Annotated in this window: 47 protein-coding genes, 1 other RNA gene and 1 pseudogene (1 of these 49 running past the window's edge); 46 read left to right on the top strand and 3 right to left on the bottom strand. The window is 37.1% G+C overall.

The genetic code is table 11. The features are described 5' to 3' along the window. From J2Z82_RS04040 to J2Z82_RS04010, 7 genes are all read left to right on the top strand, one after another. A protein-coding gene (locus tag J2Z82_RS04040) for a phosphoglycerate kinase (RefSeq protein WP_209479509.1) crosses the window boundary here: on the top strand, positions 1-824 show its 3' portion. The gene continues 358 nt to the left of window position 1, outside the view; the window shows 824 of its 1,182 coding nt (coding positions 359-1,182); the start codon falls outside the window, past its left edge; it ends in the stop codon at positions 822-824. A gap of 26 nt (positions 825-850) precedes the next feature. Beyond that, positions 851-1,609, top strand: coding sequence for a triose-phosphate isomerase (gene tpiA, locus J2Z82_RS04035; RefSeq protein ID WP_209479508.1), 759 nt, complete (start codon positions 851-853; stop codon positions 1,607-1,609). After that, entirely contained in the window at positions 1,606-3,144 is a 1,539-nt protein-coding gene (gene gpmI / locus J2Z82_RS04030; RefSeq protein ID WP_209479507.1) for a 2,3-bisphosphoglycerate-independent phosphoglycerate mutase, read from the top strand. Before tpiA ends, gpmI begins: the two co-directional genes overlap by 4 nt. Before the next feature lie 342 nt (positions 3,145-3,486). Then, positions 3,487-4,773, top strand: coding sequence for a phosphopyruvate hydratase (eno, locus tag J2Z82_RS04025; RefSeq protein ID WP_209479506.1), 1,287 nt, complete (start codon positions 3,487-3,489; stop codon positions 4,771-4,773). 530 nt (positions 4,774-5,303) lie between these two features. Further along, positions 5,304-6,263 (top strand): nucleoside hydrolase, encoded by a 960-nt coding sequence (locus J2Z82_RS04020; protein WP_209479505.1) that lies wholly within the window; start codon positions 5,304-5,306, stop codon positions 6,261-6,263. Positions 6,264-6,272: 9 nt separating this feature from the next. Next, a complete protein-coding gene (locus J2Z82_RS04015; protein WP_342453598.1) occupies positions 6,273-6,860 on the top strand; it encodes a nitroreductase family protein in 588 nt (195 codons plus the stop codon). Further along, positions 6,857-7,267, top strand: a complete 411-nt coding sequence (locus J2Z82_RS04010) for a hypothetical protein (RefSeq protein WP_209479504.1) — start codon at positions 6,857-6,859, stop codon at positions 7,265-7,267. Before J2Z82_RS04015 ends, J2Z82_RS04010 begins: the two co-directional genes overlap by 4 nt. A 145-nt stretch (positions 7,268-7,412) precedes the next feature. Here J2Z82_RS04010 and ptsP read toward each other — a convergent pair whose 3' ends face one another. Together ptsP and J2Z82_RS04000 are read right to left on the bottom strand one after the other, a co-directional pair. Continuing rightward, a complete protein-coding gene (ptsP, locus tag J2Z82_RS04005; RefSeq protein WP_209479503.1) occupies positions 7,413-9,119 on the bottom strand; it encodes a phosphoenolpyruvate--protein phosphotransferase in 1,707 nt (568 codons plus the stop codon). 126 nt (positions 9,120-9,245) lie between these two features. Beyond that, on the bottom strand, positions 9,246-10,157 hold the full coding sequence (locus tag J2Z82_RS04000; protein WP_209479502.1) for an alpha/beta hydrolase: 912 nt from the start codon (positions 10,155-10,157) through the stop codon (positions 9,246-9,248). Positions 10,158-10,312: 155 nt separating this feature from the next. Here J2Z82_RS04000 and secG point away from each other — a divergent pair, with 155 nt between their 5' ends. The 32 genes and pseudogenes from secG to J2Z82_RS03840 all read left to right on the top strand — a co-directional run bounded on the left by secG (position 10,313) and on the right by J2Z82_RS03840 (position 50,753). Next, a complete protein-coding gene (secG, locus tag J2Z82_RS03995; protein WP_209479501.1) occupies positions 10,313-10,546 on the top strand; it encodes a preprotein translocase subunit SecG in 234 nt (77 codons plus the stop codon). Positions 10,547-10,701: 155 nt separating this feature from the next. Then, positions 10,702-11,448 (top strand): alpha/beta hydrolase, encoded by a 747-nt coding sequence (locus tag J2Z82_RS03990; protein WP_209479500.1) that lies wholly within the window; start codon positions 10,702-10,704, stop codon positions 11,446-11,448. Between the two features lie 49 nt (positions 11,449-11,497). Beyond that, positions 11,498-13,690: a ribonuclease R gene (gene rnr, locus J2Z82_RS03985; protein WP_209479499.1), complete on the top strand. Its 2,193-nt coding sequence runs from the start codon at positions 11,498-11,500 to the stop codon at positions 13,688-13,690. A 238-nt stretch (positions 13,691-13,928) separates the two neighbouring features. Continuing rightward, on the top strand, positions 13,929-14,738 hold the full coding sequence (zupT, locus tag J2Z82_RS03980; RefSeq protein ID WP_209479498.1) for a zinc transporter ZupT: 810 nt from the start codon (positions 13,929-13,931) through the stop codon (positions 14,736-14,738). A gap of 121 nt (positions 14,739-14,859) precedes the next feature. Beyond that, on the top strand, positions 14,860-15,324 hold the full coding sequence (smpB, locus tag J2Z82_RS03975) for an SsrA-binding protein SmpB (RefSeq protein ID WP_209479497.1): 465 nt from the start codon (positions 14,860-14,862) through the stop codon (positions 15,322-15,324). Positions 15,325-15,441: 117 nt separating this feature from the next. Then, positions 15,442-15,807: a transfer-messenger RNA gene (gene ssrA / locus J2Z82_RS03970) on the top strand. A gap of 602 nt (positions 15,808-16,409) precedes the next feature. Further along, complete coding sequence (gene iolG, locus J2Z82_RS03965; RefSeq protein WP_209479496.1) at positions 16,410-17,441, top strand: inositol 2-dehydrogenase; 1,032 nt, start codon at positions 16,410-16,412, stop codon at positions 17,439-17,441. 68 nt (positions 17,442-17,509) lie between these two features. Then, positions 17,510-18,328: a 5-deoxy-glucuronate isomerase gene (iolB, locus tag J2Z82_RS03960; protein ID WP_209479495.1), complete on the top strand. Its 819-nt coding sequence runs from the start codon at positions 17,510-17,512 to the stop codon at positions 18,326-18,328. Between the two features lie 28 nt (positions 18,329-18,356). Next, complete coding sequence (gene iolC / locus J2Z82_RS03955; protein ID WP_209479494.1) at positions 18,357-19,349, top strand: 5-dehydro-2-deoxygluconokinase; 993 nt, start codon at positions 18,357-18,359, stop codon at positions 19,347-19,349. Between the two features lie 61 nt (positions 19,350-19,410). Beyond that, positions 19,411-20,865, top strand: coding sequence for a CoA-acylating methylmalonate-semialdehyde dehydrogenase (locus tag J2Z82_RS03950; protein ID WP_209479493.1), 1,455 nt, complete (start codon positions 19,411-19,413; stop codon positions 20,863-20,865). 57 nt (positions 20,866-20,922) lie between these two features. Next, complete coding sequence (gene iolD / locus J2Z82_RS03945; RefSeq protein WP_209479492.1) at positions 20,923-22,848, top strand: 3D-(3,5/4)-trihydroxycyclohexane-1,2-dione acylhydrolase (decyclizing); 1,926 nt, start codon at positions 20,923-20,925, stop codon at positions 22,846-22,848. Between the two features lie 20 nt (positions 22,849-22,868). After that, positions 22,869-23,762, top strand: a complete 894-nt coding sequence (gene iolE / locus J2Z82_RS03940) for a myo-inosose-2 dehydratase (RefSeq protein WP_209479491.1) — start codon at positions 22,869-22,871, stop codon at positions 23,760-23,762. Positions 23,763-23,795: 33 nt separating this feature from the next. Beyond that, positions 23,796-24,809 carry a LacI family DNA-binding transcriptional regulator gene (locus J2Z82_RS03935; RefSeq protein ID WP_209479490.1) on the top strand — a complete coding sequence of 338 codons (1,014 nt, stop codon included), beginning with the start codon at positions 23,796-23,798 and terminating at the stop codon, positions 24,807-24,809. Positions 24,810-25,099: 290 nt separating this feature from the next. Continuing rightward, on the top strand, positions 25,100-25,711 hold the full coding sequence (locus J2Z82_RS03930; RefSeq protein ID WP_209479489.1) for a YesL family protein: 612 nt from the start codon (positions 25,100-25,102) through the stop codon (positions 25,709-25,711). Between the two features lie 271 nt (positions 25,712-25,982). Next, on the top strand, positions 25,983-26,981 hold the full coding sequence (locus J2Z82_RS03925; RefSeq protein WP_209479488.1) for a LacI family DNA-binding transcriptional regulator: 999 nt from the start codon (positions 25,983-25,985) through the stop codon (positions 26,979-26,981). A 202-nt stretch (positions 26,982-27,183) separates the two neighbouring features. Beyond that, entirely contained in the window at positions 27,184-28,593 is a 1,410-nt protein-coding gene (locus J2Z82_RS03920; RefSeq protein WP_209479487.1) for an extracellular solute-binding protein, read from the top strand. Positions 28,594-28,662: 69 nt separating this feature from the next. Next, positions 28,663-29,538, top strand: coding sequence for an ABC transporter permease subunit (locus J2Z82_RS03915; protein WP_209479486.1), 876 nt, complete (start codon positions 28,663-28,665; stop codon positions 29,536-29,538). A gap of 2 nt (positions 29,539-29,540) precedes the next feature. Beyond that, positions 29,541-30,407, top strand: a complete 867-nt coding sequence (locus tag J2Z82_RS03910; RefSeq protein WP_209479485.1) for a carbohydrate ABC transporter permease — start codon at positions 29,541-29,543, stop codon at positions 30,405-30,407. Between the two features lie 35 nt (positions 30,408-30,442). Then, complete coding sequence (locus J2Z82_RS03905) at positions 30,443-31,726, top strand: CehA/McbA family metallohydrolase (protein WP_209479484.1); 1,284 nt, start codon at positions 30,443-30,445, stop codon at positions 31,724-31,726. A gap of 319 nt (positions 31,727-32,045) precedes the next feature. Beyond that, positions 32,046-32,450 carry an ACT domain-containing protein gene (locus J2Z82_RS03900; RefSeq protein ID WP_209479483.1) on the top strand — a complete coding sequence of 135 codons (405 nt, stop codon included), beginning with the start codon at positions 32,046-32,048 and terminating at the stop codon, positions 32,448-32,450. A 10-nt stretch (positions 32,451-32,460) separates the two neighbouring features. After that, entirely contained in the window at positions 32,461-33,234 is a 774-nt protein-coding gene (locus tag J2Z82_RS03895; RefSeq protein WP_209479482.1) for a glycerophosphodiester phosphodiesterase, read from the top strand. A 30-nt stretch (positions 33,235-33,264) separates the two neighbouring features. Continuing rightward, on the top strand, positions 33,265-34,248 hold the full coding sequence (locus J2Z82_RS03890; protein ID WP_245251089.1) for an aldo/keto reductase: 984 nt from the start codon (positions 33,265-33,267) through the stop codon (positions 34,246-34,248). Next, complete coding sequence (locus tag J2Z82_RS03885) at positions 34,238-35,005, top strand: sugar phosphate isomerase/epimerase family protein (RefSeq protein ID WP_209479481.1); 768 nt, start codon at positions 34,238-34,240, stop codon at positions 35,003-35,005. The genes J2Z82_RS03890 and J2Z82_RS03885 overlap by 11 nt, the downstream gene beginning before the upstream one ends. 25 nt (positions 35,006-35,030) lie before the next feature. After that, positions 35,031-37,142: a DUF5054 domain-containing protein gene (locus J2Z82_RS03880; RefSeq protein WP_209479480.1), complete on the top strand. Its 2,112-nt coding sequence runs from the start codon at positions 35,031-35,033 to the stop codon at positions 37,140-37,142. Between the two features lie 603 nt (positions 37,143-37,745). Then, on the top strand, positions 37,746-39,002 hold the full coding sequence (gene ltrA, locus J2Z82_RS03875; protein WP_209479479.1) for a group II intron reverse transcriptase/maturase: 1,257 nt from the start codon (positions 37,746-37,748) through the stop codon (positions 39,000-39,002). A gap of 144 nt (positions 39,003-39,146) precedes the next feature. Then, a complete protein-coding gene (locus tag J2Z82_RS03870) occupies positions 39,147-40,880 on the top strand; it encodes a class I mannose-6-phosphate isomerase (RefSeq protein ID WP_209479478.1) in 1,734 nt (577 codons plus the stop codon). A 92-nt stretch (positions 40,881-40,972) separates the two neighbouring features. Beyond that, positions 40,973-41,890 (top strand): ROK family protein, encoded by a 918-nt coding sequence (locus tag J2Z82_RS03865; RefSeq protein WP_209479477.1) that lies wholly within the window; start codon positions 40,973-40,975, stop codon positions 41,888-41,890. Between the two features lie 2,457 nt (positions 41,891-44,347). Then, positions 44,348-45,493 carry an SIR2 family protein gene (locus J2Z82_RS03860; protein ID WP_209479476.1) on the top strand — a complete coding sequence of 382 codons (1,146 nt, stop codon included), beginning with the start codon at positions 44,348-44,350 and terminating at the stop codon, positions 45,491-45,493. Next, the gene (locus J2Z82_RS03855) at positions 45,477-47,309 is read left to right on the top strand and encodes an ATP-binding protein (RefSeq protein WP_209479475.1); all 1,833 of its coding nucleotides are present in this window, start codon (positions 45,477-45,479) and stop codon (positions 47,307-47,309) included. The genes J2Z82_RS03860 and J2Z82_RS03855 overlap by 17 nt, the downstream gene beginning before the upstream one ends. A 609-nt stretch (positions 47,310-47,918) precedes the next feature. Beyond that, positions 47,919-48,974 (top strand): M42 family metallopeptidase, encoded by a 1,056-nt coding sequence (locus J2Z82_RS03850; protein ID WP_209479474.1) that lies wholly within the window; start codon positions 47,919-47,921, stop codon positions 48,972-48,974. A gap of 131 nt (positions 48,975-49,105) precedes the next feature. Next, a complete protein-coding gene (locus J2Z82_RS03845; protein WP_209479669.1) occupies positions 49,106-49,549 on the top strand; it encodes a MarR family winged helix-turn-helix transcriptional regulator in 444 nt (147 codons plus the stop codon). Positions 49,550-49,568: 19 nt separating this feature from the next. Next, a pseudogene (locus J2Z82_RS03840) lies at positions 49,569-50,753 on the top strand (MFS transporter). Positions 50,754-50,797: 44 nt separating this feature from the next. Here J2Z82_RS03840 and trhA read toward each other — a convergent pair. Continuing rightward, positions 50,798-51,445 carry a PAQR family membrane homeostasis protein TrhA gene (gene trhA, locus J2Z82_RS03835; protein ID WP_209479473.1) on the bottom strand — a complete coding sequence of 216 codons (648 nt, stop codon included), beginning with the start codon at positions 51,443-51,445 and terminating at the stop codon, positions 50,798-50,800. 154 nt (positions 51,446-51,599) lie between these two features. Between trhA and J2Z82_RS03830 the strand changes: the two genes are divergently transcribed. The 7 genes from J2Z82_RS03830 (at position 51,600) to J2Z82_RS03800 (ending at position 57,350) form a co-directional block, all read left to right on the top strand. Further along, entirely contained in the window at positions 51,600-52,580 is a 981-nt protein-coding gene (locus tag J2Z82_RS03830; RefSeq protein ID WP_209479472.1) for an LLM class flavin-dependent oxidoreductase, read from the top strand. Positions 52,581-52,595: 15 nt separating this feature from the next. Next, positions 52,596-53,627 (top strand): low-specificity L-threonine aldolase, encoded by a 1,032-nt coding sequence (gene ltaE, locus J2Z82_RS03825; RefSeq protein ID WP_209479471.1) that lies wholly within the window; start codon positions 52,596-52,598, stop codon positions 53,625-53,627. Positions 53,628-53,861: 234 nt separating this feature from the next. Next, positions 53,862-54,212 carry a lmo0954 family membrane protein gene (locus J2Z82_RS03820; protein WP_209479470.1) on the top strand — a complete coding sequence of 117 codons (351 nt, stop codon included), beginning with the start codon at positions 53,862-53,864 and terminating at the stop codon, positions 54,210-54,212. Positions 54,213-54,231: 19 nt separating this feature from the next. After that, entirely contained in the window at positions 54,232-54,861 is a 630-nt protein-coding gene (locus J2Z82_RS03815) for a PspA/IM30 family protein (RefSeq protein WP_209479469.1), read from the top strand. A 95-nt stretch (positions 54,862-54,956) separates the two neighbouring features. Next, complete coding sequence (liaF, locus tag J2Z82_RS03810) at positions 54,957-55,688, top strand: cell wall-active antibiotics response protein LiaF (protein WP_209479468.1); 732 nt, start codon at positions 54,957-54,959, stop codon at positions 55,686-55,688. Beyond that, on the top strand, positions 55,685-56,728 hold the full coding sequence (locus J2Z82_RS03805; protein ID WP_209479467.1) for a sensor histidine kinase: 1,044 nt from the start codon (positions 55,685-55,687) through the stop codon (positions 56,726-56,728). Before liaF ends, J2Z82_RS03805 begins: the two co-directional genes overlap by 4 nt. Then, positions 56,721-57,350 carry a response regulator gene (locus J2Z82_RS03800; RefSeq protein ID WP_209479466.1) on the top strand — a complete coding sequence of 210 codons (630 nt, stop codon included), beginning with the start codon at positions 56,721-56,723 and terminating at the stop codon, positions 57,348-57,350. The genes J2Z82_RS03805 and J2Z82_RS03800 overlap by 8 nt, the downstream gene beginning before the upstream one ends. Positions 57,351-57,671 lie beyond the last annotated feature (321 nt).

Genomic DNA, 57,671 nt, shown 5'->3' with positions numbered 1-57,671 from the left:
AAGCTGGTGAGGAAAAGAATGATCAGGAACTAGCAGAAGCATTTGCTGAGATGGCTGACTTGTATGTAAATGATGCATTTGGAGCAGCACATCGCGCACATGCTTCAACAACAGGTGTTGCTGAAAAGTTACCAGCTGCAGCCGGCTTCTTAATGGAAAAAGAGATTGAAGTACTCGGTAAAGCACTCGAAAATCCTGAACGTCCGTTCACAGCAATTATCGGTGGTGCTAAAGTAAAAGATAAAATAAATGTTATTGACCATTTATTGGATAAAGTAGATAACCTTATTATTGGTGGCGGACTTGCATATACTTTTATTAAAGCACAGGGTCATGAAATCGGTAAGTCGTTGCTGGAAGAAGATAAAATTGATTTGGCAAAAGAATTCATGCAAAAGGCAGAGGATAAAGGTGTGAACTTTGTTTTGCCAAAAGATGCTGTCGTAGCCGATGATTTTTCAGAAACAGCTAACACGAAAGTTGTAAATATAGACGAAATCCCTGCAGATTGGGAAGCATTAGATATTGGACCAACAACACGTGAAACTTATGAACAAATTGTTGCTGACTCAAAACTAGTAATATGGAATGGGCCAATGGGTGTTTTTGAATACAATGCATTTGCCGGTGGAACCAAGGCAGTTGCCGAGGCATTAGCAAAAACAGAAGGTTATACTGTTATTGGCGGCGGAGACTCCGCTGCAGCTGTTGAAAAGTTTGGTTTTGCTAAAGATATGGACCACGTTTCAACAGGTGGAGGAGCTTCCCTTGAATTTATGGAAGGTAAAGAGTTGCCAGGAGTACAAGCCTTAGATGATAAATAACAAAATTTGAAGTTAGAGGTGAGAGGATGCGCAATAAAGTAATCGCTGGAAATTGGAAAATGAATAAAATTTTAGCAGAAGCAAACCAGTTCACTGATGATGTGGTAAAAAAGGTGCCAAGTAATGATAATGTTGAATCCATTATCTGTGCACCATTTCCCTTTTTAACATCTTTAGTTGAGAAAACAAAAGGAACAAAAGTCAAAATCGGTGCGCAGAATATGCATTATGAAGAAAAGGGTGCATTTACCGGTGAGGTAAGCCCGGTTATGCTGAAAGATCTTGGTGTGACTCATGTTGTTATTGGCCACTCGGAGCGTCGGGAACATTTTGCTGAAACCGATGAAACGGTCAATAAGAAAGCCCATGCAGCTTTTAAACATGGTCTTACACCGATTGTTTGTGTTGGTGAAACACTTGAACAACGCGAAGCAAACGAAACGATGGACCATATTGAAAAACAGATTCGTAAAGGACTTGAGGGACTGTCAGATGAGCAGGTTGCTTCAACGATTGTTGCCTATGAACCTATTTGGGCGATTGGTACAGGAAAAACTGCCTCAAGTGAGGACGCGAATGAAGTTTGTACGCACATTCGTAATGTAATCAAGGAAGCGACATCAGAAGATACTGCTGAAAAAGTTGTTATTCAATACGGTGGAAGTGTCAAACCTGCCAATATTGATGAATTGTTAACGCAGTCTGATATTGATGGCGCACTAGTTGGAGGAGCCAGCCTTGAAGCAGAATCATTTTTAGCGCTTGTGGAGGCCGGTACAAAATGAATCAGGGAAATTTAGCTGCAATCATCATCTTAGACGGATTTGGTATCCGTGATGAAAAGATGGGTAATGCAGTCAGACAAGCAAACACACCTAATTTTGACCGTTACTGGGAAAAATTTGCTCATAATCAATTACAAGCAAGTGGTGAAGCTGTAGGCCTTCCTGAAGGTCAGATGGGTAATTCCGAAGTGGGCCACCTTAACATAGGTGCTGGACGAATCGTTTACCAAAGTTTAACCCGTGTGAATTTATCGATCAAAGAAGGAGATTTTTTTGAAAAAGAAGCATTCCTTAAATCGATGCATCATGCAAAGGAAAAAGGTAAATCATTACACATCTTTGGGCTGTTATCAGACGGTGGTGTGCACAGCCATATTAACCATCTTTTTGCAATGTTAAAGTTAGCTCGAGATAATGGGCTGGAAGATGTTTATGTTCATGCATTTCTGGATGGTCGTGATGTAGGTCCGCAGACAGCTAAAACTTACATTAAACAGACAGAAGAAAAAATGAAAGAATATGGTGTCGGAAAAATTGCTACTATTTCTGGACGTTACTATTCCATGGATCGCGACAAACGGTGGGAACGTGTTAAAAAAGCTTACGATGCTATGGTCTATGGTGAAGGTCCTAAATATCAGAGCCCATATACAGTGATTGACGATTCCTATGAAAATGGAATACATGATGAGTTTGTTATTCCATCAGTTATTACTGATGATTATGATAAACCTGTTGGAAAAGTTCAGGATGAGGATTCAATTATCTTTTATAATTTCCGTCCTGATCGTGCAATTCAAATTTCTCGTACATTTGCTAATGAAGATTTTCGAGATTTTGACCGTGGAGAAAACGTTCCAAAAAATCTGGACTTCGTAATGCTTACGAACTTCAGTGAATCAGTTGATGGTTATGTTGCATATAAGCCTGTCAATTTAGATAATACTGTTGGTGAGGTACTAGCACAAAACGATATGAAGCAGCTTCGAATCGCCGAAACGGAAAAATACCCGCATGTCACCTTTTTTATGAGTGGCGGACGTGAGAATGAATTTCCGGGTGAAAAACGTGTCCTTATCGATTCTCCAAAAGTGGCAACGTATGACTTGAAGCCTGAAATGAGTGTTTATGAGGTCACTGATAAATTGCTGGAAGAACTTGATTCCAAACAGCATAATGCAGTTTTATTGAACTTTGCTAATCCGGATATGGTTGGGCACTCTGGCATGCTTGAGCCAACGATTAAAGCAATAGAAGCAGTCGATGAGTGTTTAGGTAAAGTAGTCGATAAAATATTAGAGTTAGGCGGTAATGCTATTATCACAGCGGATCATGGAAATTCAGATGAAGTTACAACCTTGGAAGGTGATCCAATGACTGCTCACACGACAAATCCTGTTCCTGTTATTGTTACACAGGAAGATGCAGAACTTCGTGATGGTGGTATCTTAGCCGACTTATCACCAACATTGCTGGACTTGTTAAATGTTGAAAAACCAAAAGAAATGACTGGCGAATCACTAATTAAAAGGTAAGTGCTTTTTCTAATGCTAGTAACCATTAAATCAATTTTAAAATTCAAAAATAAAGCAGTAAACCTAAACTATTTGTTAATGTGTTAGGCTTGTTGATCTCCACTGCAGGCGGACGCTTTCCGCGGGCATGGCTTGAGCCTCCTCGTGCTATCGCACTGCGGGGTCTCAAGGCTCATGCTATTCCCGCAGGAGTCGCCGCCTTCCGTTCCAATCAACGATAGTAGTACTTTGAATTAACAAATTGTAATACATTAGTTTGTAAAATTGTTCGGATAATGATGCTAATAAGTATTTAAGAAATTGATTCATTAATAAAACTATAAAACTAAAGGAGCGATTTTTATGCCATATATAACAGATGTTTATGGACGAGAAGTGTTAGATTCCCGCGGTAACCCTACAGTTGAGGTGGAAATCTTTACAGAATCAGGTGCATTTGGTGCTGCATTAGTACCAAGTGGCGCATCTACTGGTGAATATGAAGCAGTAGAGCTCCGTGATGGTGACAGTGAACGGTATTTAGGCAAAGGTGTTCAAAAGGCTGTTCAAAACGTAAATGATATCATCGGTCCTGAATTAATTGGTGTTGATGTAACTCGTCAAAATATCATTGACCAAATTATGCTTGAGCTTGATGGTACAGAAAACAAAGGTAATCTTGGTGCCAACGCAATTTTGGGCGTATCGATGGCGGTTGCACATGCTGCATCAAGTTATCTTGAAATCCCACTTTATAATTACTTAGGTGGATTTAATGCAAAAACACTTCCAACACCAATGATGAACATTCTGAACGGCGGAGAGCATGCTGATAATAATGTAGACATTCAGGAATTTATGATTATGCCTGTAGCTGCAGCAACATTTCAGGAAGCACTTCGTACCGGTGCAGAAATTTTCCATTCACTGAAAAAAGTATTAAAATCAAAAGGCTACAACACCGGTGTTGGCGATGAAGGAGGATTTGCACCAAACCTTAAGTCAAACGAAGAAGCATTACAAACGATTGTTGAAGCTATTGAAGCTGCCGGTTATAAATCAGGAGAAGAAGTTCAACTGGCAATGGACGTAGCTGCTTCTGAAATTTACAGTGATGGCAAATACAATCTCAAAGGTGAAGGTGTTGTGCGAACTTCAGCAGAGATGGTTGATTGGTATGAAGATATGGTAAATAAATATCCAATTATCTCAATTGAAGATGGCTTAGACGAGAATGATTGGGAAGGCCATAAATTATTAACCGATCGAATTGGAGATCGCGTACAGCTTGTTGGTGACGATTTATTCGTTACAAATACAAGTAAGCTTTCCCAAGGTATCGAACAAGGTGTTGGCAACTCCATCTTAGTTAAGGTTAACCAAATAGGCACATTGACTGAAACCTTTGAAGCAATAGAAATGGCCAAACGTGCAGGATATACTGCCATTATTTCACATCGCTCTGGTGAAACAGAAGATGCGACAATTGCTGATATAGCAGTAGCATCAAACGCTGGACAAATTAAAACTGGCGCACCATCACGTACAGATCGTGTAGCAAAATACAACCAGCTGTTGAGAATTGAAGATGAACTAGCTGGCATGGGCGAATATGCTGGGCTGAGTGCGTTTTATAATTTAAATAAGTAAATGACTGTATGGAGGCGGAGTAATTCCGTCTCTTTTTTTTGGCAGTTAAGAAAGAATAAATCCTTTCTTACTGCATAAGTGCAACTAAGGCAATTCGCCCAAAGGCTTGGCGAATGCCAAGTTTTCTAAGCAGTTAAGAAGTATAAATCCTTTCCTACTGCATAAGTGCAACTAAGGCTTATCTTATTAAGGCTTGGCGATAAACCAATTTTCTAAGTTATTTAATCGGAGACGGACAAGTTTAACCGGGAATAAAAAACTTCAACAAATTAGATAATCTATGCCACCTTTCTACTACAATAATCGATTGTAATAGTGAAAAGGTGGCATCTTTTAGCTAAGAAAGTTTAAAATAAGTGCATCTAAGGCAATTGCCATTAAGGCCTGCACAAGGGGTTCTAAAAAAATACGCTTTCATAAGAACCCCTTTAACGGATGCCGAGTTTTCTAATAAAAAATTTCTGAACATAGGACAAAGCCCTACTAGAATAAGGTTAATTAACAGATATTTACAAAAAGGAGGGATATGGTTGGCACAAAAAGTTCTAGTCTTTGGTGATATTGGAATTGATGATACGGTAGGACTTATCTACTCTTATTTTAATGATGAGATTGATGTGGTGGGTGTTGTCGCTGACTATGGAAATATCTCGAGGGAGAAGGCCATAGCGAACGTACACTACATTAGAAATCTCTATAATATTGCTGAAGAGATAGAAGTATTTGGCGGAGCAGAGATCCCAATGACTGGAGAGACTCCGGTATATTTCCCAGAAATTCATGGGGAGTATGGACTTGGACCAATTATCCCGCCTGAAGTTGAGGATGGGGAAATCATTGAAAACTTTTTTGGGATTATCGATATTATTGAGAAATATCAGGGTGAGTTACTTATTGTTAACACTGGGAGACTAACTTCGCTTGCTACTATGTTTATTTTGTACTCGGAACGAATGCTTAATGTGAAAGGTTTTTATATAATGGGTGGGGCATTCTGGGTTCCTGGGAATGTAACAGCTGTTTCAGAAGCAAATTTTCATGGTGATCCTATCGCAGCCCAAATTGTGTTAAAATGTGCCCATAACTTAACAATCATACCTTTAAATGTAACATCCGAAGCAATTGCTACTCCACGTATGGTTGATTACATTGACAGGGTTGGTGATACCAAGATAATTAAATCTTTATTAGATTATTATTATAGTTTTTATAAAAAACGAAATCCAACTATTCAAGGAAGCCCACTGCATGATGTACTTACTTTAATGGCAACTATTCATGAAGATATGCTAGGATATCGTAAACTACCAGTGCAGATAGTACAGGGGCAGAACGGAGTAGCAAGAGGACAGAGCATCGCAGATATTCGACCATATGCAAATAACGAAGAAACGGAAATGAAGAAATTACACCGCATTGCTTTTGAACTGGATTATAAAATATTTTATACAAATTTTATGACAGTAATGACGGGGCAGCGGTTTGAATAATTTTGTGAGGTGAACCCCATCGATATTTTACAGGCAATCAAGCAACGCAGATCTATTCATAATTACAAAGAAGAAGAAGTTGATGAAGGTATTCTAAAAGAGATCTTCACATATGCTTCCTATGCCCCTACACATTATATGAAAGAGCCGTGGAATATTAAACTATATCAGAAAAACGGTAAACAAGCTTTTGTAGATGCTATTATTTCAAGTTATCAACGAATTGGAATGCTTAAGACAGATGATGATCCAAAGACTAAGAAAATGATTTTCTCCATGCGGGACTTTCTGCTGGCAATTCCACACCATGCGTTGATTTATTTCGAAAAAGAAGAAGATCCTGTACGTTATGAAGAAGAATATGCAGCAGTATGTGCGTTTATTCAGAATGCACAATTAGCGGCGTGGGAGTACGGTGTTGGTATGCTTTGGACTATCACTCCATACATGCATGATGATGGATTTGTAGATGATATTGGATTGGATAGTAAAAGAATGAAAGTTGCTGCTGTTATGCAGATTGGATATCCGGAGCGTATTCCTAGGGATAGAGGACGCAATCGGATTGAGGATAAACTTGAGATAATTTCGGAGTGAGATCAACAGAAGAGTGTGGACATCGACAGAAGGGCGTGGAACATCAACAGAAGAACGGGGAACATCGACAGAAGAGCGGGAACATCGACAGAAGAGCGGGGAACATCGACAGAAGAGCGGGGAACATCGACAGAAGAGCGGGGAACATCGACAGAAGAGCGGGGAACATCAATAGAAGAGCTGGAACATCAATAGAAGAGCTGGAACATCAACAGAAGAGCTGGAACATCAACAGAAGAGCTGGAACATCAACAGAAGAACGGGAACATCAACAGAAGAGCTGGATACATCAACAGAAGAGCTGGAACATCAACAGAAGAGCTGGAACATCGACAGAAGAGCGAGAACATCGACAGAAGAGCGTGGAACATCAACAGAAGAGCTGGAACATCAACAGAAGGGCGTGAACATCAACAGAAGAGCTGGAACATCAACAGAAGAGCGTGGAACATCAACAGAAGAGCATGGAACATCGACAGAAAAGGTGTAGCATCTAGATATATCAACACATATAAAATCCTCGCTTGGCTATCAAGCGAGGATTGGTGAGATTTATTCTGTTTTCTCCTTAACAAATTCCACAACTTCTTCAGCTGTTCCCATTGATAAAATCTTATCCTTGTAGGAAGCTAACTTTTCTATTGATAGGTCGTGAATTTGTGTGCGGGCTTGCAGGATTGATGTTGCACTCATGCTGAATTCATCTAAGCCAAGTCCCAGCAAGATTGGAATTGCGATTGGGTCTCCTGCCATTTCACCGCACATGCCAACCCATTTGTTTTCATTATGCGCGGCATCGATTACGGTGCTTACCAGATTTAGAATTGCAGGATGATATGGCTGGTATAAATATGAAACACGTTCATTCATTCTGTCAGCAGCCATTGTGTACTGAATTAAATCATTTGTACCAATGCTGAAGAAGTCTACTTCTTTGGCAAATTGTTTTGCAATTACAGCAGTGGATGGAATTTCAACCATAATTCCTACTTCAATTTGATCCGATACGCTAATTCCTTCTTTTTTCAGATCTTCTTTTTCATCTAGAAGAATTGCCTTAGCCTGGTGGAATTCTTCCAGTGTTGCAATCATGGGGAACATAATTTTCAAATTACCGTGTACGCTTGCACGTAATAAGGCGCGTAATTGTGTGCGGAATACATCTTCATTTTCCAGACAGAAGCGAATGGCACGAAAGCCTAAGAATGGGTTTAATTCTTTTGGCAGGTCAAGATAACTTAGCTCCTTATCGCCACCGATGTCCAGTGTACGAACAACGACTGGTTTGTCATCCATTTGTTCCAGCACAGATTTGTATGCGTCATATTGTTCTTCCTCGGTAGGAAGCTGGTTTTTACCCATGTATAAAAATTCTGTACGATAGAGGCCGATTCCTTCGCCGCCATTGTCAATAACGCTAGATACGTCTTCAGGTGTTCCAATATTGGCAGCAAGTTCAACCTGCTCACCATCCGAGGTTTTTGTAGGTTCATTCTTCATTTTAGCCCATTCTTCTTTTTGTCTTGCAAAAGTTTCCTGCTTTTCTTTGTATGTTGCGAGCTCATCATCAGAAGGATTGATAATAACATTTCCTTCAATCCCGTCTACTATCATCATGTCATTCTTCTTTACAGTACTTGTGATTTCCTTTGTCCCAACTACAGCTGGAATTTCAAGGGAACGCGCCATGATAGCTGAATGTGATGTGCGTCCGCCAACATCTGTAACAAAGCCTTTTACAAATTCCCGGTTCAATTGTGCTGTGTCAGAAGGTGTCAGGTCATTTGCGATTACAATAACCTCTTCATCGATTAATGCGGGATCGGGGAATGTTACCTCAAGCAAATGAGCTTTTACCCGTTTTGTAACATCTTGAATATCGGCTGCGCGCTCACGCATATACTCATTATCCATATTTTTAAACATGTCGATGAACATATTGGCTGTTTCATCTAATGCCACTTCAGCCATTACATTATCCGAATTAATTTTTTCCTTAATAGGATTAATAAGCTCTGGATCACTTAATACAAGTAAATGTGCTGAGAAAATTTCTGCGTGCTCATCGCCAATTTCCTTTTTAGTATGTGCTTTGATTTTCTCTAATTCCTGTTTGGATATTTCCAATGCTTTATCCAGCCGTTCAACTTCTTTGTTCGGATCTTGAATCGGTTTCGCTTCATAACTTAAATCTGGTGTAACTAGCTGATATGCTTTAGCAATTGCTATACCATTTGATGCTGCTATCCCTTGAATCATAATTTATTAAACCAACCCTTCATTAAAAAATTCATTTATCCACTCTACATTTTATACCCTTTAGTCTTCTCAATTCAAGCATTGTCAGTCGGCGCCACAAAGGTTTCACAATGAAAACGCTTCACTCTAAAATTGTTGCATAATCCATCGATAAACAGCCTGATACACCTCGTCCCGATTGATTTCGTTTAATAATTCATGTCTTCCATCCTCATACAGCATTGTTATAACGTTTTCTAGACCTGTTTCATTGTACAAGTTTGCCGTTTTCCAGACACCTTTTGCATAATCCCCAACTGGGTCCTCTATCCCGCTTAACAACAGCATTGGCAGGTCACTTCGAATGTGCTTATTTAATTCTTGATTATGGATGGTTGTAATGCCGTCCATTAAATCGTAAAAAAATCCTGCAGTTGGAATAAATCCACAGTACGGATCATCGATGAATGCTTGAACAATTTCTTCATCACGTGTCAGCCAATCGATGTTAGTCCGTTTTTGTTTGATCCGCTTGTTATAAGAAAAGAATGCCAGTGTATTCATCATGTTTGATTTTTCTTTTGCTGGCAGTGTCGAAGCTATTTGCATTGCTGCCTGGCTCGTCACCCTTGGATAGTAGCCTGTTCCAGATAAAATGACGCCGCTAATGAGTGAGCTGTTTTCCTGAATATAATTTCTGGCTAAAAAAGAACCCATGCTGTGTCCAAGTAAAATTAATGGTGTATCCGGGTATTCCTTCTTTATTACTGAAGTAATTTGTAATAGATCATTTGTCGTTTTATTAAATCCATCTTCATCAGCAAAATATCCAAATAACCCTTGTTTCTCTCCAGTTTTACCGTGTCCACGATGATCATTTCCATATACAAAGATGTCATTTTTAACTAAGAAATCAGCAAATTCATTATAACGATCAATGTGTTCTACCATGCCGTGTGCCAGTTGTAGGATAGCTTTTGGCTTTTTTGAATGATCAAACCATTTTTTAACATAAATATCTACATTATCCGGCATTTGTAACCAAAATGTATTTTCCACTATGTACCACCCAATCCTAAACTTATTATTATACATATGATAGAATGAAAATAGTTAAACGTCCAAAGTTTTGCAAAAAATCACTTGCTATCTCAGCGAAATTTATGCTAAAGTACATATAGGTAATTGTGCGTTACAGGAGGTGCCGTTGAAATATGGTAGAGTTCGTGAATATAGTATTAGTTATTGATGCAATTATTATGATTGTACTTGTTTTATTACAGTCAGGTAAAAGTGAAGGGCTGTCTGGAGCGATTTCAGGTGGCGCAGAGCAGCTTTTCGGTAAGCAAAAAGCCCGTGGTGCGGATCTGATTTTGCATCGTGGTACAGTGGTTACTGGAACGCTATTTTTCATTTTAGCATTCCTAAGTGCATATGTCCTTCAATAAATATAAACCCTTATCGCAAATGTTGTGATAAGGGTTTATTTATTTTAAAGTGTTGAATAATAGGGTATGGTAAATAGAGGAATTCAGCTTATAATAAATGAATGATTAAAACAGTACGCAAAATGCGCAGAATATACATAAGGAGTTGTTACCCAATGAAAGTTAAACTTCCAAAACCTTTTACGTTTGAAGCTGGTCCACGTGCGGTATTGTTATTACATGGGTTTACAGGACATTCAGCTGATGTACGAATGATGGGTCGTTATTTGGAAAAGAAAGGATACACCAGTCATGCACCGATATACCGTGGACACGGACAGGAGCCTGAAGAATTGGTGAAAGCGAGCGCTGATGAATGGTGGGAGGATGTTCAAAATGCTTTCAATCATTTGAAGGAGCTTGGCTATAAGGAAATAGCTGTCGCTGGCCTGTCTCTTGGAGGTGTCTTAGGACTTAGGCTGGCATACTCTGAACAGTTGAAAGGGATAATACCAATGTGTGCACCAATGTTTTTTGACAACCAAGAAGAGCTTACAAAAGGATACAAATTTAAAGCAAAGGAATTTAAGCAGCTAGAAGGCAAGGATGCTGATACAATTCAGCAGGAAGTAGCGGAACTTATTGAGAACTCACAAGATATGTTCAAAGATCTTGGCGAGCTTATTACACAAGTGCACAACAATATTGATACTATTTACACTCCAACCTTTGTCGTACAAGCACAGCAAGATGAAATGATCAATAAGGAAAGTGCTACATACATCTATGAGAACGTTGAAGCAGATAAAAAAGATATTAAGTGGTACGAAGAATCAGGCCACGTTATTACAATGGACAAGGAAAAAGAACAGCTGCATGAGGATGTATTTCAATTTTTAGAATCACTTGATTGGAACGAATGATTATAATTTAGTTAAAAAGTTAACAATACTAAAGAAAGAAGGTGAGCACATGAACGAAACGATAAAAGAGCGTTTACGAGATTTTTTTAATGAACATAGGGAGAAGCCGTTAGCTGTTGAAGAATTAGAAGATTCACTGGACCTAAAAGGATCAGATGATTTTAAGGAACTAGTCAAAGCATTAAATGAACTAGAGGAAACTGGTGAACTTGTTCGAACACGTAAAAATCGCTTTGGACTGCCGGAAAAAATGAACCTGGTTCGCGGCCGAATTCAAATGCATGCAAAAGGATTCGCATTTCTAATACCAGACGATGAAGGACAAACAGATGTTTACATCCATCATTCTGATTTAGCGTCAGCAATGAATAATGACAAAGTGCTCGTAAGATTGGAAAAGAAAAATGATGATGGCAACAGGCCAGAAGGTACGGTTATTCGTGTTCTAGAGCGGGCGACACATGCTGTAGTTGGTACATTTGAAGACAATAAATCATTTGGTTTTGTAATTGCTGATGATAAACGGATTCCGAATGATATTTTCATCCCAAAAAGCATGACAAATGGTGCTGTCACAGGGCATAAAGTTATCGCGCATATCACGAAGTATCCAGAAGGCAGAAAAAGTGCTGAGGGTGAGATTATTCAAATCCTTGGTCACAAAAATGATCCCGGAATTGATATTATATCAATCATTCATAAGCATGGAATAAAAATTGACTTTCCAGAGGAAGTACTTGATCAAGCTGCAAATACACCAGAAGAAATTGATGAAGCAGAACTGGAAAACCGCCGTGACCTCCGTGATGAAGTCATTGTCACAATTGATGGCGCAGATGCCAAGGATTTGGATGATGCTGTGACAGTCAAAAAGCTGGATAATGGCAACTATAAGCTTGGTGTATATATTGCTGACGTAAGCTATTACGTTGGACAGAATTCGCCAATTGATAAAGAAGCGTTTGAGCGTGGAACAAGTGTTTACTTAGTTGATCGTGTAATTCCAATGATTCCGCATCGGTTATCGAATGGAATTTGTTCGTTAAATCCGCAAGTGGATAGACTTACGCTTGGCTGTGAGATGGAAATAACGAATGCCGGTGAAATCGTAAATCATGAAATCTTCCAAAGCGTTATTAAGACAAACGCACGTATGACGTATAGTGATGTTAACAAAATATTGGTCGATCAGGATGAGGAAGTTCGAGTAAAATACAGTGCACTCGTACCAATGTTTGAACAGATGGAGCAGCTGGCAGCAATCCTGCGTGGTAAACGATTTAATCGCGGGGCTATCGACTTTGATTTCAAAGAAGCTCAAGTACTAGTAGACGAAAACGGAAAGGCAAGCGATGTTGTTTTACGAGAGCGTTCAGTAGCTGAGCGGTTGATTGAAGAATTTATGCTGGCAGCAAATGAGACAATTGCTGAACACTTCCACTGGATGGATGTACCGTTTATTCATCGGATTCATGAAGATCCTAATGAAGGAAAGCTTCAGCACTTTTTAGAATTTATTGCTGGACTAGGTTATGTTGTAAAGGGAACAGCAAATGAAATTCATCCACAAGCACTGCAAAAAGTTATTGAGGAAGTAAAGGACAAGCCTGAGGAAATGATTGTGTCAAAACTTATGCTGCGATCTATGCAGCAAGCAAAGTATGATCCGCAAAGTGTTGGACATTTTGGGTTAGCGACTGATTTTTATACACATTTCACATCACCTATTCGACGTTATCCGGATCTGATTGTACATCGGTTAATCCGAACATACTTGATCGAAAAGAAACTTGATGCGAAAACAACTAAACACTGGAAAGATTCCATGCCGGAAATTGCCCGTCACACATCAGGAAGAGAACGAGCCGCAGTTGATGCCGAGCGAGAAACGGATGATCTTAAGAAGGCAGAGTTTATGCAGGACAAAGTTGGCGAGGAATATACTGGCGTCATAAGTTCAGTTACGAATTTCGGCTTGTTTGTTGAATTGGAAAATACCATTGAAGGACTTGTCCACGTTAGTAATCTAACCGATGATTATTATCATTATGACGACCGAAATTATGCCATGATTGGTGAACGAACAGGAAACATCTATAAGATAGGTGAAGAAGTCGAAGTCCGAGTTGTAAAAGTTAATTTGGATGAACGGATTATTGACTTTGAACTTGCTACAAGTCAACCACAGCAGCCTCAGAAGAAAAATAAGAAAAAAATTAAAGCTAAAAAAGCGCAAAAGTAAGGGAATAGCTTACAACAATGACTGATATGGGGCAGAATGTTGCTCCGTATCAGTCTTTTTATTACTGCATAAGTGCAACTGCGACATTCACTATAAAGGATTGTCGAATGCCGAGGTTACTAGTCGAACAATTCTGGTTGCATTTTGTTCCCCAATAGAATAAAATGTAACTGTTACTATAAATGTTTCCTTAGGTAAACATTTATTAATTCGGACAACAAAGAAGGAGAAAAGCTGAATGTCACATGATCTAATATTAGCATTTCTATTTACGCTTTTTGCGGGTCTGGCAACAGGTATAGGAAGTTTGTTGGCATTCTTTGCAAAAACGACGAATACAAAATTTTTATCCTTTGCTTTAGGCTTTTCGGCAGGCGTGATGATTTATGTATCGTTTGTTGATATTTTTGTAAAAGCAAAAGAATCATTAGTTGGAGAACTTGGTGAACAGAGTGGAAGCTGGCTTACAGTAGGATCCTTTTTTGCTGGAATTGCACTAATTGCAATAATTGACCGTTTTATTCCAAAACAGTCAAATCCGCATGAATTAAAAAAGATTGAGGATATGCGAAAAAACGGTAGTGCCGTGAATGATCCTGCCTTGCTTAAAATGGGTGTATTTACTGCACTGGCTATTGGCATTCATAACTTTCCAGAGGGGATAGCTACATTTGTTTCTACTTTACAGGACCCAGGATTGGGTTTGGCAATTGCAATTGCGGTCGCAATTCATAACATACCAGAAGGAATTGCCGTATCAGTCCCAATTTATTATGCAACGAATGACAAGAAAAAGGCATTTCGTTTATCGTTCCTGTCAGGATTGGCTGAGCCAATAGGAGCTGTTGTTGCTTTCTTAGTACTCATGCCATTCTTAAGTGAAATAACATTTGGTGTTATCTTTGCTGGCGTAGCAGGTATTATGGTGTTTATCTCGCTAGATGAACTACTGCCGGCGGCAAAGAAGTATGATGAAGCACATGTATCAATTTATGGATTAATTAGTGGAATGGCCGTAATGGCAGTCAGTTTATTATTGATATTATAGCTTTGTGGGCTGTGCCGATTGGGTAACAGCCCTAAATTTTTCTTGTCACTTTTAACAACTGGAATAATTACAGATAGTTTGATAAAATAAGGTTCACGCAAGGAGTAGGAGGAAGTTCGGTATGCCTAAAGGAAAAGGAAACGAAATCGCTAAAAACAGAAAAGCGTCACACGATTATTTTATAGAAGATACCTATGAAGCAGGAATTGTCTTACAAGGAACTGAAATCAAGTCAATTCGTGCCGGCCGGGTAAATATTAAGGATTCCCACGCGAGAATTGATCGTGGTGAAGTAAAACTGATTAATTTGCATATCGCAACATATGAACAGGGGAACCGGTATAACCATGATCCAACACGAACTCGTAAATTGCTTTTACATCGCAAGGAAATAGATAAATTGATTGGGTTAACACAACAGCAAGGATATGCACTTGTTCCTTTAAAAGTCTATATTAAAAACGGCGTTGCGAAAGTATTAATCGGACTTGGAAAAGGGAAAAAGAAATACGACAAACGTGAAGACTTGAAACGCAAACAGATGAAACGTGATGTTGATCGTGCTATCAAGGACAACATGAGGTAAAACCTTCCAGGGCTTGATTTTAGCATTGATTATGGTATAATAAGAAGTGTCGTCAGAAGATAAACGACATCAAATAAGATAATTGCTCGTTCTATTCCAAGCGATTCTCCTTTAAATGGGGACGTTACGGATTCGACAGGGATAGATTGAGCTCAGGTCGCGCGTCGAGGTTACGGCTCGTAAAACGTTAATTGCCTAAATATAACTGGCGAAGAAAATAATTCACCAGCTCTAGCAGCTGCCTAAGCACTGCTAAAGCGATCCTTCCTGCTATCGCCCGTGTGGCAGAGTGAAGGGTCTCAAATGAAGCGGGCTACACTGTCATTCACCGTCTGAGGATGATAGTTGAAACTAATCAGACTAGCTACACGGAAGCCTGTTGGTAGGCTGACGTGCTAGTGAATGAGAATATACCAACTACACTCGTAGAAGCCTGAGTGGCGATATCTCTGGACGTGGGTTCGATTCCCACCGTCTCCACCAATACATATTTGGTGGTTTTTTTATGTCTTTAACTTTAAGCATAAAAATGTCACTGTTACATCTTTATGCTTAAAAACATCTTGAGAGTTTACTATTATTTGATTCGTTCTATGGCTTTCCTTTATTGAATAAATAAGAAAAAAACAACTATTATGACAACAATTCTTCTGAAAAAAATTGTTTAAAAGAAGGGGCGAAGAAAACGTAGAAAATGAATTAGGATTTGCATTCATGGCGGTGAACTTGAGAAAGCACACTACCATTAAACCAACTTTAACAATAGATAATGAAAATACCCCAACTAAAAAATGATCGGAATCATTTTAGGGGATTTTCATTAAGTGTAAAACTTAATGAAGTCCTCTTTTTTTCACTTATTTAGAGAACTAAAGATTTACGTGAAAACCTTATATATAGGCATTATTAGTCTATTTCTGAAAAGCCGTGAATAATTTAGGGATTATTTTAATTATTCGAAATTGCTAAACGCAATAAATTAATGTATGATAAAAATGTTAGCGTTTTCAATTCAATTTATATATTTTTATATTTTGGTTAAGCGCTTTCTCGAGACTCTTTACTATTATTAAGGAGGAAAACGTTTGAAAAAGCTGAAAATAGGAATTATCGGGGCTGGCAGGATAGGACAACTTCATGCTCGGAATGCAATCAATTCAAACAGAGTTGAGTTAATAGCTATATCAGATATTTATATAGAAAATCTAGAGGGAACTACACTAGCGCATGAAGTCCCAATTATTACGACGAATTCAGAGGGAATTTTTGCAGACCCAGAAATCGATGCTGTTTTTATTTGTTCAAGTACGGATACACATGTCGATTTTATTAAAAAGGCAGCAAACGCTGGGAAACATATTTTTTGTGAAAAACCAATAAGCATGAATATTCAAGAAACACACTCAGCTTTAGAAGTAGTTAAAAAAGCTGGAGTCAAATTTCAAATTGGATTTAATCGAAGGTACGACAAACATTTTAGAAAGGCCTATGAAAGTGTGAGAGCAGGCAAAGTTGGAACCCCTCATATCATTAAAATTACCTCCCGTGACCCTGAGGCACCACCAGAAAGTTATATCAAAAAATCTGGGGGAATGTTTATGGATATGACTATTCACGATTTTGATATGATTCGATATCTCTCCGGACAAGAGGTAGAAGAGATATCGGTGAAAGCTGCAAACTTAATAGATGACAGCTTTTTGAGAAATGATGATGTCGATACAGCAATTATTACTGTTACATTTGAGGATGGTTCTTTAGGTGTTATTGACAATAGCAGGCAAGCTGTTTACGGATATGATCAACGGATTGAAGTGTTTGGAAACAAGGGACTTGTTACCGTAGAGAATGAAAAACAAACTAATATACAAATTAGCACCAAAGAACAAGTAGCAAGCGAGCTACCAAAGTACTTTTTTCTTGAGAGATATATGGATGCGTATGTTGATGAAGTTAATGAATTTGCATCCTCAATATTAGATAATACGGAATTACTCTGTGGAGCAGATGATGGACTTAAGGCGGAAGCTCTTGCTTTAGCTGCAAAAATATCAGCTAACGAAAATAGAACAGTTAAACTTTCAGAAATTAACCTAAATAGTTCAGTAAAAGTTTAGTGTTTGTTAGGTGTAACATTTCCAAAAAAATTAAGCTCTTATCTAAAAAACCTATTAGGAGGTCAAAAATGTCAAAGCTAATAGTAAAACCAAATGGGCGAGATAACGAAGGAAAGATTCTATCTGTCACCCCCGAGTCCGCAGCGTGGGAATATGTAGGATTTGAAGTTTTCTTGTTAAAGAAAGGTGAGACCCTAGCAAGAAAAACGCAAGAAGATGAAGCCTGCTTTGTTTTATTAACCGGTAAGGCTGATGTGAAAACTTCAGATCAAGAATATAAAAATATAGGGGAACGAATGAGTGTATTTGAAAAAATTCCGCCTTATTCTGTTTATGTAACGACCAAAGAAACAGTCGCAGTCACTGCTCTAACTGACCTAAATCTAGCAGTATGCACGGCACCCGGGAAAGGAAACCATCCAACACGATTAATTTCTTCCAAGGATGTAGGTGTTGAGGATCGTGGCCATGGTAAAATGTCTAGGCAAATTCATAATATTCTTCCTGAGCAAGTACCTGCTGACAGTTTGCTTGTAGTAGAAGTGTTTACGCCGGATGGAAATACATCAAGTTATCCACCACATAAGCATGATCAGAATAATCTTCCAAGTGAGTCTTACTTAGAAGAAACTTATTACCATGAAATAAATCCAAAACAAGGTTTTGTGTTCCAGCGGGTTTATAATGATAACCGGAGTTTGAATGAAACATTGAGTGTAGAGAATCAAAATGTCGTACTTGTTCCGGAAGGCTACCATCCAGTTTCTTCAGTCCCAGGTTATGAATCTTATTACCTAAATGTTATGGCTGGTCCTGTTCGAACTTGGAAATTTCATAACGATCCAGATCATGAATGGTTATTTGAAAATGTCATAAAAAATAGTTAAAAATTATTCTATAATCCGGGGGTATTTCATGTATCAACTTAATTTTAAACAAGATAGACCAATAGACTTAATAGGAATTGGTCGCCTATGTATTGATTTGAATGCAAATGAATTTAACCGTCCAATGGATGAGACGATGTCTTTCAATAAGTATGTTGGGGGATCACCTGCCAATATTGCGATTGGCGCCTCAAGACTTGGGTTGAAAAGCGGTTTTATTGGCAAAGTATCCGATGACCAAATGGGTAATTTTATAGTGCAGTATTTAAAAAAAGATAATATAGACACATCGAATATTGCCGTAGATGATACTGGCGCAGTGACTGGATTGGCATTCACAGAAATCCTAAGCCCAGAGGAATGCAGTATATTGATGTATCGTGACAACGTAGCAGATTTGCTACTAAATACAGATGAAGTTTCAGAAGAATATATTAAAAAGTCAAAAGCACTCTTGGTTTCCGGAACGGCGCTCGCAGCGAGTCCCTCAAGAGAGGCTGTTTTTTCAGCAATTGACTATGCGCTTAAGCATGGAGTTGTCGTTATCTTTGACTTAGATTATCGTCCATATACATGGAAATCGTCAAAAGAGACAGCCACTTACTATAACCTGGTTGCAGAAAAAAGTGACGTTATTATAGGTACTCGTGAAGAGTTCGGTATGATGGAGAAATATCAAACACATGAGACAAGCGATCACATTACTGCACAAAAATGGTTTGACTATAAAGCAGAGGTCGTTGTGATTAAACATGGTGCCGGTGGATCTATTACATATATGAAGGACGGTACCTCACACAAAGGCGGTATTTTCAAGACTAAAGTTCTCAAAACATTTGGTGCTGGTGATTCCTATGCCTCGGCATTTATTTATGGATTGTTACATGACTGGGAAATATCAAAAGCAATGGAATATGGTAGTGCCTCTGCATCAATTGTCATCTCAAAGCATAGTTGTTCAGATGCCATGCCATCTACAGACGAAATTGATAAATTTATAGGGGGAGCAGAAAAATTATAACCCTTCCAAAATAAAGAGTACACATCATATTAGTTTAACAAAAATATTGGAGGAATTATTTATGACAAACACAAACAAAACATTAAAGAATTACGTAAATGGAGAATGGATCGAATCAAATGCGGAGAAAACAGAATCTGTTTATAACCCTGCTACTGGTGAAGTTATTGCTAAAGTACCTATTTCTACTAGAGAGGATCTTGACCAGGCAGTAGAGATTGCAGCATCCGCGTTCACCGGATGGAGTGAAACTGCTGTTCCTAAAAGAGCACGCATCCTATTTAAATATCAACAATTACTCGTAGACCACTGGGATGAATTAGCAGAGATTATAACTATAGAAAATGGTAAAAATTTCAAAGAGGCTCAAGGTGAAGTGCTCCGAGGTATTGAGTGTGTAGAATTTGCTGCTGGAGCACCAACATTAATGATGGGTTCCCAGTTATCCTCTATTGCTACCGGGCTTGAATCAGGTGAGTATCGTTATCCAATTGGAGTAGTTGGTGGGATAACTCCATTTAACTTTCCAATGATGGTTCCATGCTGGATGTTCCCAATGGCTATCGCAACTGGTAATACATTTGTCTTAAAGCCTTCCGAACGTACACCGTTACTTGCGAATCGCCTAGCAGAGCTTTTAGAAGAGGCTGGACTACCAAAAGGGGTATTCAATATTGTTCACGGTGCGCATGATGTAGTAAATGGGCTTCTTGAAAATAAAAAAGTGAAAGCAATTTCATTTGTAGGTTCGCAACCAGTTGCAGAATATGTTTATAAAAAAGGTTCAGAAAATTTAAAGCGTGTTCAAGCATTATCAGGAGCAAAAAACCATTCAATCGTACTAAACGATGCAGATTTAGAAAACGCCACTACTCAAATTGTTAATGCGGCTTTCGGTTCTGCAGGTGAAAGGTGTATGGCTTGTTCTGTTGTAGCAGTTGAAGAGGGAATTGCAGATAAATTTATCGAGCTACTTGTTGAAAAATCTAATGAAATCAAAATTGGAAATGGTTTAGATGAAGGTGTATTCTTAGGTCCAGTTATCCGCGATCAACATAAAGAAAAAACACTTCAATATATTGAAAAAGGTGAAAGTGAAGGTGCTCGTTTAGTTAGAGACGGCCGAAATGATAAAGGCATTCAAGATAAAGGTTATTTCGTTGGTCCTACTATTTTTGACAATGTAACAAGTGAAATGAAAATTTGGCAGGATGAAGTTTTTGCTCCAGTACTTTCCATCACTCGTGTGAAAAACTTGGAAGATGGAGTGGAACTCACTAACCAGTCTAAATTCGCTAATGGTGCATGCATATTCACTAAACATGGTGGTAGTGTAAGAAAATTCCGTGAAACAATTGATGCAGGAATGCTTGGAGTTAATATAGGTGTTCCAGCTCCTATGGCTTTCTTCCCATTCTCAGGTTGGAAGGATTCTTTCTACGGAGATCTACATGCGAATGGAAAAGATGGAGTTAACTTTTATACAAGGAAAAAAGTAGTTACTGCACGCTGGTAATCATTTATTAACAGGGAGTGATCAGGCTTTAACTAATACTATCTAGGGGTGATATAGATGATGCTAACAACCGCTCAGGCTTTAATTAAATTTTTGAATCAACAATATATGGGAATTGATGGAAACGAACATAAATTATTTAAAGGCATATTTACCATATTTGGCCACGGGAATGTACTTGGAATGGGCCAGGCATTGGAAGAATACAGTGATGAATTAGAAGTGTACCAAGGGAGAAATGAACAAGGAATGGCACATGCAGCCATGGCTTTTGCAAAACAAAATCATCAAAAGAAGCTGATTGCTTGTACATCCTCTGTTGGACCGGGTTCAGCGAATATGATTACTGCTGCAGCAACAGCTACAGCAAATAATATCCCGTTACTATTACTCCCAGGGGATACGTTTGCTACTAGGCAACCGAACCCAGTTTTACAACAGGTAGAACAAACGCATGATGCGAGTATCTCGACAAATGATGCATTCCGACCAGTAAGTAAATATTGGGACCGTGTTGAAAGGCCAGAACAATTAATGTCGGCCATGATTAATGCAATGCGTGTCCTAACAGACTCTGGTAACACAGGTGCAGTAACTATTGCTTTGCCTCAAGATGTCCAAGGGGAAGCATATGATTATCCTGATTACTTTTTTAAGAAGCGGGTTCACCGCTTTGAGCGCCGTAAACCAACAGATAATGAATTAGCGGACGCAATCGAGCTAATAAAATCAAAGAAAAAACCAATCATCATCTGTGGCGGTGGGGTTAGATATTCTGAATCAGGCGAAACTCTAAGGAAATTTGCTGAGAAATACCATCTACCAATTGCAGAAACACAGGCCGGTAAAAGTGCAATTAAAAGTACACACGAACTAAACTTAGGTGGAGTAGGTGTTACGGGAAATTTAGCAGCAAATCAATTGGCTGGTGATGCAGATCTTATAATAGGGATTGGTACAAGGTTTACAGATTTTACAACAGCATCGAAGCAGTTATTTAAGAATGAGTCCGTAGAATTTTTGACGATAAATATATCTCCGTTCCATGCTAATAAACTTGACGCTGTAAAAATGGTTGCCGATGCCAAAGCAACATTACTTTTATTAGAAGAGGAATTAGATAAAAATAGCTATAGTTCTTTTTACGATAAAGAAATCAAAGAGGCAAAAAGTGAATGGCAAAACGAATTTGACCGACTTTGTCAAACGAATTATCATGCAGAAAATTTTAACCCTGAGAATTCAGGCTATTCAAAAGAACAGCTTTCTGAGTATGCTGAAGCACTTGGCTCTTCTCTAACACAGACAGCGGTAATAGGTGAGGTCAATAAAACGATCGCTAGTGACGCAATTATTGTTGGTGCATCAGGAAGCCTTCCTGGTGACCTACAACGAATGTGGGTAAGCCATGAACCAAACACTTACCACATGGAATATGGTTATTCCTGTATGGGTTATGAAATTTCAGGTTCGCTAGGAGTTAAAATGGCTTCTCCCGATAAAGAAGTGTACGCCATGGTTGGTGACGGTAGCTACCTAATGCTTCATTCGGAACTCATTACAAGTATTCAAGAAAACAAAAAAATTAATGTTATTTTGATGGATAATGCAGGATTTGGCTGTATTAACAACTTGCAGATGGGCAACGGAATGGGTAGTTTCGGAACAGAGTTCAGAAAAAGAAATCAAAATTCCAATCAACTAACAGAGGATATTATCCAAATTGATTTTGCGAAAAGTGCAGAGGGATATGGTGTTAAAACCTATAAGGTAAAAACATTGGAACAACTCCATGAAGCTTTAGAAGATTCAAAAAAACAAGTAGGATCAACATTAATTGATATTAAAGTACTCCCTAAAACAATGACTGCTGGTTACGATTCATGGTGGCATTTAGGTGTTGCGGAAGTGTCCCAAAAGGAATCTATTATTCAAGCGTTTGAAGAAAAGGAAACACAACTAAAAAAAGCGCGTAAATATTAAAATGTGAAAGGAAGATTCACATGTTTAAGAAGGAATGTGTTAAATTAGGTATAGCTCCAATTGCTTGGACAAATGATGATATGCCAGAATTAGGTAGTGAAAATACGTTTGAACAATGTATCAGTGAGATGGCACTAGCTGGTTTTACCGGTACGGAGCTTGGAAACAAATACCCAAGAGATGTATCAAAATTAAAAAAGGCTCTTTCACTCCGGAATATGGAAGTTGCTAGCGCTTGGTTTAGTGCTTTTCTCACAACGATGCCGCTTGAAGAAACAGAACAGGAATTCATTAAGCATAGGGATTTTTTATATGAAATGGGAGCTAAAGTGATTGTTGTGTCTGAACAAGGTCATAGCATTCAAAAAGAAAATATTTCTGTTTTAGACCATAAGCCTGTTTTTAATAAAGAAGACTGGGAAAAACTCACAAAAGGTTTGAACAAACTAGGTGAATTAGCACAAGAAAAGGAAATGGATATTGTTTTTCACCATCATATGGGAACAGGGATACAGACAACAGATGATATCGATAAATTAATGAGTCAGACAGACCCAAGTTTAGTATATCTCTTGTTTGATACAGGGCATCTTTACTTTTCGGGTGAAGATCCACTTGCTGTATTAAAACGTTACCTGCCTCGTATAAAACACGTTCATCTAAAGGATGTTCGATTAGATATTGCTAGCAGGGTCAAACAAGCAGGCTTAAGCTTTCTTGATGCTGTTAAAGAAGGTGTATTTACAGTTCCAGGTGATGGGGATTTTGACTTTGAACCGGTTTTCAAGTGGTTAGCGGATTCTGACTATAGAGGGTGGCTACTAGTTGAAGCGGAGCAGGATCCTGCAAAAGCAAATCCATTAGAATATGCTCAAATTGCAAGAAAGTACATTAAGCATAAAGCCGGAATATAACCTTTAATACCTACTAGGAAGTGTGGAGTCCAAATGAAAGCAACGATATATGACGTAGCTAAAGAAGCTGAGGTATCGATTGCTACAGTTTCAAAAGTTATTAATCAAACTGGTAGAATTAGTCATTCAACTAGGGGTAAAGTGCTTCAAGTAATGAAAAAAATGAATTACCATCCCAGTTTTGTTGCTACCGCCCTAACAGGGAAAAGAACTGAAACATTGGGACTTTTAGTACCTGATATATCAAATCCTTTTTTTTCAGAAATAGCCAAAACAATAGAAAACCACGCACATGATAAAGGCAAAAGTGTCATTATCTGTAGTACCAACTATAAACAAGAGAAAGAAACAAAGTATATTGAACTTTTACAACGGAAACAAATCGATGGTTTAATAATTACTTCTGGTTTTCAAAATAAGGACCTTTTACAACAAATGATAACAAGTAAAATTCCAGTTATAATTCTTGCACATAATGATCCTTCTCTCAATATCTCTGTTGTATCAGTCGATGATTTTAAGGGTGGGTTCATGGCAACGTCCCACCTTCTTTCAAAAGGACACAGCAATATTGCAATTATTGCTGAAGAAGTTAAATCAAGTACAATACGGATATTAGGTTATGAAAAAGCATACGAGTCGAAAAATATTAAACCCGACAGGGGAAATATACTGAGAACAACTGCTTCAATAGAGAATGGTAAGAGAATTATATTGGATCTATTAAGTAGAAAAATTCCTCCTACAGCTGTGTTTGCTTGTAATGATTTAATTGCTATTGGAGTAATCCAAGGGGCAAGAGAAAAGGGACTCAACATTCCAGATGATCTTTCCGTTATTGGTTTTGATAATACTATACTAGCAACTACAACAGTCCCTGCCCTTACCACCATTGCCCAGCCAATTGAGGACATGGGTGAAAAAGTGGTTGATGTAATTATTGATGAAATAGAAAAAGGATCTGAAACTAGTAAAAAAAGAATACTATTTATACCTGAGCTAATTGTTCGTGGTACCACTTCTGATTTAAAGGATACTAAAGATTAATAGACCAAATATTTTTGTTCAAAGGTTATAATGTATAAAATTTCGCGCTTCGATGTCTAGCCCCAGCGCCTAGCCCGCCGGAGGTCTTAAGTCAAGCCTCTATGTTGCGCTTTTTCACGCAAAGAGGCTTGACTTAAGCTTGTTGGGGCTAACCAGGCGCTTGCGCTTTTCTTATGTATAATAAAAATTTTATGGACAAGTTATATTAGTTTTACTAAAAATTCTAGTTTGTTGATATTTTAAATGATATTTCAACTAGAAGTGATACATCTCAGATAGGGGGTAAAGAAGTGATAGAGCTTGAAAGAATTAATGACTTTATTGAATGGGTTATCCGAATAATATTTACAAATTTAATATGGTTCATCCATATTTTACTTGGTGGTATAATTCTTGGGGTATTTCCCGCGACAGTATCCCTTTTTGCTACGACACGTCAATGGCTTAAAAAAGAGAATAATTTCTCCACATGGAAATACTACCATCAATATTATAAAAAGAACTTCTGGAAAATAAATATATTAGGTTATACCTACGTATTAATAGGATTATTACTTGTCGGTGGGTTATTATTTACAGAAAGTATGTCTGGAATGCTATATACAAGTATCTATTACTTTTTATTAATTGTTTTTACGTTTTATTTTTTAAACTTATTTTATTTTTTTACAGTGTACGTACACTTTGATCTTGAGCATAAAGGCTTTTTGATACAACCCTTTATAATCATGCTTATCAGCTTCAAAGAAAATACATTTATTATAGCAGGGCTTATCTTGATTGGCTATCTAATTTATCAATTTCCAGTTGTGTTTCCTATTTTGTCGGGAACCATGCCGACATATTTTGTGGTGAAAATCTTATTAAAACGCTTTAATAATTTACAGAAAATGAAACAATAGAGCCAAGAGGATGATATTGTTCCATAATAATCTTAATATTATGTCAGACCAATGTATTAAATTTCAAATATAGTTAATTACTAACCCCTGATTGTTTTTAAAAAAGTGGATACCAACGTTTTTAACTATTATAATTTAGAAAAAATCTAATAGATAATATGAAGAAATAGAAATATTTTTTTATATTATCTATTGCTTTGTTAGAACTTTTAGAATATGATGAAAACACTTACATTTTATTAAACCGGTTAAATAAAAGGGGAAAAAGACAATGGTAACTATTGATGATATTGCAAAAAAGGCTGGAGTATCTAAAGGAACAGTTTCAAATGTATTTAGTAAGAAAAGACCTGCTAGTGCAGTTGTAACCGAAAAAATTATGAAAATCGCACAAGAGCTTAATTATTCACCTAATCAAATTGCTAGAAGTTTAGCAACTAAGAAAACAATGACAATTGCATTGAAAATGCCAATTTCCTCAGAGTTTGAATTAAGTGCTTTTGAAACGAAAGTAATTAACGGCGTAGTAAAAAAGTGCTCAGAGTTTGGATACAGAGTGTTGCTAGATCGATTCTCTGAAAATAGTAATTCACCACTCTATTCCAACGACCCAGTAGATGGAGTGATTTTATTGAACCCGTGTGATTCGGATACAAGAGTCCTCCAATACAAAAGATTTGAAATGCCGTTCGTTTTAATAGGAAGGCCAGAGAAAGAAGATGGCGGGACATATTTTGTAGATAACAATAACGTGGAAATTGTTAAAGAGGTTGGCGAATATTTAATCGGAAATGGACATAAAAGAATATTGTTTTTTAATGCTAGTCCACATATGACTGTTGCGGAAGATAGAAAAGAAGGATTGAAGCAAGCTTTTGAAAATTACAATTTAGAATTCATCGAAGAGAATGTTCTATATTATAATCAATCGGATTTTGAAAATTCATCTGATTACGGTTACCGGAGTTTATTAGAAAAATTCTCATCAGATAAATTCACTGCGGTAATAACAGATACAGACAGAGTAGCCTTAGGAGCTATGCGAGCATCAAGAGAACTTGGGATAAACGTCCCTGGTGACTTATCAATTGTAGCGTTAGGTAATAACGAAACACTAGCACTAGAAACAACACCAAAATTAACAAGTGTTGAATTGTTTCCAGATAAGCTAGGTCAAGAAGCAGCAGAAGTCCTATTAAATGTGTTGAATAAAACACCAGCGCCAAGAAAAAAAATGATAAGCGCGAAATTAGTAATACGCGATTCATAAAAAAACAACTACTTAGTAAAATTAAACCGGTTTATTCTTTTAGGGGGGGATGCCAAGAGGTGACATTTTTAAAATAATTTGTAAGCGCTTGCTAGGGGTCTAAAAGGACAGGTACTCGTTTTATTAACTCTTAATGCATTTAAAGAGTTTTTTGCAAGAAGTAAAGTTTTTTTAGTGTAAGCATTCAAAGGAGGCAAAGTAAATGAGAAAAGATACTAGATTCAAATACTTAATTATTGCAATACTTGTGGGTTTAATAATGATACTCGCTGCATGTAATGATGAAGGTACTGATAATGAAGGGGAAGCAACAGAAGGGGATAAGTCGTTACGTATCCTATCGAATGTTGTGGGTGGTAAAACACCTGAGGAAAATGAACTTTTCGTAGAAGAAATTGAAAGACTAACTGATATAAAAGTAGAATTAGTAAAACCACCAGCAGATTACGATCAGAAGCTCTTAACTGCTATGTCATCTGGTGAAAAATTCGACCTAGTCTTGTTAACTAAAAACTTAATGGATATTTTAGTAGACCAAGGTGTTCTTACAGAAATAAGTGATCAGATTGCAGAATCAGATATATTGTCAGATACTACGGTGATTCCTGAAAAAGAATGGGATCTTATCGAGTATGAAGATGGCAACTACTACGGAGTCTTCAATAAATTTGAAGGTGGAACAATGCCGATTGTTCGTCAAGATTGGATGGAAAAATTAAATCTTCAACAGCCTGAAACACTAGAGGATTTCTACAATGTCTTTAAAGCATTTAAAGAACAAGATCCGGATGGAAATGGCAAAGACGATACGTACGGTCTTTCTACAGCTGGACTTTATGATATTCAAGGTTTCTTAAGTGCAGAGGGAGTTAAATACAAATATGTATATAACGAAGAAGGGGAAAGAACTATTCCTATCGCTTCTGAAGCAGCTGTACCTGTACTAGAATGGTTTGCGAAGCTTTATGAAGAAGGATTGTTAGATCCTAACTTCGCTACAAATGAAACAAGTCAAATGAGAGAACTATTCTTAACAGACAGAGTTGGAATGGTAACGTACTGGGATGCTTGGGTTGGATTATTCAATAATATTCGTTTAGAAGATGATCCTAATACAGAGTTTAAAGCAAAAGGAATCCCTGGAGCTGTTGGCCCAGAAGGAGACATTATTCTTCGTAGAGGTGATCCAAGTTTGTGGGCTATACCTGTAAATGCTGAAAGTCCTGGTGTTGCAAAGGAATTTCTTGAATTCTGGCATTCGGAAAAAGGAAACGTACTAAGTACACTTGGAATAGAAGGTCATGATTATACACTTACAGATGGTAAATATGAACTTACAGAAATTGGTAAAGAACATAGTATGGACCATGGGGTTGTTGTTCCAAACAATACCAATTGGGAAAATCCTATTGGATCACTTCCAGGAGTTGAAGAGGCACAAGAAATTATTCTTGAGCATGCAACACTAGAAACCTCTACGGAAGATTGGCCAGAGGCTGAAAAAATAGTTCAAAACTATGCTTTCAAAGCTATGATGGGTGAAATCCCAGCAAAAGAAGCAGTTAATAAGATGCATGAAGAATTAATGGATGCTGGTTTAATAGACTATTAATTTGCTATAGAAGAGGGTGATTTACCCTCTTCTTCTTTACACTAACCTACATAAAGGGGTGATGATTTAATGAATATATTCAAAAAACATATGACGCTTTATTTGATGATAGCACCAGTAGCGATCTACTTTTTGTTATTTGCTTATTACCCGTTGGCTAGAGGATTAATGATCAGTTTCCAAGAATTTAGGATAATTGGAGATAATACATATATCGGTCTTCAAAATTATATTACTGTACTTAGTGATCCTGTTTTTTGGCGAGTGCTAGTTAATACTTTGTTAATAGGTGGAGGAATATTGCTCATTGGTTTTTCGTTCCCTATCCTAGTTGCAATTTCATTGAATGAGGTTTTAAAAGTTTCATTTAAAAAGTTCACACAAATGGTTATTTATCTTCCCCATTTGTTTTCATGGGTAATTATTGGAGGGATATGGATTTATTTACTATCACCTGATGGTGGATTAGTAAACGAAATCATTAAAGTATTTGGAGGAGAACCAATCCACTTTTTTACTCAAGAAAAATATGCTAAACCTCTGATGGTATTTACTGCTATTTGGAAGGATGTAGGATTTTTATGTATCCTTTATTTAGCTGCAATCGTGGGGATTAGCCCGACATTATATGAAGCAGCAAAAATAGATGGTGCCACTCGTTGGCAAGAAATCCGCCATATTCTAATACCTCAATTATATCCAACCATGAAAGTAGTATTTCTATTAAACTTGTTAGGTGTTCTAAAAATATTTGATCAAATATTTATCATGAGAAATCCTACTATTGCCAGAGAGGTAGACGTTTTAATGGTGTACACCTATGAAAAAGGTATTTTAGAGTTTGATATGGGAGTGGCAACAGCAGCTTCTTTCTTTGTTATCTTTGCTACTTTAATTTTGACTTTAATTGCAAGAAAGTTATTAAGATTTGATGAGGAGGCCTAAACATGCAGAAATGGAAGCAATGGAGTAAGAAATACAAAACCTTTTATGTTCTTAATATCGTCTTCTTAATTTTGTTAGTCGCTACCATGATTGTTCCATTATTAAATACACTTACAGTTTCTTTATCATCTAACATAGCGTCTATGCAATCTGGAATAAAGATAATTCCAACAGAAATAAGCTTTGAGGGGTACGTGACAATTTGGCAAAAAATGAATCTGTGGCTCCCATTTTATAACAACGTATTAGTAACAGTTATAGGGACATTTTTCCATGTTCTGCTGTCTGCATTAGCTGGTTATGTGCTAATTCAAAAGGGCTTGCCGGGAAAAAGGTTAATGATGAGTTTAATATTGTTAACGATGATGATCCCAGGGGAAGCAATAATGATTCCTTTATATATTGTAAATAAAGATCTTGGCTTGCTTAACACGTTAGCTTCATTAGTTATCCATGGTTTAGTTTCGGGATTCAGTGTTCTATTACTTAGAAACTTTTTTATGAACATTTCATATGAATTGGCAGAGTCGGCGAGAATGGATGGAGCAAATGATTTCAAAATTCTTTTCAATATATATTTGCCTCTAGCTAAGCCGGGCCTTGCAACAGTAACATTGTTTGAATTTGTTAGTAGATGGAATCAATTTACACCTGCATTACTTTATATCAACGATAGTACAAAATATACGTTGCAAATAGCACTTCGCTCCATGATATTGTCTAATGATGCAACGTCAAGTAGTGATTTTATCACCCCGAATGTTCGAATGGCAGGAATAATGATTGCAATACTACCCCTAATAGTTATTTATCCATTTGCTCAAAAGTATTTTGTTAAAGGGATTATGCTAGGGTCAACGAAAGAATAGATTATAATTTAAAGTTGTATGAGGAGGAACGAAATATGGGGAAAAATCAGGACGGACTTAATGTAGAAATACTTACAAGAGTAATTACCCCTGATGAACAAGGTCAATATTTGGAAATTGAATTCAATGTTCCTAAAGGAACTGAACAAATAAAGGTAACAATGGATGCGCAATCAGAAAAGGACTCAGTGAACGTAATTGATTTAGGTGTAAAAGACCCTTATCGAACCAGAGGTTGGAGTGGTGGTGCAAGAACAGAATTCTTTGTATCTAAATCTAAAGCAACTCCAGGATATCTTCACGGGGAGCTTCATGAAGGTAAATGGGCTGTTATGCTTGGAACTTACAAAGTTGCTCCTAGTAGTTGTGAGGTAATACTAACGGTTGAATTTACACCCCATCAGTACAGATGGTTAAGAGGAGATTTACATGTTCATAGTGTCCATAGTGACGGGAAATATACATTAAGAGAAAATGCTGAATTTGCTAAAACGAAAAAATTAGACTTTATGGGTTTAACAGACCATAACACCTCTAGTCAAAATTATTCATATCCGCGAGAAACAGAAGTTCTTTTTATTCCAGGGATGGAACTAACGACTAATAAAGGCCATTTAAATCTGTATGGTGTAAAAGACCCTCTCTTGGATTTTAGAGTTAATACGATGGAAGAACTCCATAGTAGATTAAAGGAAGCCCGTGATAAAGGTGCAACCATCTCATTAAACCATCCTCATTGTAGTAATACCGGTTGGGAATGGGAATGGGACTTTGATTATGATTGGGTAGAGGTATGGAATGGACCGTGGCGAGAGGATAATAAAAACGCTCTTGAATGGTGGCACAACCAACTAGTTTCTGGAAGAAGATTAGTAGCAGTTGGCGGAAGTGACACGCATCGCCCTGATCCTTATGTAAAACATGGAATGCCGACTACATGGGTTTATGGTGATTCCCTAACTACTTCAGGAATACTCCAGGCGATTGATACAGGACACGTTGTTCTGAGCTATGCACCAGACGGTCCATTTATTAATCTTACTAATGGCACTTGCATGGTGGGAGATGTAAGTAACCAATTAGATAAGAAAGTTAACTTAGTTGTTAGTCAGGTAGAAATTGGAGATGTCATTAAAGTCTACTCAAATAAAGGTGTAGAAATAGAAGAAAAGGTTTCTGAGGAACAGGACCACGTTGAAATGTCATTTGATGTTAATAGTAAAGCTTTCTACCGAGTGGAAGTTTGGCGTTATTTTCCACAAGCAAAACAAAACATGCTAGCTGCACTCAGTAATCCAATTTATTTTGAAAATCAGTGATAAGTGAATTTTATAGATAAAAACATAATGTATAGAATGATAGAAAATTAGAAAATAAGGATCGGATGGATGGCTGGGAAAGAGAACATTCAAATAAACACGCGGGCTTTAAAACCCATTTACTCGTTTCATTAGGAAGTTGTTTTTTTAATGCTACTTTCTATTTACGGATTTTTAGGTTGGAACGACCATCCAAATGTCAGATATGAACCCGGCTCGTTTAGCTGCTCAAGTCATAAATGGGATTGTTTTTTAACAGCTGGTGCAATTTTAGTTGGACCTAATTTATAGTTTCTGGACTTACTACCGCAGCATCTCTATGGGTATTGGCTTATCTGTTGGTTCCGGAAATTATGTTATGGGTATTTATTGTACAATTCTAGTTTTAATTGTGTTTATCATCTTACCTCGTTTTGAAGAAAGGATTATTAGGAAATCGAAATGGGATATATCGTTAACAATGCGAGATCAACCAGGTGTTTTAAGTAGGGTTACTTCATATCTTGAAGAGCATGAAGTTATTGTTATACACATTAATACGTTAAATAGTAATAAGGCAGAAGATGAGATTTGTCTAGAGCTTAAAATCAAATCGAACTTATATATAGAAAAAATTATACTAGGTTTAAGAGATTTAGAAGGTGTCCATACAGTTTTAAGTTATGGGAAATCTAACGATAATGCTATTAAAACGGAAGATAACTCACAAAATAAAATTTTTTAATAGGAAGTAGATGGTTAATATCGATTCTATATATCAGGGAAACCACTTATTTTATATTGGTGCCCACAGAGGAGCTTCTAAAGTTTTCCCGGAAAATACGATGTCGGCTTTTAAAAAGGCTGTTGAATTAAACGCTGATATGTTGGAATTAGATGTTCACCTTACACAGGACGAACAAGTGGTGGTGTACCACGACTTTTATCTTGAAAAGAACACAAATGGAAATGGATTTATTGGTGAACGGACAGTATCAGAAATTAACAAGCTAGATATAAAATCAAGTCTCCTAAAGGGAAATAAGGCTGAGAAAATACCTCTATTAGAAGAAGTTTTAGCATGGGCTAAAGATAAAGTATGGATCAATATAGAACTTAAACAAATGGAATTTTTAAATGAACCTCTCGCAAAAAAGGTTGTTGGATTAGTTGAGTATTATCAGATGGAAGACCAAGTCCAACTAATGTCCTTTAATCATAAATCGTTGTTGGATATAAGAAAATATAATAAGAAAATAATGACTAACGCGATATCGGCATCACTTATAGTTAATCCAATCGGCTATCTCGATTCTATAAATGCTCAAGTACTAAATACCCCTATTATTCACTTGTCACCGAGTATAATAGGAGAACTTCACAATGCAGGATTTCTAGTGCACGGAAGTATGAGTGACAGTACTGAGGTTTGTAGAAGATTGTTAGAGTGGAATGTGGATGCGATGGATACCAACGTGCCAGATATTATGATTGAAGAAAGAACGAAATTTTTACAAGAAATTAACTAAATAGTGAAGGGCTTAGAAAGGGGTATTTTCTTGAAGTATCAAATTCTAAATGGGTTTAATAGAAATCAACCAATTGAAAAAAAGTGTTCCCGTTTAATAATGGGTTCAGGTGGTTTTCATCAATTTAAAAATAAAAATGATATCTATGATATTCTGAACGAATTCATTAAATTAGGCGGTAATGTACTAGATACAGCTCATCAATATATTGACAGTGAAAGAATTTTGGGAGAATGGCTCAGCGGTCGAGAAGACCGAAGTGATATTTACATTCTTACAAAAGGCGCGCATCCAGATGATGGGGAACCAGGAAATCGCGTGAATCCCAAATCAATTACAAAAGATATTAATGAAAGCTTAGAGCGACTAGGAACAGATTACATTGACTTTTACGCTCTTCACCGAGATGACGAAAGTGTTCCGGTTGGTCCAATAATCGAATTGTTAAATGAACATATCGCATCAGGGAAGATTCACGCAATCGGTACATCAAATTGGTCATATCAAAGAATTCATGAAGCAAACCTTTATGCAGATAAAAATGGTTTAATAGGATTTATGTTTAATAGTCCCAATTTAAGTTTGGCTAAAAGCAATGAACCAAGATGGCCTGGATGTGTATCAGTAGATGATGAAATGCTGAATTGGCATAGTGGGAATCAGTTGCCACTTTTTGCCTGGTCATCACAAGCAGGTGGTTTTTTTAGTGGTAACTTTAGTCCTGAAATTAGGGAAAATGAAGAGATAGTTAGAGTATATTACAGTGAAGATAACTGGGAACGATACAGGCGTGCAGAGAAACTTGCTGAAGAAAAAGAGGTAAGTACGATCCAAATCGCTCTAGCATATGTGCTAAATCAAGACTTTCCGACTGCTGCAATTATTGGCCCTGAAAAAATAGCAGAGCTAGTTTCTTCTATAGAAGGTGCAGAAATTGGACTTACTAAACAGGAAGTGGATTGGTTAGATTTACAAGCCAATTCAATGATTGGGAGTGTAATAGATGAAGCATAAATTCGCTACGCAATTATATACACTTAGAAATGAAATCAGTAAAGACTTTCCATCAGTATTAAGAGAGTTGAAAAAAATGGGCTGGGAAGCTGTTCAAATTGATGGATTATTCGGTTACCCTAAGGAAGAAATAGCGGAGGTATTACAAGAAACTGGTCTAAAAACAGCTGGTATGCATGTGAGCCTAGAAAGAATGAACAAAGAGCTTGAGGCAGTACTTAAAGAAGCTGATTTATTTGGAACAACAGATTTCTTCTGTGCTTCGTTAGAAGAAGATATGCGAAATCTTGCTGGGTACAAAAAGGTTAGAAGGGACCTACTTGATATAACTAAAGAAGTTAAACCATTAGGTTACAGGGTAGGTTACCATAACCATGACTTCGAATTTAAAACCTTAGTTGATGGCAAGTTTGCTCTTGACTATATTTTAGGACCAGAGGAAAGTCATTTTATTCATCCTGAAATTGATACATATTGGGTTAAAAAAGCTGGAATTGATCCAATAAGCTATATTGAAAAATTCCCTAATCAAATACCTATTTTGCACCTCAAGGACATGACCAACGATGATAGAGAATATTATGCTGAAATAGGAACAGGTTCTATTGATTTTAAACCGATTTTAACTTGGGGAGAAAAAAATAATGTAGAATACTATGCAGTTGAACAAGATTTTTGTCCTGGTAGCCCTTTAGATAGTCTTGAACTTAGTCTATCAAATCTTATAAAAATATCAGAAGACATAACTAGCAAATAATCCATTCAGAAGGGGTGAAATCAACTTGCAAAACATTGAAGTAGTTCATGTCATATTTAAAACGCATTTAGATATTGGTTTTACTGATTTAGCCCAAAATGTTACCAATCAATATATAAATTCATATATCCCAAAAGCGATAGAATTATCTGAAAGTTTAGCGCGTGACGAGGACAAAGCAGGATTTGTGTGGACAACAGGTTCATGGTTAATTCATGAATATCTAACACAAGCAAATAAAGAAGAGCGAGAAATGATGGAGGATGCAATAAACAAAGGCTATATCTCTTGGCACGGTCTCCCATTTACGACGCATACAGAGTTAATGGATACCAATTTATTTAATTATGGTTTATCAATAGCAAAAAGATTAGATGAAAGCTTTTCAAAAAAGACCATTGCTTCAAAAATGACTGATGTTCCAGGACACACGAAGGCAATGATTCCATTGATGGCAAAGCAAGGGATAAAGTATTTACACTTAGGTGTTAATCCGGCTTCAAAAATCCCATCAGTGCCAAGTATATTCGTTTGGAAAGGAACAGATGGATCTGACATTATCGTTAATTATGCAGACAACTATGGTGATGTTTTGTTGATTGAGGAATTGAACGAGGTAATGGTATTTGCTCACACTGGTGATAACTGTGGACCTCCCTCTTTAGAAGATATAAAAAAAGAGTTTAAGAAATTAAAAGAACGATTTCCTAATGCTGAAATTAAGGCTTCAACAATGGATGCTTTTGCAGCAAAATTAGAACCGTTTAAAAATAAACTTCCAGTTGTCTACGAAGAAATTGGAGATACATGGATACATGGAGCAGGTACTGATCCATCCAAGGTTGCTCAGTACCGGGAATTACTAAGACTACGAAATAAATGGATAGAACAAAATAAATCATATGAAACAAGTGAAGAGTGTAGACTTTTTTCAGATTTCTTGTTGTTAATTCCTGAACATACATGGGGCTTAGATGAAAAAAAATTCTTGAATGATTACAAAAATTACTCAAAAGCAGCGTTTAATCATGCAAGAGAACAAGACGAGATTCAAGAAGACTCTGTTCCTGACAAGTATAATTATATCGGTTCATTTGCCATGAATGAATTTGATGAGATGTCAGAACAAATGTTTATGGCCTGGGAAGGTAACAGCTATAAGTTGTTTGAAAGCTCATGGAAAGAGCAAAGAGGTTTTATTAAAAAAGCGGTTAAGTGCTTATCAGATGAAAAAAGAAATGAAGTAAAAGAAGCATTTGCTTCCCTTAAACCCCAAAAGCACGAATATGAAAAATCAAGAAAGACCTCAGTCGCTACAAAATTCAAATTTTCAAACTATGAAGTGGAGTTTGATATCGATGGTTCAATATCTTACCTAGCTGACAACGCAGGGAAAGAATGGGTTAACGAATCCAACCGACTAGGTGTGTTCTGCTACGAATCATTTGGTGTAGAGAATTACAATACTTGGTTTGAACAGTATGTAGAAAATACAAGCCGAACGCACCACTGGTCTGACGCCGACCAAGGGAAGCCTGGGATGGAGTTAGTTACCCCGAAACCTGAATACAAGGAATATAAACCAAGGCTGGTTAACCTAACGGAGGTTGATACAGAGGATTCTACTATCATTAAAGCAAAACTTACGATGCCCGAAGCCAGTGTTGAGTTATTTGGAGCACCGAAGGAAGTAGTAATAGATTATAAGTTTTATAAGAATAATAAATCAATTGATATAGAGGTTAATTGGTTTAACAAACAAGCAAATCGCTTACCTGAAGCATTGTGGTTTTCATTTAATTTAAATGTTGATAATCCCAATATGTGGAAAATGGAGAAAATGGGTGATTTCATCTCACCTTTAGAAGTTGTAAAAGATGGAAATCGCAATCTACATGCCATTAACTCAGGACTTCACTATCATGGTGCTGACGGTAAGGCAATTATTGATACTAAGGATGCTCCACTTGTATCTCCTGGTGAAAAAAGATTTTTACAGTTTGACAACACGGCTCCACCATTAAAAAATGGATTCCACATTAATTTATATAATAATATATGGGGCACAAATTTCCCTATGTGGTATGAAGAAGATGCAAAATTTAGGTTTTCTTTGAAATTAGATTCATATAAATAGAATGGCAAAATCTAAAGTTGGGATCGCATCGACAATGCGTTCCCCTTTTATGTGTGCCCGGCATGTGTGCAATCTATAGGGTTTAAGTCTCGAACGGTGAAGGTCATTGTAACCGTTAGCTGAAGGCAAGGGTGTCCAGGGCGACCTGGAATCTGAAGGAAGCCGGAGGCAAATCTCCGACCCAAGGAACACGAATCTCATAGAAGGCTGTCATTCTGGGATGAGGTGGCATAACACACTAAAGTCCTAATGACCAAAGGGGTTGGCAGTAAATGAGGCGGGTGCATGGAGAGGAAGAGTGTGCATTTACCTGGGGAGGTCTGTCGGATACACGAAGTACACTTTGCAACCTGTCCAGCGATGGACAGCTGAGCCGGCAGAAGTCAGCCGAGGCCATAGTACCTTCTTAACTCGAGATAAGAGGGGAAGGGCCGAATCTTTAAGGAAGAGCGATCCTTTCGGATGCATCCTTCTGTAAGGACACAGCCAACTCCGCAGGAGTCTACTCAAAGGAGGAAGTGGTGAAGTCCACGGGGGACTTTGAGAGAGTGGAACAGAAGATGAAACGAAGAAAGAACATCGCTCGCGTAGGAGAGATATCTAATGATGGAACGCATCCTATCACGGGAAAATCTCATACAAGCGTTGAAACGCGTGGAACGTAATAAAGGGAGTCACGGTGTCGATAACATGCCCGTACAAAACCTGCGAAGTCATGTAACCGAACACTGGTCTACCCTGCGTTCAGAGCTCGAGAAGGGAACCTACCAACCTTCTCCAGTACGTCGAGTCGAAATCCCGAAACCAGACGGTGGAGTACGGTTGTTAGGTATCCCTACCGTGGTAGACCGTTTCATCCAGCAAGCCTTAGCCCAAGAACTAACCAAGGTGTTCGACCCCACCTTCTCGGAACACAGTTATGGTTTTCGTCCCAAGCGAAATGCCCATCAGGCGGTACGCAAGGCGAAAGCGTACATTCGAGAAGGTAACCGATGGGTCGTAGATATGGATTTAGAAAAGTTCTTCGACAAAGTCAATCATGACAAGTTAATGGGACTTCTGGCGAAGTCCATTAAAGACAGCAGACTTCTCCGGATTATCAAACGATATGTAAAATCGGGGATACTCATGAATGGCGTGTGCGTTCAATCGAAGGAAGGAACCCCGCAAGGCGGTCCGTTAAGCCCGCTCTTGGCCAATATAGTTCTTCATGAATTAGACAAAGAACTCGAAAAGAGAGGGCATAACTTCGTTCGGTACGCCGATGACTTTCATATCTACGTTTCTTCCCGGAAGGCAGGTTATCGAGTGATGCACTCGACTACTGCATTCATCGAGAAGAAGCTCCATTTAAAAGTGAACCGGGAGAAATCAGCCGTCGACCGACCGTGGAGAAGAAAATTCCTGGGATTCAGTTTCACGCCTCACCGCGAACCGAAGGTACGCGTACACAGGAAAAGTATACGAAGACTGAAAGAAAAGATTTGGGAATTAACGTCGCGGTCGAAAGGGTGGAGCATGGAATTCCGTATTATGAAGCTGAATCAATATCTTACGGGATGGTGCGGGTATTTCGCGTTAGCAGATACGAAGAGCACCTTTGCCAGACTAGACAAATGGATTCGACGCCGGTTGCGGATGTGTCTTTGGAAAGAGTGGAAACTCCCAAGGACTCGCAAGAGGAAGCTTATTGGTTTAGGAGTCCCAAAATGGAAGGCCCATGAATGGGCGAATACCAGAAAGGGATACTGGCGGATTGCGGAGAGTCCTATTCTAAGCAAAACCCTAAACAACTCCTATTGGAATCGTTTAGGGCTTCGTAGTCTGTATGAAAGATATATTTTCTTACGTCAAGCTTAAGGAAAACGCCGTATACGGGTCCGTACGTACGGTGGTGTGAGAGGACGGAGGTTAGTCACCTCCTCCTACTCGATTTCTACGATAAGAGTACCTGCTCTTGGTTAAAATGTAAAAAGTTTAATGAAAATAATTAGGAGGTACGCTATGGGAAATTATAACAAATCGCCTGAAGTAATAGTGAAAGGAACACATAAAGCATGGATAGGTTATCAAGATATTGTTAACGAAATAAAAAAATGTATCGATGGTCGAAAAGAACAAATCATTTTAGGTATTGAATGCTACCCAGGGGTTAGGTACGACGAGATTATCGAGGGGTTAATCAAACCGCTCGATGCTGATCAAGTTATTCATTCTGATAATTTAGCGTATAATGTTGAAAAAATTACCCAAATGATAGAAAGAAATTTAACTAATGATCGTGTATTTGGTGTAATGTCCAATCATAAATTACATGAATTCTTTGATGAGAATAAATTAACGATAGCTAGAAATGAGTTATCAAACAAGAAGTTAACAATTATTTATGGTGTTGGTGCTTCGATTGTACAGCAACCAGATATTTTAATTTACGCCGATTTAGCTAGATGGGAGATTCAAGGACGCTATAGATCACAAGAACTTGCTAACTGGAGATCGGATAATTATTCAGAAGATATTTTACGAAAGTATAAACGTGGATATTTCTTTGAATGGAGAATTGCAGACAGGCAAAAAAAGCAACTGTTTGAACAAATTGACTACTTATTAGATACGAATCAAAAGGATAATCCAAAACTCGTAAGCGGAGAAAATTACCGATCTGCCTTGATACAGGTAGTGGAAACCCCCTTTCGTTTGGTTCCTTTTTTTGATGAAGGGATTTGGGGAGGCCAATGGATGAAAGAAAAGCTTTCACTAGATCCAAATGTTAAAAACTTCGCATGGGGTTTCGATGGTGTTCCTGAAGAGAATAGTATTTATTTAAATTTTTCAGGTACTAGGCTTGAGATTCCATCTATTAATGTTGTTTTTGCTCATCCTGTAGAATTACTAGGGGATAAAGTACATGCTCGCTTTGGGACAGAGTTTCCTATTCGTTTTGATTTTTTAGATACAATGAATGGCGGAAATCTGAGTCTACAGGTTCACCCTTTAACAGAATATATTCAAGATGAATTTGGTATGCATTATACCCAGGATGAAAGCTACTACATATTAGAGGGCTCAGATGATGCAAGTGTCTACTTGGGTGTAAAAGAAGGGATTAAGAAGGAAGATTTATTGAATGGTTTAGAAAGAGCGGAATTAGGAGAAATTGTCTTCCCAGATGAAAAATATATTAACAAACTTCCTGCAAAAAAACATGATCATTACCTGATTCCTGCTGGGACAATCCACTGCAGTGGAAGAAATACAGTTATCTTGGAAATTAGTGCAACTCCGTATATATTTACCTTTAAATTGTGGGATTGGGGTCGAGTAGGGCTAGATGGTTTACCACGCCCAGTACACCTTAACCATGGAAAGAACAATATATTGATTGAGCGAGATGAGGAATGGGTCAAGGAAAACCTTGTCAATCGCACCGAAACGATTGAAACAGGAAAAGGATGGACAGAAGAAAAAACAGGTCTCCATGAAAATCAGTTCATTCGGACGCATCGGCACTGGTTTTCGGAGAAGGTATATCATAGCACACATAATAGCGTGAATATGTTGAATTTAGTAGAAGGAAAGGAAGCTATTGTAGAAAGTCCAGCGGAAGCCTTTGATCCTTTTATCGTTCATTATGCAGAAACGTTTATCATTCCAGCTTCATTAAAAGAATATACCATCAGGCCTTACGGACAAAGTGATGGGGAAACCATTGCAACAATTAAAGCATTTGTAGAGTGAAATTTTAATAGGACTAAGCTTAAAAGTGGGCTATTTTTATCGAAAGCCAAACGTAAAATCAATCAAAGAGGTGGTTTTTTATCGCGAGTTATGTGATTACATTAGATGTAGGTGGAACTTCTATTCATGCGGCAGCTGTATCAAGTAACGGAGTTGTCCCAAAAGAAACTATAGCTACTTATCCTTCATTAGCTAATGAACCGAAAGATGTGATATTAAATCACATTAAAAATATAATTGTAGAACAAATCAAATTAATTATGGAATTAAAGAGTGATGTCAGTATAGTGGGTATTGGGATTGCCTTTCCCGGTCCTTGTGACTATCAAAGCGGAGTTTGTTATATAAAAGATTTAGCAAAATATGAATCTCTTTATGGAACAAATGTAAAAGAAGAACTGCAGAATCGGTTAGCTAAAAAATCATTCATAATTAGCCTTTCGCTAAATAATCTCAAGGTTCTTATCGAAAATGATGCGGTGTTATTTGCATTAGGTGAATACGTAGATAGATATAAAAAGCGAAATGTGGAAAGAATCGCTTCTTTTACCTTAGGAACAGGGATAGGTTCAGTATTTATGGACCAGGGAGATATAGTTAAAGGTCATTGGGGCGTACCAGAAAGTGGCAATATTTTTAATGTCCCATTTAAAAAAGGTATAATTGACGATTATATTTCTAAAAGAGGGATATTAAATTTGGCTCAAAGTAAAGGTTTTGATAGTAGAGAACTAGATGTAAGAGAATTAGCAGCATTGGCTATAAGGGGAGAAAAATGTGCAATGGAGGCGTTTAATGATTTTGGGGCAATAATGGGTGAAGCTGTTAATCCATTTATTGATTCTGTAAAACCTGAAGTAATTGTATTTGGAGGCCAGATAGCAAAAAGCTATCAGCTTTTCGAGTCACATTTTAAGGGGAATTTATCAGATTCTAGTGTGAAGGTAGATATCTCATATAGCCCACTTATTAGCACGTTTATTGGAGCGGCGTCTCTATTTAATAAATAATATGAGCCTCTCTACTAAATGTAAGCAGCTCCGTTTCGGTGGAGAAACATACGAAATAGAATATTAATAAAATCCGCCCGGTTTAAGGGCGAAGTGACTCTACGCTACTGAAGCGTGCAATTGATACTGGGAAAGAAAAAGATGAATTCTTGAAGAAGATGCAAAATATGCGCTAACAACCATGTATAAGATTGTTAATAAGTTTACGTTTTAATTATAGTAAATGGAGATTTTGGATTCTGGCTTAGCTAGGTGGAAGTTTATTAAGTGTTCTTTATTATTGAGTAGTTGAAGTAGATTTTGGACTTAAGTGTTAACAGTGATGTTTATTATTTCTGTAAATTTTAGTCTCAATTATAACATCCTTTCTATATATATTTGGTTAATTAAATTATATTAACTTTGTCTGGTTTATTAACAAAAATTAATCATAAAAGTTACCTTATGACTAGCTTATGGAGTATTGTTATGTAATATCGACAGTTAGCCAATCATGGTGGTAAGTTGGTGGCAATCGGGTGAAAAACTTAAACATGTTGCCACCAACACTATTTGATAAAAAATCAACCCTTTAAAGCCTAATCTATTATAATTAAAAGTACATTTCTATCGACAGAGTAGAGTTCACTTTAAGTTTTTTTACCTAATAAAATACTTGCAAGAACAAGAGTGAATTGAAACTTTATATTTTTTCAATAAAAATAAAATGTTCATGTTTTGATTATGTTCATATTTATAAGCAACTATAATTATGCGAAAGTAAATATCAAAAAATGTTGATTTAATGGTTTTTTTAACTTTTATTTTTATATGTTTCCTATGTTAATATACGGGCGGCATACTTTAAGCATGTATATTTTCAATTAAACTAATTTACAGACTATATATAAAACATGATTCGTTCTTTATTCTAATTCTAAGAAAAAATGCTAACATTTTGCTAACGCACGGAAGTGAAAATCGTAATTTCACATGAAAGTTGATACAGCAAGATAATTCAAAAACGTTGATATACCGCTATTTTGTAGCATGATGTTAAAGATGTTACAGCCTTTCATCTTATGGGCGGCATGATGTAATAAATGATTTATAATTATTAGATTGAATAATCATAAGTTACGCATACCTATTATTTCACTCTTATTGAAATAAAAAAACGGAAGTAAAAGCACTTCCGCCAATTGCCATAGAAATTTTAGTTCTTTTCATAAAAATTACGGATAATCCTTTAAGTTTGGAGGAATTTAACAATCAATGTCGAATCTTGTTAAAGAGACTACAAAATTAAGTGATTCAATAAATAAAAAGAGGGATAAATTTGATGCCTGTTCAAGCATGGAATTTTTCATAAATAAAACTGCTGAAGGCGATCTACTATTTTATATTGTTTTATATAGATAAGTTCTCATAACATGGATTATGTGAATAATTAATGTTGAGTCAAATATACCTAAATTAGGTTTATTTATAGGGGAGGTTCGTATGAAAAGACTTGCAGAATTTTAGCGTTCTATAAATAGTTTAGGAAATTCGCATCTAAAAAAACTAAAAGATAACAATTATTCTATTAGAAGCAAATACCTAACAATTTTTGGTCCAAAGAACGATAAATGGGAAAAAGTATTTTTAAAATCAACTAGGCTTAAGGTTTTAATAGATTTACCTAGTTTACAATTCACAGAAGAAAGTATTTATGAGAGACTCGGGTTGAAGAAAGTTCCAGCACAAAGTAATCAGACGGGTTTGCGTATTAACCATCAAAATGATAGAGATCAACTGTTTATAAATATTTATAAGCAAGATTACCAAAAATTTTCGTAGAATCTAAATATATGTCGTACAAACTGCGTAGAGCACGGACTGGAGTACGGAGAATATCACTACCATAACGGAAATAGCTCCGGCAGCAATATCGATTGGGAAAATATCAATTCTTATCTAGAAAAGAAGGAAGAAAAAGTTCCACATCCTTGGTATGTAAAGGTTTTTGATTTTATAGGAGACCTCCTTTATAGTCTTTTGCAAGGTCTCTTTTATGGTGTGGTCTTTGCGGGTATATTATGGCTTATCGCAAGTCCTGTATTCATATATAACAAGTTTTTCAATAAAAGGAACTAATAAGAAGGCATTCACATTCAAAAACTTTAATGGTATTAGAATAACTAGTACCATAAATAGTTCAAGACTTGACTTCGAGACACTATGGGTGTTATGTACCTTTCACTAACACTGATACTAATCTCTTTTTAACCATTGATGTAATCAAATTTTGAACTTTGGGATTTGAATCTCCATTTAATATGATTAATGATAATGATGAGAATTACAGCAATAAGTATAGGTTAATTACGCTAAGATCTTACCAATACTAAATTATCTATCTTGTAGTTTTTATTTTGGTTTGCATTAATTGTAAAAGATAGAATTTTATAGCGATTTATTTATGGGGGTAATTTAATGAGTGAAGAAGACTTCACACAAAATATATATCATATACGGGCTGGAGAGGATAACTTAAGGGGAAAGAGTTTCAGCCATCAAATTAAAGAGGTTTCTACTTTTATTAAACACCAATGTAGTAGTGAAAATTTGAACTTCTTAATAGGGTCTGGTGCTTCCCTTCCAGCGGTACCTTTAATGTCATGGATATTTTCCAACATTAAACAAAAAGAAGAGATAGAACCTTACTTGGGTAAATTTATAGATAGTGACGATATCGAAAATTATCTTAATTGGTTAAATAATGCAATTACGTTTCATGGAGAAGAATCTGGAGAAGCATATCCTTATCAAAAAGCCTTTAAAACTACCAAAGATGAATTATTAAAGACAATGCCTAAAAGATATTTTGAGTTGGATGATCCTTTTAACGAAAAGGTTGTTGAGACGCTTGAAAACTATAAAAATTTTTACGGAAACATTTTTAATCAAAGAGAGTTTAAGAATCATTCTCCTTTAAATGTTTTTACCACTAACTATGACTTATTTAATGAAGTAGCTATGGAGGACTTAGGCATTCACTATTCTAATGGATTTAAAGGTAGCGTGAAGAGAGTTTTCAACCCATATGAATATAGGTTAAGGTTAGTGGATGATCAAAATAGATATAAAGAAAAATGGAGTACTCTAAAGAGGTACATAAAGCTTCACAAATTACATGGTTCAATTGATTGGGAATATAGTGACGACCTTAATTCTATAATTCAGCAAAATCCTAAATACAATGATAATACAGAAAATGTGATGATTTACCCTACTATCCATAAGCATCTTGAGTCTCAACAATCACCCTATTCGGAATTAATAAGAGAATTCACAACGAATTTACAAAAGCCTGATTCTACATTAGTCGTAATTGGGTACGGATTTCCCGATGATCACATTAATCAGTTAATTTCTCAAGCTTTAAATAATGAAGATTTTACTCTCATTGTATTTGGAAATTCTGATGAGCCGAAAGCTAAAAGTTTTTTGAAAGAGAATATGGATAGAATGAACTTCCATTTTATTGGTGGAAGTTTCAAGAGCCAGGATGATGGCCACTATTTTGCTAACTTTATTGAGTATCTAGGATGTGATAAAGAAGATGAAGAATCAGAATAGCATAGGAGTTATAAGCAAGGCCTTTACAAACAAAATCTTAATTGAAATTTCTAATAAAGACAAAATTAATCACAATTATAAGGGGGACTTATATTTATTTGAAGGAATAAATACATTTATTACAATTTATAAGTCTCGTTACCAGAAATTTATTTATCAAGTAACTGGATTATTTGAACAAGAGAAACCTTTGATAAAAGAGGAAGAATCTAAATTCAGTGATTGTTTATACTTTGAGGCTACACCGTTAGGGGAAATAGAGAATAAAAAGTTTAATTTTGGTTTATCAAAATTTCCTATGATTGGGGATTATGTGTACCTGACACTAACGGAGGACATAAATACTATCTTACAGTTAAATAACCAAATTGACTTATCTTTAAGCATTGGTTCAATGGCTGCTTATGATGGCTATTACCCGAGATTCAATGTTGACGAGTTATTATCTCATCATATGAGTATTTTGGGTAATACCGGATCGGGTAAGTCTACAACTGTTAGAAAGTTAATAAATGAAGTTATAGAATCAGCAAAGGATAGCTTTGATATTGATAGTGCAAACTTTGTTATTTTTGATGTACACGATGAGTATAATTCAATACCTAGTGATAATGTTAACGAGGTTGATGTAGAAGATGATTTAGCAATACCATTATCTACTTTATGCAAAGAAGATTGGATAAACCTTGTCCAACCTTCTCCGGGGGTCCAACTACCAGTGTTATTAAATGGTCTACGCCTAGGCAACTTAATTAGCAAAGAAACTGACTTTAATAATTGGATCAACGCTTATTGTGCATTATTTATGTATGAAAATGTCCAAACAGAAGTAGTGGGTAAAAGAACTAAAATAGTAAATCTATTAAAAGACATAGATGACGAAAAGGTACAAGAAGCACTACGATCATATAGCTCTCAATTCGGAAGTATATCCAATGGCCGAGAAGAAACATTTATAGAAGCCTTGAAAATTTTTATTAAAAAAGAGTCCGGCTATCATTATGAAGATTGTAAAGAAGTAATTGCAAGTATGATGGAAGAAGCAGATTGTTCAGTAGATGATCTTTCTAAATTAGAAACAGGTATAAATATGGTCTTCTTATTTGAAGAAATAAAAGGTAACTCTCAAGTTCGTTCGCATTGTTCGACACTAATGACCCGAATTGACAACTTAATAGCAACATATTCAAATTCTTTATTCGATAAGACCAAAGAAAAAATAGAAGAATTCAATAAAATTATGTCTTTTCGAAAAGGGTTTACTATATTTAAAGTGTCCAGTATGGATGATAATGATTTATTGTTTTTTACTGGGTATGTCCTTCGTATTATTTATAATACTCAAAAGGATAAGCGAAGAAATCAGGGAAATATAGAAGAAATGTTTCACTTTATTTTTGATGAAGCCCATAAATATATTCAAGAGAGAAGTTATGAAGAACCACTACGTTCGCTGAAAGTCTTCGAACAAATTTCAAAAGAAGGTAGGAAATTCGGTATTTTTATGATACTTGTAAGTCAAAGGCCTGGAGAGCTTTCAAAAACTGTTATGTCGCAATGTAATAACTTTATTTTACATAGAATTCGAAACAATATAGATTTGGATCAAATGAGGAAAAGTATTCCTTATATTAATGAGTCACAGCTAACAAGAATATCTTACCTTAGAACTGGAAGTGCTTTACTAGTGGGTGAAGCCTTCTCAGTACCAATGGAAGTATTAGTGAACGGGTCTGAATATGGAGAATACTCTAAAACAATATTACCATCAAAGATTTGGAAGAGGGTAGCACAGGTACCATTCTTTACAGATTGAACCATTTGAATGCATTTTAAAGTAAAGAGGCTTAATTAATCAGTGATAGATTTTTAACAAATGAGCCATTACTTAGAAGCCTTTAATATTGATATTGGGCAGTGATTTAGAAAGTCTTCAGAATTTCTTCTCAAACATCTGTAAAATAGACTGAAAAAAATTTGTTAATTACATCTAATTAAATGCGGATTTTCTTATTCTGCTTTTGACTTGTAGGTTGCGGTTGCCGAGGTATCACAAGGTCAGTCCCTCAACCTCCTTGATAAGGATATTTTATTTAATTTTTAAAATAGTTTCAGCAATTTAAACATATAACGTTTAAATGTTAATGAATTATTTTATCCGGGTTGGAAAGGTATTTCGGAAACTCCGCTAGCTTATAAAGCTCGAGAAGATTTTTTTAAGTAATTTAATATTAAAATGAGTTATTTATTCAACATTAATATTATCGTGATTAGTAAGCTAACATATATATGATTAAAGTGTTACAAGTTTATGCTTTAAGTTATAGTGATTTTAATGATTTTCTTAAGAAGGTTTGTTGTTAGCTCCCGCAATTAACGATACAATATAAGAAGTAGATTTATAGTTAAGGAAGGAGCAATCATTTTGACTACATATCCAAACGTAAACGAAACGAAAGAACTTATTAAACAGCTGGTTTCTATCCCGAGTCCATCAGGTAACACTGAGAAAGTGATTCAATATGTGGAGGATTTTTTACAAAATCTGCAGGTGGAAACAAAGCGCAATCGTAAAGGCGGCTTAATAGCGACATTACCTGGAGCAAATGACAAGGAACACAGAATGTTAACCGCACATGTTGATACACTAGGTGCTATGGTTAAAGAAGTGAAAAGTAACGGCCGTCTGCGTCTTGATCTTATCGGCGGTTTCAAATATAACGCTATTGAGGGTGAGTACTGTGAAATCGAAACCACCAGCGGCAACGTTTACACAGGAACAATCCTAATGCATCAAACTTCCGTCCATGTCTATAAGGATGCAGGAAAAGCAGAGCGTAATCAGGAGAATATGGAAGTCCGTATTGATGCAAAGGTTGAAAATGCTGATGATATTCGTGCACTTGGAATTGAAGTAGGGGATTTTGTTTCCTTTGATCCTCGTGTTCAGATAACAGATAACGGTTTTATTAAATCACGTCATTTAGACGACAAGGCAAGTGTTGCCGGCCTTATGCAACTTATAAAAAGGGTTAAAGAAGAAAATGTCACATTACCTCATACGACACATTTTCTAATTTCAAACAATGAAGAAATTGGCTATGGTGGTAACTCCAATATAAATCCTGAAACGGTCGAATACCTGGCTGTCGATATGGGTGCAATGGGCGATGGCCAAACTACAGATGAATACACCGTTTCTATTTGTGTGAAGGATGCCAGCGGACCATATCATTATGGATTGCGTAAGCATCTAGTAGAGCTTGCAGAATCAAACAATATTGGGCATAAATTAGATATTTATCCGTACTACGGTTCCGATGCATCAGCTGCTATCAGGGCTGGGCATGATATTATTCATGGACTTATAGGACCGGGAATTGATTCATCCCATGCATATGAGCGAACACACGAGACGTCATTAAATTATACGGAACAACTTCTTTATCAATATGTACTTTCTGAAATTGTATCCTACTAAGGAAGCAATGGCCCGGCAGAAGCTGGGTCATTTTTTTAAGCAAAAATATTTTGTATACAAAATATATTTACACAAACAATATTTTCATATATACTAGTAAAATACGTTTGAAAGGGGAATTACTTTTGTCTATGTCAATGGATAAAGCAATTGGTTCTGCATCGGTTCGGCTAAGCAAAAAAATTACACGGATTATAAACTATTATTTAAAGTCTTTTAATATTACGACAGAGCAATGGAGTGTTCTCCGTACATTAGACGAATCTGGTCAGGTGACACAAAAGATATTGTCTGAACGGGCGGATAAAGATCAGGCAACATTAACCAAAATCCTTGATCTGTTGGAAAAGCATGAGTATGTGTATCGCGTTCGAAATCCGGAAGACAGACGTTCTTTTTTAATCAACATTACAGATAGAGGCTCACAACTGGTTGAAGAAGTTGGACCCTATCTAGAGGAAATTTATCTCAAAATAATCAATGATATTGATAAAGATCAACTAGCAATTTTTCAAGAAGTTTTGCATTCACTGGAGAGCAACATCGATTCACAACTAGACGAAGCAAACAAATAGAAAGAAGGAATTTATTTTTATGGGTAGAAATACATCAAGATTATGGACGTCCCAATTTATAGTCATTGTCGTGATGGCTTTTTTATTTTTTCTATGTTTACAATTACTGACTGCAGGTTTTCCTGCATATATTATGGAAATTAAAAAGAACCCGACACAGGCTGGTCTGATGACAACGGTCTTTATGGGGGCAGCGATTTTAACGCGTCCTCTGATCGGCTACTTGATTCATAAGGTTGATGTTAAAGTAATGAGTATTGTTACACTGATCCTATTGGTGTTAACGATCGGTCTGAGTTACGGGCAGACTTCCGTAAGTCTCCTGCTGTGTCTGCGGGCGTTGCATGGGGTTTCGTTTGGTATTATTACTACCATACTCTCCACTTTGGCGACAAACATTATTCCGGTTAAGCGGCTTGGGGAAGGTATCGGCTATTACGGATTAGCTACAAGTGTTGGAACAAGTGTGGCCCCAATGTTTGCCATTTCGATGCTGTAGCTATATTCATACAATCTTTTAATTATAATGTCCATTGTAATGACAATTGCTGCATTGGTGCTTGGATTTTTTGTGAAAACTCCTAAGTTTAGTGCCCATGCCGATACAGACAAGCAAATTTCATTTAAGGAGTATGCATTTGATAAGAAGGCATTACTTCCATGTATTTTAGCAATGTTTTTTACAACGACTTTAGGAGGAGTAATCAGTTTTTTGAGTGGTCTTGGCGCGGAAGCTGATATTGGAGCATCTGTTTCATTATTTTTCCTGGTGATGACAGTTATGATGGTTGTTGTTCGTCCATTCTCCGGGCGATTGTATGATAATCTGGGACACAAAATTATTATTTATCCTGCTGCAATTTCTGGCATTATCGGATTATTTCTTTTATCAATTACCGAGAATACGATAACATTGCTTATAGCTGGGGTACTGTACGGTTTTTCTTATGGCATTATGACACCAACTTTACAGGCAATTGCTGTTGGTTTCGTGGAAAAAGAAAAGCAGGGGACTGCCAACGCCATGTTCTTTTCATCGATGGATCTTGGGATTGCAGTTGGATCAACGGGGCTTGGTGTGCTTGCATCCCTTACAAGCTATCATTTCATTTATGGTTTTTCCATTATTAGTTTGCTAGTATTGCTGTTGCTATATACATTCGTGTTTGTCAGGGGTGAAAATGCGAAGGAAACGGCATTATAAAAAAAGGGAAGCCACCAACGCTGATTGGTGGCTTTTGCTTTAATTTACAGTACATATCTATATATACAAAAAAAGTGAAATAGACTTCCGAACAGGATGAATATATGAAAAATCTCGTGGAATCCCATATGTTTAAATGATAGAAACTTAGGCTTGAGCCAGTAGATAAATGCCCCCACCGTGTAAAAAAGACCTCCAAGGATTAGCAGAGTCATTCCGTTGATACCTATGATTGGCGCAAGTGCAGGGCTATAAAATACAACAATCCACCCCATCACAATGTATAATGCTGTCGACAGCCATCTGGGTGAGTGAAACCAAACTAATTTAAATGTTACTCCGGCTATTGCGATACTGCTGATCACTGCAAATAAAACCCAGCCGGTTACCCCCTGTAAACTTATTAAGCATAGTGGCGTATAGGTCCCAGCGATCAGTACAAATATCATGGAATGGTCAATGCGCCTTAAAAAGGCAATGACATGATCTTTTGCAACAACCATGTGATATGTTGCTGACGCTGCATATAGCAAAATCATGCTGACACCAAAAATTATCACGGCCATGATTGCTAGCATAGAATCTGTCGTTGCTGCTGCTTTTATGACCAAGGCAAGCAATCCCACAAACGATAAAATAGCGCCAAACAAATGTGTCAGACCATTAATTGGCTCACGTATATAAATCCCCATCTTTTGAAACACCTTCTTAACTAGTATGTAGTTTTAGAAACTATATGACGATGATATATGTATGTTAATATGTAGTCAATGATTATTGGTAGAGGCTCTTACAAGGATTTTTTTAAGAAACTAGATATTTTGAACTGAAAGAAGGTACTGCAAAATGAGGTTAAGTATTCTCGACCAGGCTCCGATATCAAATGGTAAAACAGCAAATGAAGCATTAGCAGCATCGATAAAACTGGCCCAGACTGGTGATGATTTAGGTTATACACGTTATTGGATTGCCGAACATCATGATTTGCCAGGATTAGCTTGCCCTGCACCAGACCTTATGCTTGGAATGATCGGAGCGCAGACCAGTCGTATCAGAATCGGTGCTGGTGCTGTACTGTTACCTCACTATAAGCCTTTTAATGTTGCAGAAAGATATAATATGCTTGCAACTCTATTTCCGAATCGTATCGACCTTGGGATCGGACGCGCTCCTGGTGGTTCAGCTGAGGCGAGCATTGCGTTATCAGGTGACTTTTTAAAACAGGTAAACCAGTTTTCTGATTCAATTGATGAAGTCCTGGGGTTTTTACATAATAGTTTTCCAAAGGATCACATGTATTCGAAAATAAAGCCGTCTCCAGTCCCAACGTATTCACCAGAGCCTTGGTTACTTGGCACAAGTGAAAAAAGTGCAATATTGGCTGCTGAGAAAGGTCTTCCATATGTGTATGGACACTTTATGAGTGATGCAGATGGTCCTTCAATCGTTAAGCAATATACAAATAAACATTCAGAAACGATTGTTACAGTGTCAGTCATATGTGCAGAAACAACAGATAAAGCTAATGAATTGGCATTAAGCAGTCAGCTTTGGAGCGTGCAGCGTGCAAAAGGTGAGAGCAGCGGACGTATTCCATCTGTTGAAGAAGCTAAGACGTACTCTTTTTCGGATAAAGAAAAAGAAACGATTAGGAAATTGGAACGCAAAATGATCATAGGTAATCCAAAAGAAGTGAAAGAGCAGCTTGAACAACTGCAGCTGCTTTATCAGGTAGATGAATTTATGCTTGTTACTATTACACACAGTTATGAGGCAAGACAGAAATCTTACGAGTTAATTGCAAAAGAAATGTTAGCCGATAACTAATATGGAGGGGAAACGATGATTGACTTACGAAGTGATACAGTGACTAAACCAACACCAGAAATGCGACAAGCGGCCTTCGATGCAGTAGTTGGCGACGATGTATACCAGGAGGATCCGACTATAATAGAATTGGAGGAATTATCTGCTCAAATGCTTGGCAAAGAGGCTGCAATGTTTGTCCCAAGTGGAACTCAGGGAAACCAGATTGCCGTATTGACACACTGTCAGCCAGGGCAGGAAATTATTTTAGAAGCAGATTCCCATATTTTTATATATGAGGGTGCATCCATTTCAGCACTTGCAGGTGTCCAGCCAAGAACCATAGCTGGAAAAAATGGTGCAATGGATCCCGGTGAAGTGCAAGCGGCTGTTCGTGGAGACGATATACATTTACCAGAGACAGGGCTGATTTGCCTAGAAAATACGCATAATCGTGCGGGCGGAGCAGTTGTTTCACTTGATAATATGCAAGCAATTTTTGAAATGGCCCAGCAACAAAATATACCTGTTCATCTTGATGGGGCACGTTTGTTTAACGCGGCAGTTGCTACAGGAATTGATGTAAAGGAATTTGCGGCGTATACTGATACGGTTCAATTTTGCCTGTCTAAAGGGTTAGGTGCACCCGTTGGCTCGATAATTGCAGGATCTACCGACTTTATCAAAAAAGCAAGAAAGTGGCGTAAACGCTTAGGAGGCGGATTAAGACAAGCTGGTATTATTGCTGCACCAGGTTTAGTCGCATTACGCACAATGGTTGACCGACTAGCAGAAGATCATGAAAATGCGCAACTATTGGCAGACGGATTGAAAGAAGTAAGTGGCTTAACAATCGAAAATAACGTCGATACAAATATAGTGCTTGTATATACTGAAGATGCTGGATTACGTGCAGAACAATTTTTAGAGATGCTCAAGGAATCTGGTATTCTAGCAGTACCATTTGGTCCATATACAGTCCGATTTGTAACGCATTTTGACGTTTCGAAAGAGGAGATTCGGAGTGTGATCGACCGAATTGGTGCTTTGGCAGGTGCGAATCGATAAAGTTCGACACGAAAACGATAAACATCGACATTGAATCGATAAAGGTTGAAGCGAAAACGATAAACATCGACAACAAAACGATAAAGAATCAGGGTGTGCTTTTCCTCTTCAGGGGTAGCACACCTATTTTTTATTGTTTTATACGCCTTGAGACCTAGTTCAAAATATGGCTGTGGATCATTACAAGGACGCTGTTTAATCGGTATGATTGATTTATGAAAGGAGGCGGGATACATGAAAAAATTTATGTTGTTCGTCGGAGGGTTGGTTGCATTTTTTATTTTGCTGGCTAATCTTGGTCCGATGGTTTTACTAGGAGTCAGTGTATGGCTGCTGTATATCATCTTTAAAAAGTTCATCAAAAGTGATTCTGCAGCGGGAAAAATTGGCTGGGTAATCGCTGGTTTATTTGTATTAGGTATTGGACTGTCAAACATCTATGCAGTAATCGGCATTGCAGCAGCATATGTCTTGTACTTAATTTACACAAGCTGGAAAGATGATGATCAATCAGTTGATCAAGTAGTGGAAAATAATGACCCATTCACAAACTTTGAACGCCAATGGGCAGAAATAAATAAGTAATCTAAAGGAGCGATTTATAATGACAAATATATTTACACGGATAAAAGATTCAGTTTCGTCAGATCTTCATAATATAATGGATCAAAAGGAACAGAAAAATCCAATTGCAGCATTAAATCAATATTTACGCCAAAGCGAGCAGGAAAAGGAAAAAGTACGCAAGCTTGTTGAGCGTCAATATAAACTGAAAGATGAGTTTACCAGAGAATATCATAAGGCACAGGATCTTGCGGATAAACGCCTGAAACAAGCAGGTATCGCAGAAAAAGCAGAAGAAGCACAAATGCATGAATTTGCTGTAAGAGAGCATGAAGAGTATCAAGTACGTGCAGATCGTATGAAAGCATCACGTGAAGAAGCAGTTGAGCAATTGGAAACATTAGAACAGAAATATGAAGAGATGAAGCACAAACTTAAAGATATGCATTTACGCAGAATGGAACTAATGGGTCGTGAAAATGTTGCACACGCGAACCATCAAATAAATAAGGTAGTGGAAGAAACATCAGAAAAACCTTTTTCACGCTTTGCTGAAATGGAGCAGTACATTGAAGGTCTGGAAAACAAAGTAAACACCTCCTATTACAGAAGCACATTTGACAGTAAAATTGACAAACTGGAAAAAGAAATGCAAGAAAAAGCAAATTAAAAGCATTATGTATCAACATATGAAAAAATGATATACTGAACAGGCGCAGTCCTTCTGCGTCTATTCTACATAAAGTATAAGAGGAGGGTCACTTCATGTTTCAACGTTTGTCGACAGATACCTTTAACTGGATATTGATAATTGGAGTGATTCTTTTTGTAATAGAAGTCGCCTTTTTTCATGGAGGGATGATTTTTTCAGCTTTATTTTCGGGCTTTTTTATCTATATCGGCTGGAAAAAATTCTATCGACTATGGGGAAAAGTCTTTTTCTGGCTCGGGGTAGTTGGTTTAGTATTTGCTGTCTTAAATATGCTGGCAGTCCGTTTCTTAATTCTGGCAGCTATCGTTTTATTCATCATAAACTATTCCAAGTCAAAGCAGGAATCGGAACAAATAAATCCAAGATTAACTGTAACCGAAGAGGTGGAAAGTGAAACTGTTACTCAATTGAAGCCATTGTTCAACCATAAAGTTTTCGGTGATCAACGTACGGAAGATACAGCATATCAATGGCGGGATATTAATATTCATGCAGCTTTTGGAGATAGGATAATTGATTTAAGTAATACCGTTCTTCCTAATGATACTGTAGTGATTTCGCTACGTCATATCATTGGAAACGTTGAAATACATGTTCCTTACGAAGTAGAAGTGAGCATACATCATAGTGCCATTTTTGGGCGTGCTCATATTCTAGGAAAGCATCATTGGAAGTTGATGAATCAATCGCTTCTCTATCAAACAGAAGACTATGATACAACATTTCCACGTGTGAAAATTGTAACGTCAGTACTCTCCGGAGATATTGAGGTGAAGCGGATATGAGTCCTATTTTACGTCACGTCTTCACCGCGATTTTATTTACCTTGCTAATCACGCTAATAATGATTGGGATTACAATGGCAGCTTTTCCACTTGATAACTGGTCGTTAATAATTGAGCGAACGATTTATGATGTGCCATTTCTAGTATTTGTGTTTGGAATACCAATCGTTGCAGGTGCAATTATTGGTGTAACTACGGGATGGTACTGGCGACAGCGGCTGCTGCGTGTTTCGAAGCACTTGGATGAAATTGCTAAAGGTCAAAAGATATCTACCGATGATGAAGCCTATAAAGAGCTTGATAAAATTCAGCAATTCATGGAACAAATCCAGGAAAAAATACGAATCCAAACGGAAAATGCACAACGATTGGTTACTGAAAGAGCGAATGAACGTGAAAAGAGTTTACAGGAAGTTGTCGTCCAGGAAAGGAATCGTTTGGCAAGAGAACTACATGATTCGGTTAGTCAGCAGCTGTTCGCAGCGTCCATGATGATGTCAGCCATTAATGAATCGAATCCACCCGATGATGTATCGATTAAACAACAGCTGCAAATGGTGGAAAAAATGATTCATCAGTCACAGCTTGAAATGCGTGCATTATTACTTCATTTGCGTCCTGTTGCACTTAAAGGGAAATCTCTTCAGGAAGGTGTAGAAGAGTTATTGGTTGAACTTACACAAAAAGTACCAATGGAGATTGACTGGAAAGTAGAAGCACTTACTATTGATAAGGGTGTAGAAGACCAATTATTTCGAATTCTGCAGGAATCTGTTTCAAACACCCTTCGTCATGCCAAGGCATCTTCCTTCCATGTCATGTTAATCGAACGTGATGAAACTGTAATTATGCGTGTAGTTGATGATGGAATTGGATTTGATATGGGACAGGTTAAAACTAGTTCATACGGACTTCAAAATATGCGTGAACGTGCTTTTGAAGTGGGAGGAACGTTTAAAATTATCAGTTTGCCCGACGAAGGAACAAGGCTGGAAGTAAAAGTCCCAAGCTTTAGAAAAGAAGGTGAAAGTAATGATTAACGTACTATTTGCTGATGACCATGAGATGGTTAGAATAGGTGTCGCAGCCTACCTGTCAGCCCAACAAGATATTGATGTTATCGCTGAGGCTGGTGATGGTGGAGAGGCAGTTGAATTAGCCCTGGATCTGAGGCCTGATATCATCTTAATGGATCTGGTAATGGAAGAAATGGACGGAATAGAAGCAACAACGAAAATTATCGAGCAATGGCCAGAGGCAAAGATTATTATCGTGACAAGCTTTCTTGACGATGAAAAGGTGTATCCGGCACTTGAAGCAGGTGCAACAAGCTATATGCTGAAGACCTCAAAGGCAAACGAAATCGCGAAAGCAATCCGGGCAACTTATCAAGGTCAATCTATTTTGGAGCCTGAAGTAACAGGTAAGATAATGAATCGGATGCGCGAAAAGCCTGTCGATAGTCCACATGATCAATTAACTGATCGTGAGATGGAGATATTAATGCTTGTTGCACAGGGTAAAACAAATCAGGAAATTGCAGATCAATTATTTATTGCCTTGAAAACAGTAAAGGTTCACGTTAGTAATGTTTTAGGAAAGTTAGAGGTGCAGGATCGAACACAAGCAGTTATTTACGCCTTTAAAAATGATTTAGTATAACATAACCACGTTTTCTAACGTTAAAAAACCACAATAACATTATTAACTTGTGAGGCATAACAGTAATTCACAAGTTAAATCTCACCTAAATGGATTGGATATTTCTCCAAGCCATTTTTTCTTTTTGAGTTTACTGTATTTATTGACTGGTGTTCACGGATTTGGCGGATCCTCATTCCGTTATTTCCTTAAAAACGCCTATTTTGATCGTGTTATGTAATCCTCATTCCGCTGATATGAACAAAACTGTCAAGTCCCAAGCTGTTTTTCCCTTTTTTGGGTATACTTAATACAAGAAGCCATTTTAACTTCTTTTTATGG

Source organism: Virgibacillus litoralis, from assembly GCF_017873675.1.
GTDB lineage: Bacteria > Bacillota > Bacilli > Bacillales > Amphibacillaceae > Lentibacillus > Lentibacillus litoralis.
The sequence above is the reverse complement of the archived record's forward strand: the minus strand, read 5'-3'. Positions and strand labels throughout refer to the sequence as shown.

Coding starts and splice junctions, on each gene's coding strand:
- rnr (WP_209479499.1), top strand. CDS start 11,498: ATGAACGAAACGATAAAAGAGCGTTTACGAGATTTTTTTAATGAACAT.
- J2Z82_RS03870 (WP_209479478.1), top strand. CDS start 39,147: ATGGGAAATTATAACAAATCGCCTGAAGTAATAGTGAAAGGAACACAT.
- J2Z82_RS03885 (WP_209479481.1), top strand. CDS start 34,238: ATGAAGCATAAATTCGCTACGCAATTATATACACTTAGAAATGAAATC.
- J2Z82_RS03895 (WP_209479482.1), top strand. CDS start 32,461: ATGGTTAATATCGATTCTATATATCAGGGAAACCACTTATTTTATATT.
- J2Z82_RS03935 (WP_209479490.1), top strand. CDS start 23,796: ATGAAAGCAACGATATATGACGTAGCTAAAGAAGCTGAGGTATCGATT.
- gpmI (WP_209479507.1), top strand. CDS start 1,606: ATGAATCAGGGAAATTTAGCTGCAATCATCATCTTAGACGGATTTGGT.
- J2Z82_RS03910 (WP_209479485.1), top strand. CDS start 29,541: ATGCAGAAATGGAAGCAATGGAGTAAGAAATACAAAACCTTTTATGTT.
- J2Z82_RS03845 (WP_209479669.1), top strand. CDS start 49,106: ATGTCAATGGATAAAGCAATTGGTTCTGCATCGGTTCGGCTAAGCAAA.
- J2Z82_RS03990 (WP_209479500.1), top strand. CDS start 10,702: ATGAAAGTTAAACTTCCAAAACCTTTTACGTTTGAAGCTGGTCCACGT.
- J2Z82_RS03830 (WP_209479472.1), top strand. CDS start 51,600: ATGAGGTTAAGTATTCTCGACCAGGCTCCGATATCAAATGGTAAAACA.
- J2Z82_RS03900 (WP_209479483.1), top strand. CDS start 32,046: ATGGGTATTGGCTTATCTGTTGGTTCCGGAAATTATGTTATGGGTATT.
- eno (WP_209479506.1), top strand. CDS start 3,487: ATGCCATATATAACAGATGTTTATGGACGAGAAGTGTTAGATTCCCGC.
- trhA (WP_209479473.1), bottom strand. CDS start 51,445: ATGGGGATTTATATACGTGAGCCAATTAATGGTCTGACACATTTGTTT.
- J2Z82_RS03905 (WP_209479484.1), top strand. CDS start 30,443: ATGGGGAAAAATCAGGACGGACTTAATGTAGAAATACTTACAAGAGTA.
- J2Z82_RS03820 (WP_209479470.1), top strand. CDS start 53,862: ATGAAAAAATTTATGTTGTTCGTCGGAGGGTTGGTTGCATTTTTTATT.
- iolE (WP_209479491.1), top strand. CDS start 22,869: ATGTTTAAGAAGGAATGTGTTAAATTAGGTATAGCTCCAATTGCTTGG.
- liaF (WP_209479468.1), top strand. CDS start 54,957: ATGTTTCAACGTTTGTCGACAGATACCTTTAACTGGATATTGATAATT.
- J2Z82_RS03815 (WP_209479469.1), top strand. CDS start 54,232: ATGACAAATATATTTACACGGATAAAAGATTCAGTTTCGTCAGATCTT.
- J2Z82_RS03855 (WP_209479475.1), top strand. CDS start 45,477: ATGAAGAATCAGAATAGCATAGGAGTTATAAGCAAGGCCTTTACAAAC.
- J2Z82_RS03925 (WP_209479488.1), top strand. CDS start 25,983: ATGGTAACTATTGATGATATTGCAAAAAAGGCTGGAGTATCTAAAGGA.
- J2Z82_RS03800 (WP_209479466.1), top strand. CDS start 56,721: ATGATTAACGTACTATTTGCTGATGACCATGAGATGGTTAGAATAGGT.
- ltaE (WP_209479471.1), top strand. CDS start 52,596: ATGATTGACTTACGAAGTGATACAGTGACTAAACCAACACCAGAAATG.
- ltrA (WP_209479479.1), top strand. CDS start 37,746: ATGATGGAACGCATCCTATCACGGGAAAATCTCATACAAGCGTTGAAA.
- ptsP (WP_209479503.1), bottom strand. CDS start 9,119: ATGATTCAAGGGATAGCAGCATCAAATGGTATAGCAATTGCTAAAGCA.
- J2Z82_RS03805 (WP_209479467.1), top strand. CDS start 55,685: ATGAGTCCTATTTTACGTCACGTCTTCACCGCGATTTTATTTACCTTG.
- iolD (WP_209479492.1), top strand. CDS start 20,923: ATGATGCTAACAACCGCTCAGGCTTTAATTAAATTTTTGAATCAACAA.
- J2Z82_RS03860 (WP_209479476.1), top strand. CDS start 44,348: ATGAGTGAAGAAGACTTCACACAAAATATATATCATATACGGGCTGGA.
- tpiA (WP_209479508.1), top strand. CDS start 851: ATGCGCAATAAAGTAATCGCTGGAAATTGGAAAATGAATAAAATTTTA.
- secG (WP_209479501.1), top strand. CDS start 10,313: ATGGTAGAGTTCGTGAATATAGTATTAGTTATTGATGCAATTATTATG.
- J2Z82_RS03915 (WP_209479486.1), top strand. CDS start 28,663: ATGAATATATTCAAAAAACATATGACGCTTTATTTGATGATAGCACCA.
- smpB (WP_209479497.1), top strand. CDS start 14,860: ATGCCTAAAGGAAAAGGAAACGAAATCGCTAAAAACAGAAAAGCGTCA.
- J2Z82_RS03950 (WP_209479493.1), top strand. CDS start 19,411: ATGACAAACACAAACAAAACATTAAAGAATTACGTAAATGGAGAATGG.
- J2Z82_RS03920 (WP_209479487.1), top strand. CDS start 27,184: ATGAGAAAAGATACTAGATTCAAATACTTAATTATTGCAATACTTGTG.
- iolC (WP_209479494.1), top strand. CDS start 18,357: ATGTATCAACTTAATTTTAAACAAGATAGACCAATAGACTTAATAGGA.
- zupT (WP_209479498.1), top strand. CDS start 13,929: ATGTCACATGATCTAATATTAGCATTTCTATTTACGCTTTTTGCGGGT.
- iolB (WP_209479495.1), top strand. CDS start 17,510: ATGTCAAAGCTAATAGTAAAACCAAATGGGCGAGATAACGAAGGAAAG.